Annotated in this window: 58 protein-coding genes and 1 riboswitch (1 of these 59 running past the window's edge); of the genes, 26 read left to right on the forward strand and 32 right to left on the reverse strand. The window is 60.5% G+C overall.

The genetic code is table 11. From position 1 onward, the window contains the following. Positions 1–235 precede the first annotated feature (235 nt). Positions 236–604 (forward strand): hypothetical protein, encoded by a 369-nt coding sequence (locus MRX98_RS00700; RefSeq protein ID WP_246902145.1) that lies wholly within the window; start codon positions 236–238, stop codon positions 602–604. Positions 605–640: 36 nt separating this feature from the next. Here the strand turns inward: MRX98_RS00700 and MRX98_RS00705 are convergent, their stop codons facing one another. After that, the gene (locus tag MRX98_RS00705; RefSeq protein ID WP_246902147.1) at positions 641–2167 is read right to left on the reverse strand and encodes a sigma 54-interacting transcriptional regulator; all 1527 of its coding nucleotides are present in this window, start codon (positions 2165–2167) and stop codon (positions 641–643) included. Between the two features lie 90 nt (positions 2168–2257). Between MRX98_RS00705 and MRX98_RS00710 the strand changes: the two genes are divergently transcribed. Continuing rightward, positions 2258–3568: a DNA polymerase IV gene (locus MRX98_RS00710; protein WP_246902149.1), complete on the forward strand. Its 1311-nt coding sequence runs from the start codon at positions 2258–2260 to the stop codon at positions 3566–3568. Here MRX98_RS00710 and MRX98_RS00715 read toward each other — a convergent pair. The 5 genes from MRX98_RS00715 to MRX98_RS00735 all read right to left on the reverse strand — a co-directional run bounded on the left by MRX98_RS00715 (position 3562) and on the right by MRX98_RS00735 (position 8348). Next, complete coding sequence (locus MRX98_RS00715; RefSeq protein WP_246902151.1) at positions 3562–3813, reverse strand: hypothetical protein; 252 nt, start codon at positions 3811–3813, stop codon at positions 3562–3564. The two genes, MRX98_RS00710 and MRX98_RS00715, sit on opposite strands and share 7 nt — an antisense overlap. 163 nt (positions 3814–3976) lie before the next feature. Then, positions 3977–5212 (reverse strand): GAF and HD-GYP domain-containing protein, encoded by a 1236-nt coding sequence (locus MRX98_RS00720; protein WP_246902153.1) that lies wholly within the window; start codon positions 5210–5212, stop codon positions 3977–3979. 243 nt (positions 5213–5455) lie between these two features. Beyond that, complete coding sequence (locus MRX98_RS00725) at positions 5456–7225, reverse strand: ATP-binding protein (protein WP_246902155.1); 1770 nt, start codon at positions 7223–7225, stop codon at positions 5456–5458. Further along, the gene (locus MRX98_RS00730; RefSeq protein WP_246902157.1) at positions 7222–7917 is read right to left on the reverse strand and encodes a response regulator transcription factor; all 696 of its coding nucleotides are present in this window, start codon (positions 7915–7917) and stop codon (positions 7222–7224) included. The genes MRX98_RS00725 and MRX98_RS00730 overlap by 4 nt, the downstream gene beginning before the upstream one ends. A 167-nt stretch (positions 7918–8084) precedes the next feature. Beyond that, positions 8085–8348 (reverse strand): hypothetical protein, encoded by a 264-nt coding sequence (locus MRX98_RS00735; RefSeq protein ID WP_246902158.1) that lies wholly within the window; start codon positions 8346–8348, stop codon positions 8085–8087. Between the two features lie 202 nt (positions 8349–8550). Here MRX98_RS00735 and MRX98_RS00740 point away from each other — a divergent pair, with 202 nt between their 5' ends. Further along, complete coding sequence (locus MRX98_RS00740; protein WP_246902160.1) at positions 8551–9120, forward strand: manganese efflux pump MntP; 570 nt, start codon at positions 8551–8553, stop codon at positions 9118–9120. A 116-nt stretch (positions 9121–9236) separates the two neighbouring features. On the opposite strand, the gene MRX98_RS00745 is transcribed toward MRX98_RS00740, so the two are convergent. After that, on the reverse strand, positions 9237–9680 hold the full coding sequence (locus tag MRX98_RS00745) for a PPC domain-containing DNA-binding protein (protein WP_246902162.1): 444 nt from the start codon (positions 9678–9680) through the stop codon (positions 9237–9239). Beyond that, the gene (locus MRX98_RS00750) at positions 9680–10396 is read right to left on the reverse strand and encodes a hypothetical protein (RefSeq protein WP_246902164.1); all 717 of its coding nucleotides are present in this window, start codon (positions 10394–10396) and stop codon (positions 9680–9682) included. Before MRX98_RS00750 ends, MRX98_RS00745 begins: the two co-directional genes overlap by 1 nt. 198 nt (positions 10397–10594) lie before the next feature. Between MRX98_RS00750 and MRX98_RS00755 the strand changes: the two genes are divergently transcribed. From MRX98_RS00755 to dsrP, 12 genes are all read left to right on the forward strand, one after another. Then, on the forward strand, positions 10595–11323 hold the full coding sequence (locus tag MRX98_RS00755) for a GntR family transcriptional regulator (protein ID WP_246902166.1): 729 nt from the start codon (positions 10595–10597) through the stop codon (positions 11321–11323). Then, positions 11316–12560, forward strand: a complete 1245-nt coding sequence (gene trpB / locus MRX98_RS00760) for a tryptophan synthase subunit beta (protein WP_246902168.1) — start codon at positions 11316–11318, stop codon at positions 12558–12560. The genes MRX98_RS00755 and trpB overlap by 8 nt, the downstream gene beginning before the upstream one ends. Beyond that, a complete protein-coding gene (gene trpA, locus MRX98_RS00765; protein WP_246902170.1) occupies positions 12553–13314 on the forward strand; it encodes a tryptophan synthase subunit alpha in 762 nt (253 codons plus the stop codon). Before trpB ends, trpA begins: the two co-directional genes overlap by 8 nt. Before the next feature lie 11 nt (positions 13315–13325). Then, positions 13326–14402 (forward strand): tRNA pseudouridine(13) synthase TruD, encoded by a 1077-nt coding sequence (gene truD / locus MRX98_RS00770; RefSeq protein WP_246902171.1) that lies wholly within the window; start codon positions 13326–13328, stop codon positions 14400–14402. Between the two features lie 198 nt (positions 14403–14600). Further along, a complete protein-coding gene (locus MRX98_RS00775; protein ID WP_246902173.1) occupies positions 14601–15767 on the forward strand; it encodes a metallophosphoesterase in 1167 nt (388 codons plus the stop codon). A gap of 146 nt (positions 15768–15913) precedes the next feature. Then, entirely contained in the window at positions 15914–16333 is a 420-nt protein-coding gene (locus MRX98_RS00780) for an iron-sulfur cluster assembly scaffold protein (protein WP_246902174.1), read from the forward strand. 194 nt (positions 16334–16527) lie between these two features. Further along, positions 16528–17040 carry an RsbRD N-terminal domain-containing protein gene (locus MRX98_RS00785; protein WP_246902176.1) on the forward strand — a complete coding sequence of 171 codons (513 nt, stop codon included), beginning with the start codon at positions 16528–16530 and terminating at the stop codon, positions 17038–17040. Between the two features lie 205 nt (positions 17041–17245). Then, complete coding sequence (gene dsrM, locus MRX98_RS00790; RefSeq protein ID WP_246902178.1) at positions 17246–18313, forward strand: sulfate reduction electron transfer complex DsrMKJOP subunit DsrM; 1068 nt, start codon at positions 17246–17248, stop codon at positions 18311–18313. A 6-nt stretch (positions 18314–18319) separates the two neighbouring features. Then, positions 18320–19951, forward strand: coding sequence for a sulfate reduction electron transfer complex DsrMKJOP subunit DsrK (dsrK, locus tag MRX98_RS00795; RefSeq protein ID WP_246902179.1), 1632 nt, complete (start codon positions 18320–18322; stop codon positions 19949–19951). Next, positions 19944–20345: a sulfate reduction electron transfer complex DsrMKJOP subunit DsrJ gene (dsrJ, locus tag MRX98_RS00800; protein WP_246902181.1), complete on the forward strand. Its 402-nt coding sequence runs from the start codon at positions 19944–19946 to the stop codon at positions 20343–20345. The genes dsrK and dsrJ overlap by 8 nt, the downstream gene beginning before the upstream one ends. Further along, positions 20345–21133 carry a sulfate reduction electron transfer complex DsrMKJOP subunit DsrO gene (dsrO, locus tag MRX98_RS00805; protein ID WP_246902183.1) on the forward strand — a complete coding sequence of 263 codons (789 nt, stop codon included), beginning with the start codon at positions 20345–20347 and terminating at the stop codon, positions 21131–21133. The genes dsrJ and dsrO overlap by 1 nt, the downstream gene beginning before the upstream one ends. Before the next feature lie 7 nt (positions 21134–21140). After that, positions 21141–22298 carry a sulfate reduction electron transfer complex DsrMKJOP subunit DsrP gene (dsrP, locus tag MRX98_RS00810; RefSeq protein WP_246902185.1) on the forward strand — a complete coding sequence of 386 codons (1158 nt, stop codon included), beginning with the start codon at positions 21141–21143 and terminating at the stop codon, positions 22296–22298. 138 nt (positions 22299–22436) lie between these two features. Here dsrP and MRX98_RS00815 read toward each other — a convergent pair whose 3' ends face one another. Further along, positions 22437–22886, reverse strand: a complete 450-nt coding sequence (locus tag MRX98_RS00815; protein WP_246902187.1) for an FKBP-type peptidyl-prolyl cis-trans isomerase — start codon at positions 22884–22886, stop codon at positions 22437–22439. A gap of 223 nt (positions 22887–23109) precedes the next feature. Here MRX98_RS00815 and MRX98_RS00820 point away from each other — a divergent pair, with 223 nt between their 5' ends. Further along, entirely contained in the window at positions 23110–23574 is a 465-nt protein-coding gene (locus MRX98_RS00820) for a hypothetical protein (protein ID WP_246902189.1), read from the forward strand. Here the strand turns inward: MRX98_RS00820 and MRX98_RS00825 are convergent. After that, positions 23549–24400, reverse strand: coding sequence for an NYN domain-containing protein (locus MRX98_RS00825; protein ID WP_246902191.1), 852 nt, complete (start codon positions 24398–24400; stop codon positions 23549–23551). The genes MRX98_RS00820 and MRX98_RS00825 overlap by 26 nt on opposite strands. Before the next feature lie 82 nt (positions 24401–24482). Beyond that, the gene (locus tag MRX98_RS00830) at positions 24483–24992 is read right to left on the reverse strand and encodes a peptidylprolyl isomerase (protein WP_246902193.1); all 510 of its coding nucleotides are present in this window, start codon (positions 24990–24992) and stop codon (positions 24483–24485) included. 233 nt (positions 24993–25225) lie between these two features. Here MRX98_RS00830 and MRX98_RS00835 point away from each other — a divergent pair, with 233 nt between their 5' ends. Then, a complete protein-coding gene (locus tag MRX98_RS00835; protein WP_246902195.1) occupies positions 25226–26065 on the forward strand; it encodes an amidohydrolase family protein in 840 nt (279 codons plus the stop codon). Here MRX98_RS00835 and rlmN read toward each other — a convergent pair. The 10 genes from rlmN to MRX98_RS00885 all read right to left on the reverse strand — a co-directional run bounded on the left by rlmN (position 26051) and on the right by MRX98_RS00885 (position 37001). Further along, positions 26051–27082: a dual-specificity RNA methyltransferase RlmN gene (rlmN, locus tag MRX98_RS00840; protein ID WP_246902197.1), complete on the reverse strand. Its 1032-nt coding sequence runs from the start codon at positions 27080–27082 to the stop codon at positions 26051–26053. The two genes, MRX98_RS00835 and rlmN, sit on opposite strands and share 15 nt — an antisense overlap. After that, positions 27079–27705 carry a methionine biosynthesis protein MetW gene (gene metW / locus MRX98_RS00845; protein WP_246902198.1) on the reverse strand — a complete coding sequence of 209 codons (627 nt, stop codon included), beginning with the start codon at positions 27703–27705 and terminating at the stop codon, positions 27079–27081. Before metW ends, rlmN begins: the two co-directional genes overlap by 4 nt. Then, entirely contained in the window at positions 27702–28829 is a 1128-nt protein-coding gene (metX, locus tag MRX98_RS00850; protein WP_246902200.1) for a homoserine O-acetyltransferase MetX, read from the reverse strand. The genes metW and metX overlap by 4 nt, the downstream gene beginning before the upstream one ends. A 1-nt stretch (position 28830) precedes the next feature. Next, the gene (locus tag MRX98_RS00855; protein ID WP_246902201.1) at positions 28831–30129 is read right to left on the reverse strand and encodes an O-acetylhomoserine aminocarboxypropyltransferase/cysteine synthase family protein; all 1299 of its coding nucleotides are present in this window, start codon (positions 30127–30129) and stop codon (positions 28831–28833) included. Positions 30130–30214: 85 nt separating this feature from the next. Beyond that, a riboswitch (SAM riboswitch) is annotated at positions 30215–30307 on the reverse strand. 91 nt (positions 30308–30398) lie between these two features. Continuing rightward, the gene (locus tag MRX98_RS00860; RefSeq protein WP_246902203.1) at positions 30399–31811 is read right to left on the reverse strand and encodes a cobyrinic acid a,c-diamide synthase CobB; all 1413 of its coding nucleotides are present in this window, start codon (positions 31809–31811) and stop codon (positions 30399–30401) included. 222 nt (positions 31812–32033) lie between these two features. After that, positions 32034–32273: a dissimilatory sulfite reductase D family protein gene (locus tag MRX98_RS00865; protein WP_246902204.1), complete on the reverse strand. Its 240-nt coding sequence runs from the start codon at positions 32271–32273 to the stop codon at positions 32034–32036. 107 nt (positions 32274–32380) lie between these two features. Next, a complete protein-coding gene (gene dsrB, locus MRX98_RS00870; RefSeq protein ID WP_246902205.1) occupies positions 32381–33526 on the reverse strand; it encodes a dissimilatory-type sulfite reductase subunit beta in 1146 nt (381 codons plus the stop codon). A gap of 12 nt (positions 33527–33538) precedes the next feature. Then, positions 33539–34855 (reverse strand): dissimilatory-type sulfite reductase subunit alpha, encoded by a 1317-nt coding sequence (gene dsrA, locus MRX98_RS00875; protein ID WP_246902206.1) that lies wholly within the window; start codon positions 34853–34855, stop codon positions 33539–33541. A gap of 293 nt (positions 34856–35148) precedes the next feature. Beyond that, entirely contained in the window at positions 35149–36372 is a 1224-nt protein-coding gene (locus MRX98_RS00880; RefSeq protein WP_246902207.1) for a hypothetical protein, read from the reverse strand. Positions 36373–36386: 14 nt separating this feature from the next. Next, positions 36387–37001, reverse strand: coding sequence for a tetratricopeptide repeat protein (locus MRX98_RS00885; RefSeq protein WP_246902208.1), 615 nt, complete (start codon positions 36999–37001; stop codon positions 36387–36389). Between the two features lie 164 nt (positions 37002–37165). Between MRX98_RS00885 and MRX98_RS00890 the strand changes: the two genes are divergently transcribed. After that, positions 37166–38206: a 4-hydroxy-tetrahydrodipicolinate synthase family protein gene (locus tag MRX98_RS00890; RefSeq protein ID WP_246902210.1), complete on the forward strand. Its 1041-nt coding sequence runs from the start codon at positions 37166–37168 to the stop codon at positions 38204–38206. 83 nt (positions 38207–38289) lie between these two features. On the opposite strand, the gene MRX98_RS00895 is transcribed toward MRX98_RS00890, so the two are convergent. The 6 genes from MRX98_RS00895 to MRX98_RS00920 form a co-directional block, all read right to left on the reverse strand. Then, complete coding sequence (locus tag MRX98_RS00895; RefSeq protein WP_246902212.1) at positions 38290–39105, reverse strand: YkgJ family cysteine cluster protein; 816 nt, start codon at positions 39103–39105, stop codon at positions 38290–38292. A gap of 12 nt (positions 39106–39117) precedes the next feature. Then, positions 39118–39405, reverse strand: coding sequence for a hypothetical protein (locus MRX98_RS00900; RefSeq protein WP_246902213.1), 288 nt, complete (start codon positions 39403–39405; stop codon positions 39118–39120). A gap of 107 nt (positions 39406–39512) precedes the next feature. After that, positions 39513–40079 carry a coiled-coil domain-containing protein gene (locus tag MRX98_RS00905; protein ID WP_246902215.1) on the reverse strand — a complete coding sequence of 189 codons (567 nt, stop codon included), beginning with the start codon at positions 40077–40079 and terminating at the stop codon, positions 39513–39515. Positions 40080–40141: 62 nt separating this feature from the next. After that, positions 40142–40609, reverse strand: coding sequence for a tetratricopeptide repeat protein (locus MRX98_RS00910; RefSeq protein ID WP_246902217.1), 468 nt, complete (start codon positions 40607–40609; stop codon positions 40142–40144). 292 nt (positions 40610–40901) lie between these two features. After that, positions 40902–41060: a hypothetical protein gene (locus MRX98_RS00915; RefSeq protein ID WP_246902219.1), complete on the reverse strand. Its 159-nt coding sequence runs from the start codon at positions 41058–41060 to the stop codon at positions 40902–40904. Positions 41061–41330: 270 nt separating this feature from the next. Then, positions 41331–41828 (reverse strand): tRNA (cytidine(34)-2'-O)-methyltransferase, encoded by a 498-nt coding sequence (locus MRX98_RS00920; RefSeq protein ID WP_246902221.1) that lies wholly within the window; start codon positions 41826–41828, stop codon positions 41331–41333. A gap of 198 nt (positions 41829–42026) precedes the next feature. On the opposite strand from MRX98_RS00920, the gene MRX98_RS00925 reads away from it, so the two are divergent. The 5 genes from MRX98_RS00925 (at position 42027) to MRX98_RS00945 (ending at position 47624) form a co-directional block, all read left to right on the forward strand. Further along, entirely contained in the window at positions 42027–42200 is a 174-nt protein-coding gene (locus tag MRX98_RS00925; RefSeq protein ID WP_246902222.1) for a hypothetical protein, read from the forward strand. Between the two features lie 278 nt (positions 42201–42478). After that, positions 42479–44296: a FapA family protein gene (locus MRX98_RS00930; RefSeq protein ID WP_246902223.1), complete on the forward strand. Its 1818-nt coding sequence runs from the start codon at positions 42479–42481 to the stop codon at positions 44294–44296. A 223-nt stretch (positions 44297–44519) separates the two neighbouring features. Then, positions 44520–46328 carry an acyl-CoA dehydrogenase gene (locus MRX98_RS00935; protein ID WP_246902224.1) on the forward strand — a complete coding sequence of 603 codons (1809 nt, stop codon included), beginning with the start codon at positions 44520–44522 and terminating at the stop codon, positions 46326–46328. Continuing rightward, entirely contained in the window at positions 46328–46774 is a 447-nt protein-coding gene (locus MRX98_RS00940; protein WP_246902225.1) for a PGPGW domain-containing protein, read from the forward strand. The genes MRX98_RS00935 and MRX98_RS00940 overlap by 1 nt, the downstream gene beginning before the upstream one ends. 169 nt (positions 46775–46943) lie before the next feature. Continuing rightward, positions 46944–47624 (forward strand): J domain-containing protein, encoded by a 681-nt coding sequence (locus MRX98_RS00945; RefSeq protein ID WP_246902226.1) that lies wholly within the window; start codon positions 46944–46946, stop codon positions 47622–47624. Between the two features lie 12 nt (positions 47625–47636). On the opposite strand, the gene MRX98_RS00950 is transcribed toward MRX98_RS00945, so the two are convergent. After that, complete coding sequence (locus MRX98_RS00950; RefSeq protein WP_246902228.1) at positions 47637–48467, reverse strand: ChaN family lipoprotein; 831 nt, start codon at positions 48465–48467, stop codon at positions 47637–47639. A 206-nt stretch (positions 48468–48673) separates the two neighbouring features. Between MRX98_RS00950 and MRX98_RS00955 the strand changes: the two genes are divergently transcribed. Beyond that, a complete protein-coding gene (locus MRX98_RS00955; RefSeq protein WP_246902230.1) occupies positions 48674–49111 on the forward strand; it encodes a YcgN family cysteine cluster protein in 438 nt (145 codons plus the stop codon). Positions 49112–49128: 17 nt separating this feature from the next. On the opposite strand, the gene MRX98_RS00960 is transcribed toward MRX98_RS00955, so the two are convergent. Next, positions 49129–51516 (reverse strand): protein kinase family protein, encoded by a 2388-nt coding sequence (locus MRX98_RS00960; protein WP_246902232.1) that lies wholly within the window; start codon positions 51514–51516, stop codon positions 49129–49131. Between the two features lie 76 nt (positions 51517–51592). On the opposite strand from MRX98_RS00960, the gene MRX98_RS00965 reads away from it, so the two are divergent. Further along, positions 51593–51808 carry a hypothetical protein gene (locus MRX98_RS00965; protein ID WP_246902233.1) on the forward strand — a complete coding sequence of 72 codons (216 nt, stop codon included), beginning with the start codon at positions 51593–51595 and terminating at the stop codon, positions 51806–51808. A 61-nt stretch (positions 51809–51869) separates the two neighbouring features. Next, complete coding sequence (gene clpB / locus MRX98_RS00970) at positions 51870–54461, forward strand: ATP-dependent chaperone ClpB (protein WP_246902235.1); 2592 nt, start codon at positions 51870–51872, stop codon at positions 54459–54461. A gap of 130 nt (positions 54462–54591) precedes the next feature. On the opposite strand, the gene MRX98_RS00975 is transcribed toward clpB, so the two are convergent. The 3 genes from MRX98_RS00975 to typA form a co-directional block, all read right to left on the reverse strand. Further along, a complete protein-coding gene (locus MRX98_RS00975; protein ID WP_246902237.1) occupies positions 54592–55548 on the reverse strand; it encodes an SDR family oxidoreductase in 957 nt (318 codons plus the stop codon). Positions 55549–55568: 20 nt separating this feature from the next. Further along, positions 55569–56426 carry a 3-hydroxyacyl-CoA dehydrogenase family protein gene (locus MRX98_RS00980; protein WP_246902238.1) on the reverse strand — a complete coding sequence of 286 codons (858 nt, stop codon included), beginning with the start codon at positions 56424–56426 and terminating at the stop codon, positions 55569–55571. Positions 56427–56669: 243 nt separating this feature from the next. Next, positions 56670–56886 carry the 3' end of a translational GTPase TypA gene (gene typA, locus MRX98_RS00985; protein ID WP_246902240.1) on the reverse strand. It continues 1616 nt past the right edge of the window, so only the last 217 of its 1833 coding nucleotides appear in the window; its start codon lies beyond the right edge, outside the window; its stop codon occupies positions 56670–56672.

The following is a 56886-nucleotide window of genomic DNA, read 5'->3' on the forward strand; positions in this document are numbered from 1 at the left end:
AAGCACTTGACGATCCGTTGCCCCCTGCAACGGTATCCAACAAACTATAATGATATCCTGCAGGTGTCAATGGGCGACACAAGCGATATGGACAGACCCGAATCGAAATCGCTATCGAAATCGGGATCGGAATCGGGATCGAATGCAAGGCAATTCGATCTTTGTTTGCAACCCAAGGACCCTTCGGGTATGAAAAGGGGTAACGATTGAAATGAAAGGGAGTCGGAATACGGCCATGAGCGACAATTCATTACCGCCGGACGGTTCGAACGAAGAGTGGGAAAACAGGGTGTTGTGCCCCGACGAGGCGTGCATCGGCGTCATCGGCCCCGATGGCCGCTGCAAGGAGTGCGGATTGGTGTACGAAGGCGAGTTGCCGACGCCGCGCAACGTTTCGGAAGAACCGCAAGATCCGGTACCGCCCGAAACAACGGCAGCGGACGAAACGCCGCGGACGGACCACGGCGCCGATGCGGTGGACGACGCGGATGACGATGAGAACGACGAGTGGCAACGGCGCACCTTGTGCAGCGACGAGAGCTGCATCGGCGTGATCGGATCGGACGGCCGTTGCAAGGAGTGCGGCAAACCCTACCGGCCCTGAACCGGCCGCCGGCAAGCGCCGCCACAGCGCAGGGCCTCAGCGGAACTGGCTGTAGTGAACGGCGTACCGCTTGGCCTTGTAGGCGAACTTGCGCACCGTCGTCTTGAGCACCTGGGCCGCGGCGCTCACATTGCCCCGGGTGTTTTTCAGGGCATCGATGATCATCTCCCGCTCCAAATTGGCCACCGCCTCCTCCAGGGACAGTTCCGGCAAGGTGCCCGATTCCTGGCCGGTCTGCAGGGTGGGCGGCAGGTGGTAACTATGGATCACACCGCCGTCGCAGAGCAGCACCGAGCGTTCGATGCAGTTTTCCAACTCCCGCACATTGCCCGGCCAATGGTAGTCCATCAGCATGTCGATGGCCGGGGTCGAAAATCGCTTGATGTGCTTGCCGTTCTCTTTGCTGTATTTTTCCAGGAAATAGTCGGACAGCAGCAGGATATCGGTTTTGCGCTCCCGCAGCGGGGGCATGTAAATGGGGAACACATTGAGGCGATAGTACAGGTCGCCCCGGAAAGTGCCGTCCTCGACGGCAATTTCCAGGTTCTTGTTGGTGGCGGCGATGATGCGCACGTCGACCTTTATGGTTTTCTGGCCGCCCACCCGCTCGAACTCCTTCTCTTGCAGCACCCGCAGCAGATTGGCCTGCACGTCCAACCCGATGGAACCGATCTCGTCCAAAAATATGGTGCCCTTGTGGGCCAACTCGAACTTGCCCAGCTTCTGTTTGATGGCGCCGGTGAAGGCCCCCTTTTCGTGGCCGAACAGCTCGCTTTCGATCAGATTGGCCGGAATGGCGGCGCAATTGACTTTGACAAAAGGTCCTTTGGCCCGGTGGCTGTTGTAGTGGACCGAATTGGCCACCAACTCCTTGCCGGTACCGCTCTCCCCCCGAATCAGCACCGTGGCGTTGCTTTTGCACACCTGGGAGATCATCTGGAACACTTCGCGCATCTTGTTGCTGTTGCCGACGATATTGGTAATGCGGTACTTGTTTTCCAATTCATCCCGTAAACGACGGTTTTCCGCCCGCAACTGCTCTTTTTCGCGCCGGATGGTTTCCAGGTTGATCACGTGCTGGGCGATCATGGTGGCCACCACCGCCATCAACTTCTGCCCATCTTTCAGCGAGTAGCTTTCATCGTGGGGGCGGTCCACGCTCAGAGCGCCGATTACATGATTGCCCTTCTTGATGGGCACGCAGATAAATGAGAGCTCTTCGAAATCCTTGCTTTTTTTGCGGGTGGCGGTACGATCCAGGAAAAGGGGTTCCTCGCTGATCTTGGGGATGGTCACCGCCTTGCCGGTTTCGATGACCCGGCCGGTGATCCCCTCGCCCAATTTGTACTTGACCCGTTCGATGGTGCTCAGGGAGATGTTGTGGGCCACCTCGATGCTGATTTCGCCGCTGAGCGGATCGAGGATGGAGACGGTGCCCCGCACCATGTTCATGGAGCTGGACAGGATATCCAGAACCTTATATAGGGAGTTTTTCAGTTCCAGGTGCTCGTTGAGGGCCTGGCTGATTTCGTACAACAGCGTGATCTCTTCAATGCGTTTCATGGGCTTGTCCGTTGTGTATGGTTATCCTGATTGGTCGCACGATGGACGAAATTGATTCGAATGAGTGCCAATATCACAATTTTGTAACCCATGGCAACCCCCACCCTCCTCCATGTGGACATGGACGCCTTCTTCGCTTCCGTAGAGCAATTGGACAACCCCGCTTTGCGCGGCCGATGCGTGGTGGTGGGGGGCACCCACCGGGGCGTGGTAGCGGCGGCCAGTTATGAAGCCCGCCGTTTCGGGATTCATTCGGCCATGCCCATCTTCCAGGCCAAACGCAAGTGCCCCCGGCTGGTAATTGTTTCCCCCCGGCGGGCACGCTATGCCCAACTGTCCCGTCGCATCATGGAGCTGTTGCGCACCTTCACACCCCTTGTGGAACCGGTCTCCATCGACGAAGCCTATCTGGACATCACCGGCTGTGGCCGCTTGCACGGGCCGGTCCTGGAAACGGCGCGGGCGATCAAAGCGCGCATCCGGGAAAGCACCGGATTGACCTGCTCAGTGGGGGCCGCCCCCAACAAGTTTTTGGCCAAGATCGCTTCGGAAATGGACAAGCCGGACGGACTCACCGTCATTGCACCCGAGCAGGTGCAGGACTTCATTCGTGACCTGCCCATCGAAAAGGTGCCGGGTGTGGGACAGCGGGCCAGGGAGCAGTTGGCCGCCCTGGGGGTGGAACGGCTGGGCCAGGTGGCCGGCCTGCCGGCTTCGCTGCTGGTTCGGCGGCTGGGGGTCTACGGCCACCGGCTGCTGGCATTGTCCCAAGGCCGGGATGAAACGCCGGTCAAAGCGGAAAGCGAGCCCAAATCGGTGAGCAGCGAAACCACCCTGGAACGCAACACGGCGGAACGTTCGGTGCTGGCCGCCCGGTTGCTGGCCCAAAGCGAGACGGTGGCAAGGCAACTCCGGCAACACCGTGTCGGCGCACGCACCATCACCCTCATCCTGAAAACCGGTGATTTCAAACGCCACTCGCGCAGTCGCACTTTGGACCGTGCGGTCCGCTCCTCCGAAGACATTTATCGAATCGCCGTTGCCCTGCTCGACGCTTTTGCATTGACACAGCCGGTGCGTTTGGTGGGCGTGGGCGCCGGCGGGCTGCAACCGGACAGCCTACCGGTGCAACAACCCCTGTTCGGCGAACCCGAGACCCCGACGCCCCGCCGATGGGAAGTTTTGGACCGCGCCATCGATGCCATATCGGCCAAATACGGTCGGCAAGCCGTCGGTCGGGGCACTTTGAATAGGTTGAAAGAAGGAAGTCAACGGGCGGCACAGCGGCAAGTAGAAAAACGTACGGAACGGTTCTCACCGACCGGGGACGCAGGGGGGCGCGCCGGCAACGCCGCAGGAAAGAAGGGCCGGACCGGCAGCGACACCGGCCCCGATCAATGAATCAGGTTGGCCCCTTTCTCCGTCAGCTTGAGCCGGGGGACGGTCCCTTTCATCTCATATTTGAGGAACCCTTTGGCGGCCAACTGTTTGATGGCTTTCTCAAAATCTTTTTTCTCATAACTGTTCAGAAAAGGCAGATACTCCTCGACCAACCAATTTTCCGGGATGATGTCATTTTCCTCACCTTCCATGGCCCGAAACTGATCCAATATATCTTTTTTGATGGCTTTGATATCTCTGCTCATTGCTCAACCTCTTCGATGACTTTCGAATAAAGTGAGTAAAGTTAACGCAGCTTGGCCGTTTTGCAAGCGGGGCGCTTCAACTATCTCGTGTACTGGCCGATCGGACGGGCGAAATGATTTGCATCTCCTTTCTTGCTCATGGTCGTTGCCACCCCCCATGGCCTCACACCTCATCGCTGTAGCGTCGGCGGATGGCTTGCAGGATAGGAAAACGGTTTAGAAAAATCGCCACCAGCTCAGGGTCGAACTGGCTGCCGGCGCCTTGTTCGATTTGGGCCAAAATCTTTTGCTCGTCCCACACCTCTTTATAAGTGCGTTTACTGCTCAGCGCATCGAATACGTCGGCCAGGGCGACGATGCGACCGAACAGGGGAATCTCCCGGCCCCGTTTGCCCCGGGGCCGGCCGTCGGGTCCTTCGAAGCCAGGCAGGGACCGGCCGGTGCGATAATCGACGTGTCCCGGATAACCGCTGCCGTCCCAACGTTCGTGGTGATTCAAGGCCACGATGCCGGCGGCCTCGTCGAAATCGGACTGTTGCTGCATGAACAACCGGGCACCGTGGAGGGTATGCTGCTTCATCATCTCATACTCGTCATCGCTGAGGCGGGCCGGCTTTTTCAGAATCAGATCGGAAGTGGCCACCTTGCCCACGTCATGCAACATGGCCGCCATGCGCAGCACGTCCCGGGACTTTTCGACCACCTGCTCCTCCACATGATGCTGCCGCGCCCACTGCTCGTAAATCTCCACGGCGTAGGCCGCCACCCGGTTGACGTGCAGACCGGTCTCTCCGGGATCGCGCATCTCCGCCATGCGAATCATGCGCAAAATCAGGGCACGGGTCATTTGCGCCCGTTCCAGAGCCACCGCGGCCACCGCCGCGAAGTGGTGCATGACGCGCTCGTCCGCTTCGGTGAAAGGCACTATGGCCCCGCTGTCGGAACGGGCATTGATGATCTGCAGAATACCGAGAAGGGAGCGGCCGCTGTTTTCCAGGGGCAGGGTCAGCACGGATCGTGTGGTGTAGCCCGTGGCCGCGTCGAATTGCCGGTCGAAATGGTAGGGCAGGGTGGGCGCAAGTCGATAGACATCCGCGATGTTCAAGGCACGCCCGGTGGCCGCTACATATCCGGCAATGCTTCGGGTGTCGATGGGGACCTTGAAGGTGGAATAGATCAGCTTCTCGCCGCGGGGCAGTTTTTGCGACAGGGTTTCGTTCTGGGTGTAGGCGAATCGCAGCCACTCGTTTTCGCGGATGTAGATGGAACCGGCATCGGCGTTGGCAAATTGCCGCGCCCGGGTCAGCACACGCTCCATGAGGATGTCCAGATCGCTGATCTGGCTCAACTCGATCCCCAACCGCGTGAGGCTATCCAATTTCTCCTGTTCGGTAAGCATGCCGCCGGACCGTTTCAGGGGATCTCCCCCGGAGATGTGTGATCGCGTCCGCATCCGCTCTGGCACGGGCAGCCCATTGAAAGTGGGCGTGGGCCGCCCGAACGCCATGACCGCATGCCGTCCTTTGCCGGTTTGCGCAGCTTGCCGGATGGTACCGAACACCTCCCGAAGTCCCCCGGGCGGGTTCGCGGTGTCCATCGAATCATTTTATATTGCGGGTTATATCAGACCGTTGTGATATGGTCAAGGATTTGGAAGGCGAATGGTGAAGATACTGCCCGCACCCTCCCGGCTCTCCACATCGACTTGGCCCCCGTGGGCCTGCACGATGTGTTTGACGATGGCCAGACCCAGTCCGGTCCCCCCCATTTGGCGGCTGCGGGCCTTGTCCACCCGGTAGAAGCGCTCGAACAGCCGCGGCAAATGGTGCCGCGGGATGCCGAGGCCCTGATCCTGGAAGCAAATACGCACCTGCTGCTCGGCCGGTGCCGCGGAGACCGTCACGACACTGTCGGCCGGGCTGTATTTGATGGCATTGTCGAGCAGATTGAACAGCGCCTGCTCCATCAGGGGGCGATCCACAAAGGCTTTCACCCCCTCCGGGCAATCCACCACCACGCGAATGGCCTTCTCCTCGGCCTGCCGGCGGCACAGGTCGATCACCGTTTCCAAAAGTTGCCGCACGGGTGCCGGCCGCAAGCGCTCCCCGTCCATCCGGCCGCCGCCCTCCAGGCAGGCCAACTGCATCAAATCGTCGATGATGGTCACCAGACGGCGTACATGTTTGAGGATGATCTCCAAAAAGCGCTGCGCCTCCCGGGGATCGTCCACCGCATCCTGGGCCAGGGTCTCGACGAAGCCCTGGATGGCGGTCAGGGGTGTTTTGATCTCGTGACTGACGTTGGCCGCAAAATCGCTGCGCATGGTTTCCAGGCGGCGCAATTGGGTCACGTCGTTGAGCACCAGCAAGGCGCCCATGCGCTGACCGGCAGCGTCCATCAAAGGGGTGCAGCGGGTCGCCAGGACCCGCTCGGAAGCTTGGTAAAGAACGATGTCCTGTACCGCACTTTCTTTGCCGTCCAGGGTCTCGCGCACCATCCGGTGCAGCTCCCGGTTGCGCACCACCTCCTGGATGCTGCGCCCCTGCAGGGCTTCGGCCGGTTCGTTGAGCAGCCGCACGGCCGCATCATTGAGGTGCAAAATAGCCTCCCTTTGATCCAGGGCCAGCACCCCTTCCATCATGCTGGCCAGCACCGCCTCGGTTTCATTGCGTTGGCGAATGACACTCTGAATGCGTTTTTCCAGCTCCGCGGCCATCTGGTTCATCGCCCGCGCCAAACTCGCCATTTCAACCGTGTCGGGAGGCACCAGACGATGGGACAGATCGCCGGCGGCAAATCGATCCGCGCCCCGGCGCATCTCCTCGATGGGGCGACTGATGCGTCGCGAAATCCAAAAACAGATCAGGGAAGCCAATGCGGCGATGGCCAGCCCCCCCTGGAAAAAACGTATTTGCAAGGCGCGCAACGATTCCTGGATCTCGGTCAGGGCCATGGCCACCCGGGCAACGCCGACCGGGGTGCCCGTTCCCACGGGCACCGCCAGGTACATCATGTGACGGTCAATGGTTTCGCTGAACCGCAGGTCCGTTCCCACCGCCCCGCCAAGGGCCTGGACGATTTCGGGACGGCGACCGTGATTCTCCATGGCGGCCGGATCGGCCTCGGAATCGGCCGCCACCTTGCCATCGGGCAACACCACCGTGATGCGGCTGGGCACGCTGCGACCGACCCACTTGCACAGGTCATCCAAAGCGGCTGCTTGCAACGGTGTGAGCAGGGGCTCGAGACGGGGGATGAGCAAGCGGGTTTGATGCAGCAACTCCTGCTGCACCCGATCCAGGTGGAAACGGTACATGACGCGGGAGGCATACCACCCCGTGGCCAGCAGCACCAAAAGAAGAAGAATTAAGTAGGCGGGGTAAATCTGCCAGACAAGGCGGCGGCGCATCATGGGCCCGACTCCTTGAAACGATAGCCCACCCCGCGCACCGTTTCGATCAAATGGCCTTCGGCGCCCAATTTTTTGCGCAGCCCCACGATTTGCACATCCACACTGCGGTCGGTGACGGGATAATCATCGCCGTGGACCGCATCCACGATCTGGGCACGGGTGAAAACCCATCCCGGCCGACCGGCCAGGAATGCCAGCACCTGGAATTCGGTGTAGGTCAAATCGATCGCTTTCCCATCGATGGTCAGCCGTCGACGGTCCACATCGATGATCATGGCGCCGATTTGGATCACCTCCCGGGCGGCGGGCGCCGGGCCGGTGTGGCGGCGGAAGACGGCACGCAAACGGGCCAACAGCACCCTGGGGCTGAACGGCTTGGTCACATAGTCGTCGGCGCCCAGTTCGAGTCCGGTGACCACATCCACCTCTTCACCCTTGGCGGTGAGCATGACCACCGGAATAAACGCCGTCTTCGGGTCGTTCTTCAAACGGCGGGTCAACGCCAACCCGTCAATGCCCGGCAGCATCAAGTCGACGATGGCCAGATCCACACGCTGTTCCCGCACGATCCGCCAGGCCTGCTCACCGGTGGCGGCACAGTGCACGACATAGCCTTCCCGAGCCAAGTGAAAGCGCACCAACTCCAGGATATCCTCTTCGTCGTCCACCACCAGAATCGATTTGTCAGCCATCCGCCGGCCCCTTAGGCACTTGTCTGAAAAGCGTCGGGGCCATACCCGCCGGGTGAGGCCGCCGCCGATCCTCCTTGCTTGATGGACACTGAAACCACACCCGGGTTAGCGCTGCGTTAGGGCACGGTTAGATTTGTGTGAGCAGGCCCGCCGCGCCGCCCGGGAGCCTATTTGCAGGCAAAGGGATAAAAATGGTGAAAACAGTAGCCCCCCGGATCGCCATACAACGTTTCGGTTTCGGCCATGCAGCTGCCGATCATCTGTCGCGAAACCGTTTCGTAGTCCGACCGCTGCTCTTCTTGTTTTTTACAGGCCAGACAGATGGGTTGATGGTCGTAGACGGACAGAATCCGCTTTTCGTAAACGCCCAAGGCGGCGTTGCAGCGATGACAGGCCGTTGCGCAGGACAGTTGCTCTTCCCATTTATCCATTGAATCCATCCTTTGATTTAGGGTATGGCACCCAAGGCATGCCGTTTTCGATGCCGCGCACGGTGCGACAGCGCCATCGGTCATGGTGTTCTCCGGATGCCCCCCGCCGTTGCAAGGTGATGGGTCTTAAGCGACCCGCAGTGGTCGCATTTTAATCCCTAACCGGAGATGTGGCAACAGACAGACGATCAGGAAACCGGTTTTGACACTGCTGAACATAGCAGCCCTTGCCGTGGCCTTGGCCATGGATGCGTTTGCCGTGGCCATCGCGGCGGGCATCAAACTGGGCAGGGTCAGTTTGCGCCAAACGTTTCGCCTGGCCTGGCATTTCGGGTTTTTCCAGGCCGCCATGCCCGTTGTCGGGTGGGTGGCGGGGCTGACCATCCGGGAATCCATCGCCCGCTACGATCACTGGGTGGCTTTTGGCCTCTTGCTTTTCGTGGCCCAGGGCATGCTGCGGGATGCCTTCCGTGGCGACAACGGCACCCCCTCCCGGGATCCCACCAAAGGTTGGACACTGGTCATGCTCTCCCTGGCCACCAGCCTGGACGCCCTGGCCGTGGGATTGAGCCTGTCACTGATCGAAGTGGACATCTGGGCGCCGGCACTGCTCATCGGCCTGGTGGCCGCGGCCTTCACCACCCTTGGACTGCACCTGGGCAAACGGCTGACCCGGGCGACCCTCGTGCGCCGCTACGCCGATGCCATCGGCGGTCTGGTGCTGTTGACCATCGGCCTGAACATTCTGCGCCAGCACGGGGTTTTCGGCTGATCAGCCAACGGCTGACGGCGAAGTTCAGAGGGCGCCGAGACCCGTTCGCGCGATCCGATCCGCTCCGCCGACCGGCCTACGGCCGTTTGGATCCCGATTGTCGGCACACGCCCCCATCAGGGCTCGAGAAACGGCCATCCCATGGGCGGCTGCGGTGTGCGGCGGGCGGTGGTATCAAGCAACTCGAACACGATCACCTCCATGATGTGCCACACCTTGACCCCCTGGCGGACGCATCCGGTCACACTTTTTCCCTGCCGTCCACATGCCATGTGCATGTGCAGCAGGGGTGCCCCTTGTGCATCGGGAAACAGGGTGCCGGTACCGGTCACCTCATGGGTGCCTTGCAACAGGTGCTCCATGGGTTCGATGGGCAGCGCGCGCCCCTCACGCGGTCCCACCACCAACCGGCTGCCGTCATCCGCGCCGCCGAGAATCAGCAACGCCGCGGCCTTGACCGCCTGTTCACGTGCGAACTGTTCGATCACCTCGTGAACGATCTCCCCATCCTCCAGACGCAAAACGAAAACACGCCCTTGGCGCGCTTGGGAAAACTTCATCACCCCTCCCCTTGCAAGGCGTCCGCCGACCGCAAGCCGTCATCGGATGCCACGACCTCCATGAAAAGACGAAACATCACGATGTTCACCAGAAGACCGACAAACGACCAGGCCGTGCTGACCAGTACGCGGAAAAAATCGTTGTTGGTCAGGCCTTGCAACAGCTGGTCGCTGCCGATACCCGCCAGCACGATGGGTACGTAGGTGGTGGCCAGCAAAGTCAGAATCAGGAAAAAGTGGGGCCGGGTGCGGATGAAACTGACGCGCATGGCATCGACGGGACGCTGGCCGAACAACACCAGGTAAAATTCGGCGAAGGCCAATCGCACCCCCAGCCAAATGCCGGGTATGATCAACAGACTGATCCCCAGGCCGATCAAGGCGACCAGCACGGTTTTCAACAAAAACAGGGGCGCCCACTGTTGCATCGCCGCGGCCAGCAGCGCCCCGTTGGTCGGCCGCTCCCCCTTGGCGCGCCGGGCCATCAGGTGAATCAAGGCGGCGGTGTAAACCGGGTAAATGAGCAGGTTCACCATCATCGGCGCGAAAAGGGCCATGGGGCTTTCCCGCAGACTGCGGGCCAGCACGAAATCGAACAGAGTGGTGGCGAACAAAAAGGGCAGGCACAAAGTGGCCAGCTGATAAAAATGGTCCCGAAAGAAGCGAAAGCCGTCGTTGATGATCTGCAAAGCTTTCACGGGTAGGTTGGATGACATAAATAGCTCTTCCTGCCGTTGAAATTGAAGCCGATAGGGTTACTGAAGGTCGCAAGATACCGCTTGCGGTCGGCCACTATCTATCATGAGCGCCACCCCCTGCCAACAGATAGGATTTTTGTATTGACAACTTTACAACTTTGAGCGAGAGTGCTGTTACCATGATGCAACCCTGAATGATCCCGCGAGGTGATCTCCATGCTCAACCCGAATGCGCCCCTTCCCTTATACCGCCAGTTGGCCGACCGGCTGACGACCCAGATCCGGGAGGGGGTTTATCCGGTGGGCGGCCGCATCCCTTCGGAGCCGCAATTGGCGGCCGATTACGGCATCGGGCGTCCGACCATCCGCCAAGCCTTGGATTTGCTGGTGCGCAAAGGGTTGCTCAAGCGAAAGCGCGGCTCCGGCACCTTTGTGTGCGCGCCGCGACGGGAAGTGGATCTTTTTTCCCTGGACGGCACCGCCGCCTCTTTTCGCAAGCAGGGACTGGCCGTACAGACCCTGATTCTGCAACCCATGGCGCTGCGCCCTGTGAAGGAGCGGCACAACCCCTTTGCCGGCGGCTCGGCCTACGCGTTTTCGCGGTTGACCCGCGTGGCCGATGCACCGGTATTGATTGAAACGCTCCACCTGCACGCCGACCTGTTCCCCGGCATCGACCGCATCGATATGCGAGACCGATCGCTATCGGCCATTGCCGAAGAACGATACTACCTGAAACCGTCCGGCGGCCGCCAGAGCTTCCACATCGGTTATGCGGAAGGCGAGACGGCCAAACAACTGGAAACGACGCCCGACACCCCGGTGCTGGTGGTGCACCGGGAACTGGCCTTTGCCCGTGTCGCCTGCGGGGTGTTTTCCGAGATGTGGTGCCGGACGGATCGCTTTGTCTTTTCCCAACTCATTGGAGAGGTTTCCCATGCATGAGAGAGGTTACTATGACCGCTTCGGCGGCGCCTTCGTCCCCGAAATATTGGCCGCCACCTTCGACGAACTGGTGGCCGCCTTTGCCGCAGCCAAGGCCGACCCCCTGTTCCGGCCGCATTACGAAGCGGTGTTGGCGGAGTATGCCGGCCGACCGACACCCCTGACCTTTGCCGCCAACCTGACCCGCCACTTCGGCGGCGCCCGCATCTACATCAAGCGGGAGGACCTGAACCACACCGGCGCCCACAAGGCCAACAACGTGATGGGCCAGGGTTTGCTGGTGCAGCGCATGGGCAAAAGCCGGGTGATCGCCGAAACCGGCGCCGGGCAGCACGGCGTGGCCACCGCCACCATGGCGGCCCGTTTCGGCTTGGCCTGTACCATCTATATGGGGGAAGTGGACGTCGAGCGCCAGCGGCCCAATGTGTTCTGGATGGAACGGCTGGGCGCCGAGGTGGTGCCGGTGCGCAACGGCACCCGCATCCTCAAGGATGCCATCAACGAGGCATTCCGCGATTGGGTGGGCAACATGGACACCACGCACTATGTGCTGGGCACCGCCTGCGGCCCCCACCCGTATCCGGAGATGGTGACCTACTTTCAATCGATCATCGGCCATGAAGCCCGCCGTCAGATCCTCGCAATCGAAGGACGTCTGCCGCAAAGGGTATATGCCTGCGTGGGCGGCGGCTCCAATGCACTGGGGTTGTTTTCCGGTTTCTTGGAAGATCCGGTGGAACTGGTGGGGGTGGAAGCCGGCGGTGAGGGACTGGACAGCGGTCGCCACGCCTCGCGCCTGCGTTCGGCGGATGCCAGTGTGGGGGTGGCCCAGGGGTACAGGACCTTTTTCCTGCAAAACGGGGACGGCCAGATGCGGGAAACCCACAGCATCGCCGCCGGCCTCGACTACGTGGGGGTTTCGCCCATCCTGGCCCATTTCAAAGAGAGCGGCCGCGCCCGTTTCGAAGCGGTCACCGACGATGAGGTGGTGGCCGCCATGGCCTTGACCATGCGCCAGGAAGGATTGATTCCGGCCCTGGAATCGGCCCACGCTTTCGCCCGGGCCTTCGCGGAGGCCCCCCGGATGAAGCCCGACGAGATCATCATCATCAATCAGTCGGGACGGGGCGACAAGGATATTTTCACCGTGGCCGACGCCTTCGACGATCCCCAGTGGCAGGCGTTCATCCGGGCCAAGGCCGCCGTTTACACCGCAAAGGAGGGCAGCCATGCTTGAAGCCTATATCCGCGAACAACGGAAAAACAAAAAGATCCTGCTGATGACCCACATTGTGATCGGCTACCCTTCCCTGGAAACCTCCTTCGAAATGGTCAAGGCCATGGTGGCGGCGGGCGTGGAGCTGATGGAGCTGCAGATCCCCTTTTCCGAACCCATCGCCGACGGCCCGGTAATCCTGAAGGCGAACCAGGAAGCGCTGGCGCGGGGGGTGACGGTGCAGGCCTGCCTCGATCTTGCCGAGGAAGCGGCCCGCACCTTCGACATCCCCTTTCTACTGATGACCTACTACAACATCTTGTTCAAATACGGGGTGGAAAGATTCGTCCAAACCATGGCCCAGCGCCAACTGCGCGGCGCCATCGTGCCCGATCTGCCACACGAAGAGGGACAGGACTATTTGCAGGCCATGAACGCCCACGCCTTGGACCCCATCTTCATTTACGCCCCGACCACCGACGCGGCGCGCATGGCGCAGATCAATGCCCATGCCCGGGGTTTTGTCTACTGCGTGGCACGCAAGGGGGTTACCGGCCAACAGACCGACTTTACCGCGACGCTGGAGGACTATCTGGCCCGCTGCCGCCGCGCCACACAGCTTCCGCTGGCCCTGGGCTTCGGGGTGAAAGACAAGGCCGATATTGATTTTCTGACCGGCAAGGTGGATATTGCGGTGATCGGCACCCAGACCCTGCGGATCGTTGAAACCCAAGGACCGTCCGCCGTCCAATCGTTCATCGCGCAGTTGCGCTGAAGGGCAATTCGATGACGCCTCCGGCGGATACGCCATCCATCGCGGAACGCTTCCGGCAGTGCATGACCCGGCTGCCTTACGCCACCGCCGGGCTCCCCGGCGTAGGGGGCGCCATCAAAGCGATCCCTGAGCACTTTGAAGTGGCAGAGCTGCTGCCATACGCCGCCTGCGGCGAAGGCGAACACCTGTTCGTCACCCTGCGGCGCAAAGGCTGGAACACAACCGACGTGGCGGCGACCCTGGCCGAACCGTTCGGCCTGCGGCCCGGGGAGGTCGGCTGGGGCGGCCGCAAGGACAAGCAGGCCGTCACCACCCAAACCTTCTCCATCCCCCTGCCCCTGCGTACCGACCTGGCGACGGCCGAGGCCCGACTGGCCGCCCTGCCTTTCGAGATGCTGAGCATTGCAAGGCATCGCAACAAAATCAAAACCGGCCATGTGGCCGCCAACCGTTTTCGCATCGTCCTGTCCGGGGTCACGACCGATCACGCCCTGGCGCCGGCCCTGGCCATTGCCGACCGGCTGCGCCGGGACGGGCTGCCCAACTTCTATGGCGAACAGCGCTTCGGCATTGACATGGGCAATCTGGAACGGGCCATGGCCTTGGTGCAGCGGCAACGGCCGGCCAGGGGCAAACAGAACGCCTTTCAAGTATCTGTCCTGCAAAGCGCTTTGTTCAACGTCTGGCTTGCCGAACGCATCCGGCGTGGAGACGGCGCCGCCATCCTGCAGGGCGATGTGGCCCAAAAGTGCGACACCGGCGGCCTGTTCGTGGTGGACGACGCCGCCGAGGCCTCCGAGCGCTTCGCCGGTCGGGCCATCGTCTACACCGGTCCCATCTACGGGCACAAAATGATGCCCGCCGCCGCGTCCGCGGCCCTGTATGAACAGCAAGTGCTGGCGGATTACGATCTGGCGGATCACGAGTTGTTCAAAAAGTTGCGTGCCCCCGGTTCCCGCCGGCGTGCCCTGCTCTACCTGGACGATCTTTTGATTGAACCCCATCCGGAAGGATTGTGTTTGCGCTTCACCTTGCCGACGGGCGCTTATGCCACAACGGTGCTGCGGGAGTTCACGCGAACGCCTTAGGGGTGGGGCATGCATCGCCGCGCCCTGTCACGGCGGCAACCATCTTTGGATGCTCACAATTCCTTGAAATCGGACAACCGCTGCCTTGTACATTGAACAACCGCCGACGCCCTCTTTCATTTAAACCCGGTTTCGGTTAAATAGCGTTGGTCAAAGAGTCCTGCGCCACCATCGGGGATCGCGTCGGAGGGGTTTTGCATGGGTGATTTGAGCCGCTGGGCGGTGTTGATAGCAGTATTTCTCTGCATCTACGGAGCGCTGCATCTGTATCTGCTGATCAAGCTGCGCCGCTCTTTCTATGTGGAGGGTTGGAGCTACATCCTGCTTCTGCTGGTCCTGCTCTTTCTCATGTCGGCCCCGGTGCAAGCCCGTCTGATGCATCACCAGGGATATGAACTATCGGCGCTGCTGATGTACTGGATCGGGTTTCTTTGGATGGGAAACCTGCTGCTGTTCACCTGCATCTCGATCCCCATCGACCTCTATCACCTGACCATGGCGACCCTGCAACAGTTGCTCAACGCCGACTGGACCCACCTGATGCTGGCCCGCCGGCAAAATGTTTTTCTGACGGCCATGTTGGCCGGCGCTTTGATGATTTACGGCGCCGTGGCCGCTTACCGGGTACCCCTCCATCACTTCACCCTGACCACGGCCAAATTGCCCCATGGCATGGAGCGCTTGCGCATCGTTCATCTCGCCGATTTGCACTTGGGACCGATGACCTACCCCGGCCGACTGGGACCGGTTCTGACCGCCGTACGCACCGCCCAACCGGACCTCCTGGTATCCACCGGCGACCTGGTGGACGGCCCACTGTGGAATGCCCACGCCTTGGCCGGCCAGCTCAAAGCACTGCCGACCCCCATGGGCAAATTCGCCGTGACGGGCAACTTTGAATTTCACAATGACATTGAAGGCGCCCTGCAATTCACCCAATCGGCCGGCTTCGTGGCGCTGCGCGGCACGGCCGTTGCCCTGAACGACACCCTGGTGGTGGCAGGGGTCGACGATCCGGCCGGCAACAGCGGCCATGGCCAGATGGCGGAAGCCCGCCTGCTCAGTGAGTTGCGGGACAACCAATTCGCCATCCTGCTCAAGCATCGCCCCGCTCTCGGCTCATCCGAAGGCCGGCGCTTCGATCTACAACTTTCGGGGCACACCCATGCCGGGCAGATCTTCCCATTCACACTGTTGGCCCGATGGTTCTCCGCCCACCCCGCCGGGGTGCACCGGATCGGACCGCAACACCATCTGCACGTCAGTCGGGGCACAGGCACCTGGGGCCCGCCCATCCGTATCGGGGCGGCTCCCGAAATCACCATCATCGACCTGACTGCAACCACCACGGAAACCGTACCATGAATGCAAAGGTGACGTCGGTTCATACGGGCATTAGGAACCACCGGACCGATCGGGGTTGTCTTTGCCACCCCAAATCAAATCGGCAGAATACCTCAACTTAAAACTTGAAACTTTTATATCAGTTCAATATTTTAAAGGACACCAACATGGCAGCACCCCCCGAAAACATCTGGCAATCCCACTCCCTCAAGTTCCTCGAAATGGCCTTCCGCACCGACCGCCAGGAACGCCTGCGCCGGCCGGACGGCTTCGGCGAAAAGACAGGTGATTGCAAGGACACCGTCGCGTTTTACCTACTCCTCGACGGTGACCGGATCAGCAATGTGGCTTACATGCTGGACGGCTGCATTCACACCAATGCCTGCGCCAACACCATCGCCACCCTGGCCGAAGGCAAAACCCTGGAACAAGCCTGGGAAATCAAGCCGGAGGATGTGGCCACCTACCTGGAAACCCTGCCGGATGACCATTTCCACTGCGCCGAACTGGCCGTGGGGGCCTTCTACCTCGCCCTGGCCGATGCCCGCCGCACCCGGCAAGCACCCTGGAAAAAGGTGTATCGGTAAGGCCGTGGCCACCGCCAAAGCCCTACACATTTCAGCCGTTTGTCCTTGACACGAAAACCCATCTTGACTATAGGACCATCTTTGATGCGTGGGGGACAAGCTTTTGCCGCCGATGGGCGCTGCAAAGGCTTTCGGCATGCCGCCGCGGCGGCACACGCGGACACTCACTTGCCTGCATTCTGGAAGCATATCTTATGGGTTTGATGGCACAATTGGCGTTGCGCAAAGACGTTGTCGTCGATAAATGGTTCGCACGGGTGGTCGACACCTATCCCGCCGAAACGGCACGCTTTCTGCGCAGCCAGAAAGATCCTTTCGCCAACCCTGTGGGTCGCACCACCCACCAACAGCTCGGCACACTGGTCGCACTGCTGGATGCCGACTGGAATCCCGATACCGCGCGCTCGGCCCTCGACCCCATCATGCGCATCCGCGCCGTTCAGGACTTTTCAGCCGCTCGCGCCACCGGTTTCGTCTTCGACCTGAAACAGGTGATCCGCGGCTTGATGAAGTCCCCCGACGACGCCCGCTGGATCGGCGACCTGAAACAGCTCGACCGGCTCATCGACGAAATGGCCCTGATCTCCTTCGATCTGTTCATGGGCTGCCGCGAAAAAGTGTATGAGCTGAAAGCCAACGAAATGAAGGACCGCACATATAAGGCGTTTGCCAAAGCAGGTTTGATAAAGGAGGTTGACGATGAGTAGGGCCGATGCCCGATGGCGGTTGCACACCCCCTCGTGCTTGGCGACAACCGTCGACGGGGCATACCGGGGCCGCCACGAACCCGGTGAAGCCACCCTCGCCGCTATCGCCCGCCCCACTCCTTGCCGGCCACCGGATCGACATTCAACCCTTTTTTATGGACCGGCCCTTGCCGCCGCGCCGGGGTCCGGAGTGAGGTGTGGCTAGATGAATCAATTTTATTTGTCGTCACTGCTGGCAGTATTCGTGCTGGCCCTGATCGCGTGGCTGGGCGCTTTGGGATTGCCCTGGCTGTTCGGGATCGTGTTGCCGTATCTGGCCGTCCTGATCTTCATCGTGGGCGTGGTTCGGCGCATCGTGGGGTGGTCCCGGTCACCCGTTCCCTTTGCCATTCCCACCACCGCGGGCCAACAAAAAACGATGCCTTGGATCCAACAGGCCAAAATCGACAACCCCTCCACCACCATCGGTGTCGTGGCCCGCATGGCGCTGGAAATTCTCACCTTCCGCTCGCTGTTCCGCAATACGCGCATGAAGATGAACGGTGAGGAAGGGCGCATCAGCTACCACCTGGAGGTGTTTTTGTGGCTGTTCGCCCTGGCGTTTCACTACGCTTTCCTCACCACCCTGGTGCGCCACCTGCGCTTCTTCCTGGAGCCGGTGCCCTGGTGCATCCAGATGCTGGGAACCCTCGACGGGTTCATGAAGATCGAAATCCTGTACAACCCCATCCAGGTCGGCCTGCCCGGCGTCTATCTTTCCGGCATCGTGCTGTTGGCCGCCGTGATATTCCTTTTCCTGCGGCGGCTGTTCGTGGCCAACGTACGCTACATCTCCCTGGCCTCCGACTATTTTCCGCTTTTCTTGATCATGGGCATCGCCTTCACCGGCATCCTGATGCGCTACTTCATCAAAGCCGACGTGGCCGCCATCAAGGAGCTGACCATGGGGCTGGTCACCTTTTCGCCCTCGGTACCGGCCGGCATCAGCCCTTTGTTCTACATCCACCTGTTCTTTGTCTGTGTGCTGCTGGCCTACTTCCCGTACAGCAAGCTGATGCACATGGGCGGCATCTTTTTGAGCCCGACGCGGAACATGCGGACCAACACCCGCGAGGCGCGCCACGTCAATCCTTGGAACTATCCGGTCAAGGTGCACACCTACGAGGCTTACGAAGACGAATTCCGCGAAAAGATGGTCGAAGCCGGATTGCCCGTGGAAAAAATGCCGGCGCCTGCCGAAGCAGCCGCGACCGAGGAAGAGGAAAAGGAGTAAACGACAATGGCCGATGAAACACCCAAGCCCCAAGAGCTTCTGGATCGAATCGCGTATCAGCCGCCTGCCAAGCATTGGATGGACGTACCGGTCAACATCCGCAAGGGGATGTACTGTTACGCCTCCAACCCCAAGAGCGTCGAATATTTGAGCATGCCCAATGCCCGGCCCTGGAATCCGTTGGAGGACGACTGGCAGTTGCCTGAAAACTGGCAGCAGATTCTGCACGAAGGGTTCAAGGAGCGGCTGGAAAAGTTCCGCTCCATCAAAGTCTTCATGGACATCTGCGTGCGCTGCGGCGCCTGCGCCGACAAGTGCCACTTTTTCATCGGCACCGGTGATCCCAAGAACATGCCGGTGCTGCGGGCCGAATTGTTGCGCTCGGTCTACCGCAACGATTTCACGGCTTTGGGCAAGGTCCTGGGCCGCCTCAACGGCGCCCGCCCCATGACCCTCGATGTGCTCAAGGAGTGGTGGTACTATCTGTTTCAGTGCACCGAGTGTCGCCGCTGCTCCCTCTTTTGTCCCTACGGCATCGACACCGCCGAGATCACCATCTTCGGTCGCGAACTGCTCAACCTGCTGGGCCTGAACATCGACTGGGTGGCCACGCCGGTGGCCAACTGCTACCGCACCGGCAACCACTTGGGAATTCAACCCCATGCCTTCAAGGACATGCTGGACTTCTTCGTGGACGACATCGAAGAGATCACCGGCCTGCGCTGCGAGCAGACCTTCAACGAGAAAGGCGCCGACATCCTGTTCATCACGCCCTCGGGCGACGTCTTCGCAGACCCCGGCACGTACACCTGCATGGGCTACATGATGCTGTTTCACTACCTCAAGGAGAAATACGGCCTGAAGGTCACCTGGAGCACCTACGCTTCGGAAGGCGGCAACTTCGGCTTTTTCACCTCCCACGAGACCATGAAGCGGCTCAATGCCAAGATGTACCTGGAAGCGCGGCGGCTGGGGGTCAAATGGATCCTGGGCGGCGAGTGCGGCCACATGTGGCGCGTAATCAACCAGTACATGGACACCATGAACGGCCCGGCCGACTTTCTGGAAACCCCGGTCAACCCGATCACAGGCACGGTGTACCAGAACGCCGCTTCCACCAAGATGGTGCACATTTCCGAATTCACCGCCGACTTGATCCGCCACGGCAAACTGGAGCTGGATCCGAGTCGTAACGACAATAAAATCATTACCTTCCACGATTCCTGCAACCCCGCCCGCGGCATGGGCATGTTTGAGGAGCCACGCTATGTGATCAAGTCCGTGGCCAACCATTTTTACGAAATGCCGGCCAACACCATCCGTGAGCAGACCTTCTGCTGCGGCAGCGGCGCCGGCCTCAACGCCGGCGAAAACATGGAGTTGCGCATGGCCGGCGGGTTGCCGCGCGCCAACGCCGTCAAGTACGTGCACGAAACGTTCGGTGTCAACATGCTGGCCTGTGTCTGCGCCATCGACCGGGCTGCCTTGCCCGCCTCCATGGAGTACTGGGTGCCGGAAGTGGATGTGACCGGCGTCACCGAATTGGTGGCCAACGCCTTGATCCTGCCGGGAGAACAAGAACGCACCATGGACCTGCGCAGCGAACCGCTGCCGGGAATGGAGGAAGCCGATGAATGATAAAAAATGGATCGTATTGGGCCTGGTGATTTTCCTGGGTCTATTCACCTTCCCTCTCTGGTACAATCTGCTGGTCCGACCGGGAACGGCGGCGCCGGCGCCGGAAGTGGTCCTGACGGACAAGGCCAAGGCGGCCCGACAGTGTGTCATGCCCACCGAATTCATGAAGACCGACCACATGCAGCTGCTCGACGAATGGCGGCTCAAGATGGTGCGCGAAGGCACCGGAACGTTCGTCAACCCCGAAGGGAAAATGTTCGCGGCCAGCCTGTCCAACACCTGCCTGGACTGCCACTCCAACAAGGCGGAGTTTTGCGACCGCTGTCATGACTACGTTTCCGTGGCCCCCTACTGCTGGGATTGCCACCTCGATAACCCCAAAGGAGAACGATAATGGAAAGCAGCCGCAGACGCTTTATGAAAATGGCGGGGATCGCCGCGGTGGGCCTCAGCGCCCAACCGGTGATCAAGGCTGTGGCCGCCGCCCCTACCAATGGAACGCATTCATTGCAGAAAGGCCCCAAGGCATTGATCGGCAGCCAGTGGGCCATGGTGATCGACACCCGCCGATTCAAGACGGAGCGGGACGTGGCGCCCCTGATCGAGGCGTGTCACAAGACCCACAACGTGCCCCATTTCAGCGACCGGCGCCATGAAATCAAATGGCTCTGGGAAACCCATTTTCACAACGCCTTTCCGGACATCGTCAACCCGCACATGAGCGAAGAGGCCGAACACCGCCCCTACCTGGTGCTTTGCAACCACTGCGAAAACCCGCCCTGCGTGCGGGCCTGCCCCACCAAGGCCACCTTCAAGCGCCAAAGCGACGGCATCGTGGTCATGGACATGCACCGCTGCATCGGCTGCCGCTTCTGCATGGCGGCCTGCCCCTACGGCGCCCGCAGCTTCAATTTCCGCGACCCGCGCCAGGGGCTGGTGGAAAAAGAGATGAACCCGCAATACCCCACCCGCATGAAAGGGGTGGTGGAAAAGTGCAATTTCTGCTCGGAGCGACTGTCCGAAGGGTTGATGCCGGCCTGCGTGGAAGCCTCCAAGGGCGCCATTGTCTTTGGCGATTTGCGCGATCCGAACTCCGAGGTGCGGCGGGTGCTGCGCGAGAATTTCACCATTCGACGCAAATCGGGTCTGGGTACCGAACCGTGCGTCTACTACATCGTGTGAGGTGGGTATGCTTGAAATAGCCTTGAAAGGAAGCAAAACGTATTACGCATGGATCCTGGCCCTGCTGGCCATCATCGGCATGGGATTCCTGCTTTACATGTGGCAGTTGCAATACGGCTTGGGTATCACCGGCCTGAGCCGCGATGTCTCCTGGGGTTTTTACATCGCCAACTTCACCTACCTGGTCGGCGTGGCCGCCGGCGGCGTGATGGTGGTGTTGCCCTATTACCTGCACGACTACAAAGCCTACGGACGCATCACCGTTCTCGGTGAATTTCTGGCCATCGCCGCCCTTGTGGTCTGCCTGCTGCTCATTTTCGTCGATCTCGGGCAGCCCATGCGCGGGCTCAACGTGATGCTCTATCCGACGCCCAACAGCGTGCTGTTCTGGGATGCGATGGTGCTCAACGGCTACCTGCTGCTGAACCTGATCGTCGGCTGGAATGTGATGGAAGCGGAACGCAACGGCATTCACTATCAGAAGTGGCTCAAGCCGCTGATATACCTTTCAATCCCCTTTGCCGTCAGCATCCACACCGTCACCGCCTTTTTGTACTCGGGCCTGCCCGGCCGGGGCTTCTGGCTGACGGCCATCCTGGCGCCGCGTTTTCTCAGCTCGGCCTTCGCCGCCGGTCCCGCTCTTTTGATCCTGCTGTGCCTGTTCATCCGCAACACCACCAAGTTCGATCCGGGCAAAAAACAGATCCAGACCCTGGGCATCACCGTAGCCTATGCCATCTGCATCAACGTGTTCTTTTTCCTGTGCGAAATTTTCGTGGTTTTCTACAGCCAAATGCCGGAACACATGGATCACTTCATCTATCTGTTCTTCGGCCTGAAGGGCTATAATTCCATGGTGCCCTGGATGTGGTCCTCCATGGCGTTGATGGTCATCGGCATCATCCTGACCGTCAACCCCGCCACCCGCAAAAACGAGGTGACCCTGGCCGTGGCCTGTGTGGTGATTATTTTCGGCACCTGGATCGACAAGGCCCTGGGCATGATCGCCGGCGGTTTTGTACCCAACCCGCTGCACGAAGTGCATGAATACGTGCCCACCCTGCCGGAAATCGGGATCACCATCGGTGTGTATGCCATCGGTGCGCTGGTGCTCACCGTGCTCTATAAGATGGCCGTGGGTGTCAAAGAGGAAGTTCGGGCCTGATCGGCCGCCCGTTCCGCTTCCTTCCCGATTCAACTCGAAAAAAAAGGGGCGTACCGCAAGGTACGCCCCTTTTTTTCGTTCGCTCCGCCATGGGCGGCGGGTGAAAGCATCTTGAAGGGGCTAATAAGGCCCCTGAACTCAGCTTTGCTCCGCCGGTGCGTCGCCGATGCGCACCACCCGGAGGTCGAATTGCAACTGCTTGCCGGCCAGCGGGTGGTTCAGATCCAGAACGATGCCCTGTTCGTCGGCATCCGTCACACGGGCGGGAATCTGGTTGCCCTGCTGGGTGGTCAAGGCCACCATGTCGCCCACCTGGGGATTCATTTCAGGAGGAATCTGGCTGCGCTCGAATCGGCGCAACAATGACTCGTCACGCTCGCCATAGGCCTCTTCCGGTGCCAGGGAAACCGTTTTGGTTTCATTTTCGGCCATGCCCATCAGCGCCTGCTCGAACCCCGGAATCACCTGGCCGGCACCCATCTGAATCTCCAGGGGCGTGCGCCCTTCACTGGAATCGAACACCTCCCCGTCCGACAAGGTGCCGGTGTAGTCCACCTGTACATAGTGTCCATCTTCGATTTTCTGCATGCTTGCTCCTAACGTTGAATTAAAAACGAGCTGAAAAGTTAAGACCTTATCGGCAGGTGTCAACCTTGGATGCCTTGTTTGCGCTTGGATGTTGGTCGCGCGAGCTAAAGATCCGCGCCAATGAACCGATATAACCCTGCAGAGGCCGATTCCAACCGGTACGCGACGGGTGTTGGCCACCCTTCGCCGTGCGGCGATCCAATGCAGTCATCAGAGGCAATACATGCGCATCAAACTCAGCGAACTGGAACCCTTTCGGGAAATATGCCGCAAAATCTGTCTCAATATTCCGCCCACCTGTCGCTGGCAATGGGACGCCAAGCGCAACATGGCCGTCATGGTTCTGGAGGGAGAGGATGCGGAGCTGGTCTTTTTCCCATTATTCAAAGAGTTCCGTCACCATTGGAACTTCACCTCGCCGCCGCCGGAGAACGAATCGGTCTGTAAATGGGTCAACGGTCAATTCGGGTTAATGCCCGGACAGGTGTTGTTCACCTCTTATCCCCTGTGCAACCTCGTGCTCTGTGTGGCCTGGTGGCCATGGGGCGAGGATCAGAAGGTTTCCATGCGGGTGGGATTGATTCCGTCCTACCGCGCCAAGCTGCGCGAAGGTGTCGCTTTTCAATGTCTTTCCAGGTGGCTGCCCATCACGCCGATTGCACCTAATCGTCCTGATGAAACCGCTTGATGATGTAGCCTCCCGATTTCTCGTCCGGTTCCAGTTCCATCAGGTCCCTTGCGGCCGCCTCTTCCAGTAACCGATTGAATGACCGAAACCCGTAGTAGGATTCGTTGAAGCCCGGCCGCCGCCGTTTGAGGGTCTGCTTGACCATGGACCCCCAGATCTTCTCCTCGGAACCGCGCTCTTCAGCCAGAGCCTCCAAAGTGCCCATGATCAAATCCAGCGCCTCCTGAGTCCTTTCTTCGGCCTCCTTCTCGGACAAGGCGCAACCACTGCTCGCGGTGGTGGTGGTGGCGGCTTTTCCGCCTTGGCGAGCGGCGGAGGCCTTGCGCGGCGCTTTTTTGCGCGGCTTCTTTTTGCGCACCAGATCGTCGTAATAGATGAATTCGTCGCAATTGGCGATCAACAGGTCGGAGCTGGAATTTTTCACCCCCACGCCGATGACGATCTTGTTGTTCTCGCGCAGCTTGCTGACCAGCGGGGAGAAGTCGGAATCACCACTGACAATCACGAAGGTGTCCACATGGGACTTGGTATAGCAAAGGTCGAGGGCATCGACCACCATGCGAATATCTGCGGAGTTCTTGCCCGATTGGCGCACATGGGGAATCTCGATCAACTCGAAGGCCGCCTCGTGCATAGCGGCTTTGAACTCTTTGTAACGCTCCCAGTCGCAGTAGGCCTTTTTGACCACGATGCTCCCCTTGAGCAGCAACCGTTCCAACACCTTGTCGATGTCGAACTGATCATAGCGGGCGTCACGCACACCCAGGGCGATGTTTTCAAAATCGCAGAATACGGCCAGGTTTTCAATTTCGGTATTCTTGTTCATGCACACCCCCCTGCCGCAACTGGACTTGAAGCGCACTTTTCAATCAAAAACAAACCTCCATGGATATTATCTGTCCTTCGCACTATTGCTCCGGAACCTCTTCCACCACCTGGGCCTTGAGGATCACCACCGCCTCCTTGGGCACATCATCATGCATGCCCTGGCGCCCGGTAGGCACTCCCTTGATCTTATTGACCACACCATGGCCCTTGACCACTTTCCCGAAGACGGTATATCCCCAGCCACGCTCGTTTTTGGCGCTGTGGTTCAAAAAATCGTTCTTCTTGACATTGATGAAAAACTGGGCGGTGGCACTGTGAGGATCCATGGTCCGCGCCATGGCAACGGTGTAAGGGTCGTTGGTCAGGCCGTTGTCGGCCTCGTTCTCGATGGGTGATCCCGTGGCCTTCTCTTGCATGTCGGCGGTCATGCCGCCACCCTGAATCATGAAGCCGTCGATCACACGATGAAAAATGGTGCCGTCATAATGACCGCTGGTGACGTAGTTGAGAAAGTTGGCAACGGTTTTGGGGGCCTTCTCTTCATTCAGGGCCAGAAAAATATCACCCATGTCGGTTTCCAGTTTGACCACGTTGAAGCTCCTTTGCGACGCAGGCATGATCCTGCGCTGGTATGTATTGATTATAAATGGTTCGTTGCAGCGCGGGAACCAACGCCCGGCACCTGTTCAACGTGTTCGAATATACACCAAATGAGCGGCGATGACCATACCGTTGCCGATTTGTCATTTGACATCGGCCCCTTGAAATTGCATTTTGTTTTCCTCACAGGTGCCAAACTTAATTGGATAACGGAGCGAGCCCCATGATCATCGATTTTCATACCCATATTTTTCCGCCCGATGTGCGGCAACACCGCGAACGCTATCTGGACAACGAACCGGCCTTCGAATTGCTGTATGCCTCCCCCAAATCCAAAATGGTGGGCGCCAATCAACTTGTGGCGGCCATGGACGCCCACGGCGTGGACAAGTCGGTGACCTTCGGTTTTCCGTGGTCCACTATGGAAACCGCCCGTCGCCACAACGACTACATCATCGAAGCGGTGGCCCGCCATCCCGACCGACTGATCGGCTTTGCCTGCATGGATGCCGCCCATCCCCGCGCGGCGGAAGAAGCGGACCGCTGCCTGGCGGTCGGTCTTAGCGGCGTCGGCGAGCTGGCCTTCTATTGTTCCGACATGGATCGGCAATGTTTGGGCGACCTGGACGGCATCATGGCCGTGGCCCGCCAATACGGCCGCCCCGTGATGATCCATACCAACGAGCCCATCGGTCACCGCTATGCGGGCAAAACCGACAACACCCTGGCCCAGATTTACGCAATGATCCGACAGTACCCGGACAATGATTTGGTGTTGGCCCACTGGGGCGGCGGCATCTTCTGGTACAACCTGCTCAAGAAAGAGGTTACCGGTGCCCTGCAACGGGTCTGGTTCGATACGGCCGCCTCCCCCTATCTCTATCGCCACGACATCTACCCCATGGCCATGGCACTGGCCGGAGCGGACAAAATCCTGTTCGGCACGGACTATCCTTTGCTGCCGCCACGCCGTTATCTGGAAGAGATGGCGGCGGCAGGGCTCGATGAGGATCAGATGGCGGCCATTTGCTACGGCAATGCCGCCAAGCTATTGGGTTTGTAAGGCCGATCCCAGCTGACCGCATGCCGCCTGGATGTCGCACCCTTTGGAACGGCGCAGCCGCACGAACAGGCGCCGATCGATGAGGTATTGTCGGAAACGGGCCACATCCGCCGCGGAGGGTGCGTCATAGGATGAATGGGGCCCCGGGTTGCAGGGAATCAGGTTGAGCCGCACGGGCAACCCCTCAATAAATGCGGCAATGCGGTCCGCATGGGCCTCTTGATCGTTGACACCCCGTATCAGCACATACTCCACCAACAACACATTGCCCCGTGCCAGGGGGTATGTCGTCAGCGCCTCACGCAAAGCGGCCAGTCCGTAGCGCCGGTTGATGGGCATCAGGGTGCTGCGCAAATCATCGTCGGCGGCGTTGAGGCTGACCGCTAGTTTCAATTGGGGCCATCCCAAAGCGGCCAGGCGTGCGATGCCCGGCACAATGCCCACGGTGGAAACGGTGATGCGCCGCAGGGCGATATTCAATCCCCGCTGGTCGGAAAGCACCCGGATGGCCTGGATCACGTTGTCGAAGTTGTCCAGCGGTTCTCCCATTCCCATGAAGACCACATTGCGCACCGTCGGCCCCGGCGCCGTCCGGACGGCGTGCACCTGGGCCACGATTTCCGCCGGCGTCAGGTTCCGCCGGAATCCCATCCGGCCGGTCTCGCAAAATCGGCATCCCATGCGGCAGCCCACCTGGCAGGAAACGCACACCGTGGTGTGGCGCGCCATGGGGATCACCACCGTTTCCACCGGCAAACCATCCGGCAAGGCGAAAACCTTCTTGGCCACCCCATCGCGCACCTCTTGGCCGACAGGCACCAGCGGACGCGGCGCCAGGTCGTCGGCCACCGCTTGCGCCAGGCGCGATGCGGCAAGAAAAGGGGGCAAGTCCCGCCATTGATTGTCGGCCAGCCTGTGAAAGCCGCGGTAGAAGGCCGCGGCATGGTGATCGCCCCGGCCGTACCGTAAACGGAACAGGGCGACGGTCTCGGCATATGTGAGGGCCAGAGGGTTCACGATGCGCGGGTGATCACAAAGAGCCCGATGTGGGCCAGCAGATTGGTCAATACCATGCCCGGGAACCGCTGCACCCAGCGACCGGCCATCAGGTAACGCGCCTGGACCACGTCGATGCGCTGTTGACGGCAGTAGTCAAAGAAATCGCGGATCGAAAGCACCCGGATGTTGGGCGTGTCGTACCACTCAAAAGGCAAAGAGGGCGATTTGGGCGCCCGGCCGCCGAAAAACAAGCCGCGACGCAGTTGCCATTGAGCGAAGTTGGGAAACCCCACGATACCGTAGCGCCCGATGCGCAACATCTCATTGAGCACCAGCAGCGGGTTTTTCACCACCTGCAAGGTCTGGTTCAATATGACGTAGTCGTAGGACTGGTCGGGAAAATCCACCAGGCCCTCGTCCAAATCCCCCTGGTATACATTGATGCCGTGCACCAAACCGTTGACCAGCTGTTCGCCGTTGATATCCACGCCGGTGCCCCGCACCTGGCGCTTGGCCACCAACTCACCCAGCAGACTGCAGTCACCGCAGCCCAGGTCCAGCACCCGGACTGCCTCGGGCACCAAGGTCAAGATCATGTCGCGATCGGTTCGGCTGAGCCGATCCACATATTGGGTATTCATCGGGCCACCCCCTCGAGGAACCCGGAGACGATGCGGGTCAACTTCTCTTCCTCCACCAGAAAGGCGTCGTGGCCATAGGGAGAGTCGACCTCGATGAAAGAAACCGGCTTGCTGTTGCAAAGCATGGCCCGCACCATCTCCTTGGTCTGGCTGGTTGGAAAGAGCCAATCACTGCTGTAGGAGACGAACAGGCAGCGGGCCGCCACGCGGGCGAAGGCCTGCTTCAGGGGACCGTAACTGCGGCTGATGTCGAAGTAGTCCATGGCCTTGGTGATGTAGAGGTAGCTGTTGGCGTCGAACCGCTCGGTAAAGGCGCTGCCCTTGTAGTTGAGGTAGCTTTCGATGGCGAATTCGTTGGTGAAGTTGTAACAAAAACGATCGGCGGACTGCAACCGCCGGCCGAACTTGGCATCCAGCAGAATCTCCGACAGGTAGGTGATGTGGCCCACCATACGGGCCGTGGCCAACCCCTGTTCGGGCCCCCTGCCTTCGTAGCCGCCCGCATGCCACTCCGGATCGCGGGTGATGGCGCTGCGCCCGACCGTGTTGAAAGCGATGGCCTGGGCCGACAGGCGGGCGGCCGAGGCAATGCAGATGGCCGAACGGACCCTTTCCGGATAGCGCAGGGCCCACTCCAAAACCTGGAAGCCGCCCATGGAGCCCCCTGCCATGCTGTACAAGCGGCGCACCTGCAGGTGATCCAGCAGCCGTTTTTGGGCCTCCACCATGTCACCGATGGTCACCACCGGAAAAGCGAGCCGATAAGGCTCGCCGGTGGCCGGGTGAATGCTCACCGGACCGGTGGAGCCTTTGCAACCACCGATGATGTTGGAACAGATGACCCAATAGCGATTGGTGTCGAACCCTTTGCCCGGCCCGATCATATTGTCCCACCAGCCGGACCGGCGATCATGGGGATCGTGATGGCCGGCGGCGTGGTGATCACCCGAAAGGGCGTGGCAAATCAAAATGGCATTGGAGCGATCGGCATTGGGTTCGCCATAGGTTTCGTAGACGATATCGACCGGCCCCAAGGTGCGGCCCGATTCCAGCACCATGGGTTCTTCGACGCTGCCGAAGGTGAATGTTCGGGGCGTTACCAGCCCGACGGAATTTGATTCCATTTTATAATTTACACCCCACTCCCTGCTGCAGCGCCTGATCCAGGTCGGCAAGAATATCGTCGATATCCTCGATACCGACACTCAGGCGGATGAAGTCGGGGGTGACCCCGGCCGCCTGCTGCTCGGCCGCGGTCAACTGCTCGTGGGTGGTGGAAGCCGGGTGAATCACCAGGCTCTTGGCATCGCCGATGTTGGCCAAGTGACTGAACAAGCGACAGCTTTCAATGAACTTGACCGCCGCATCCCGGCCGCCCTTGATGCCGAATCCCACCAGAGCCCCCTGGCCCTTGGGCAGGTAGCGCGCGAGCAAATCATAGGTGGGCGATTCCGGCAGGCCGGGGTAGCGCACCCATTCTACGCACGGATGCTGTTGCAGCCATCGGGCAACGGCCAAGCCGTTTGCACTGTGACGTTCCATGCGCAAGGCCAGGGTCTCCAGCCCCTGCAACAACAACCAGGCATTGAAAGGACTGATGGCCGCGCCCATGTCCCGCAGCCCCAGCACCCGGGCGCGCAGGATAAAGGCCAACTCCCCGAAGCTTTCCACGAATTTGAGGCCGTGGTAGGCGGGATCGGGCGCCAGGAAAGACGCGAAACGGCCGGATCCGGCCCAATCGAATTTGCCGCTGTCGACGATGATACCGCCGATGGAGGTCCCGTGGCCGCCGATGAATTTGGTGGCCGAATGGACCACAACGGCGGCGCCATGTTCGAAGGGACGCAACAGATAGGGGCTGGTGACTGTGTTGTCCACCACCAGGGGCACCCCGTGGGCCTTGCCGATGTCGGCAAGCCGTCCGATGTCCACGATATCCAGTTTGGGGTTGCCGATGGACTCCACGAAAAAGGCTTTGGTTTTGCCGTTGACCGCCTTTTCCCAGGCATCGAAATCATTGGGCGGCACGAAACGCACCGTGATGCCCAACTTGGGCAAGGTGTGGGCGAAGAGGCTGACGGTGCCGCCGTAAAGATCGGTGGACGCCACGATCTCGTCGCCGGCGGCGGCCAAGGTCAATATGGTCAAGGTTTCGGCCGCCTGGCCGGAGGCCGTCGCCAGCGCGCCAACGCCCCCTTCCAATGCCGCCACCCGCTGTTCCAGCACGTCGGTGGTGGGATTCATGATGCGGGTGTAGATGTTGCCGAACTTGCGCAGACCGAAAAGGTCGGCGGCATGGGTGGTGTCTTCGAAAGTGTAGGAGGTGGTCTGATACAGGGGCACGGCCCGGGAGCGGGTGTCGCTGTCCGGTGTATGCCCGCCGTGAATGGCTGTCGTGGAAAATCCCTTGTATGTATCGGTCATAGGTCACTCTCCTCTTCTGGTTGCGGGCCACAAAAAAACCTCTCACAATGGAGAGGTCGTCGGACACCAGGTTGTCTTTAAAGACCTCATGTGTTCCCTTGCGGGCTGGAATTGGCACCTTGTCGGTCAGGTTGCCGGGCGGTCATCAGGCCAGTTCCCTCGCGCCGCTCCACATGATTATGTAGTGCCTGAATGGATAAGACAATCGGCACCGATTGTCAACTGTGCCCGAATAAGGCGTCATGGTTCCGCCCGCCACAGCCTATTCTTCAGGTATTTTCGGCGCGGCCTTCGGCGAACGCCCGGGCTCGGGCCACCAGGGCCGGCGCCCATTGGGGGGTGCCCAGCGCGTGGATGTGGCTGTAGGTGGCCAGGACATTGCCTTGGCACAGCCCGTCGCGGCCTTCCACCAACCCGCTGCCGCGGGTCATGTCAAAGGCCATCCGATCCGGATCGGCCGCGCAGGACTGAACGGTGGAGTAGTGAAACTCGTGCCCTTTGAGGGTGTCCCCCACGGCGAAAAAAGGGTTGGGGCGCGCCACCCGCAGCATGGTGTAACCATGTCCCTGGGGTCGCCTGGAAAAACCGAAGGAGACCGGCAGCACACCGGCCATGGGAAAAGTGCCGTCGTCCAGAATCAGCTCCCGCCCCAGATACATCAAGCCGCCGCACTCGGCATAGACGGGCAGGCCTTGCTCTGCCAACCGCTTGATTTGATCCCGATAGGTCACATTGCGGGACAGTCGCGCGGCATGGGTTTCGGGAAACCCACCGCCGATGTAAAGACCGTCCACCGGTGGCAAATTGTCTTCGAACAGCGGACTTGTCACCACCAGTTCGGCACCGGCCTCCACCAATGCTTCCAGATTTTCCGGATAGTAAAATTGAAAGGCTGAATCCCGGACGATACCGATGCGCGGTCGCCGACCGGCGCTGTGTTCCGTGCCCGATGCCGAAACACCCGATGCGCTGGACGCATCACAAGGCCCTGACGGCCGATCGGCCGACGCAACGTTCGAGCGGCAAAGCTTGGCGATGGCCGTCAGGTCCACATACTTCTCGGCCAACTCACCCATGGCACCGACGGCCTCCTGGGCCCATTGGTGCTCGTAGGTGGGTACCAGCCCCATGTGGCGTTCGGGAAAGATCTGTTTGCGCAACTTGGGCACCGCCCCCAGTACGGGGATGCCGGCATGCTGCTCGATGCTGTCGCGCAATATCTTTTCGTGGCGGGCACCGGCCACATGATTGAGCAGCACCCCGGCGATTTTCAGTGCCGGATCGAATGCCGCGCAGCCGGCCACCACCGCCGCCATGGTGCGGGTGGTTTTGGTGGCGTCAAGGCACAGCAGCACCGGCAATTCGAGCAGCTTGGCCAGCTCTGCCGTGGAGGTCAACCCCTGGGTGTTGATGCAATCGTACAATCCGCGATTGCCTTCGATAACCGCCATCTGCACATCACGGGTGTGTCGTTGATAGGAGTTGCAAATGATCGGTGTGTCGATCAGGAAGGAGTCCAGGTTGTAGCAAGGGCGACCGGCGGCCATGGCCAGCCATCCGGCGTCGATGTAATCGGGCCCCTTCTTGAACGGCGCAACCGTAACCCCCCGGTTGCGCAAGGCACCGATGAGACCGACGGAAAAGATGGTTTTGCCCGACCCGCCGCGCAGGGCGGCGATCACCACTCCTGGGCAGCGGGGGGGCATCAGCTGTGATGGAAACGGATTCAAAAATCTAAGCAGTCAACAACCGGGCAATTGAATGGGTGGATCGATTCTCATGGGAGATGGCGGTCAAGACGGCATTTCCCATGAAGACATTGCACTTCATGGGCTGCCCTGCGGAATGCTTGCGGGCCCCGAGGGCCCCGCCAGGGAATTTGTCCTCTTGATCACACTACGGAATCAATCTTCGCCTTCGGAATGCGCTTGTTTACCGGTCCCCGGAAGGCCGTACATCGAGGTGCTGCCGCTGGACCAATACTCCAGGACCCGCTCCTCCACCAGCTTGTTGACGATCTTCTTGGCGTCGCGCGGTTTGGCTTCCAGAATCTTTGCCAGATCGTTGAAATAAAATTTTGATTTTGTCTTGCCCTTCTTGGTCAACTCGTCGACGATCTTCTGTTTTGCCTCTTCGTATTCCATGACCGTAATCCCCTTTCCTCCGATGCGGTTCCAAGGGTCGCAGGGGGCGTAACGTGCGCCCCCTGCGCAGCGCGAGTCGCTGTTGTGACCACAAGAACCCTTTTGAATTAGAACTTGAACTGGGTGGTCTGGCGCCAGGTGTAGTACGCCGGATCACGGAAATCATCGATCAGGTGATGCGAGAAATCCAGCTTGCACTTGTCGAAGAAGCGCTCCCAACCGATCCGCTCGGCCCACTCGCCGAAGCGCTCGTACTTACGGGCGTCCGCGGCGTACACCTCGATCATGTTCTTGATGGTCTTGGCCGTGGTCGGCCACCGGGGCGCCTCGTTGGGGATAAAGGCCACCACGACCTTGGAGAACTTGGGAGCGGTGATGCGGTTGGACACCTTGCCGCCGGCCATGATGACGATGCCGTCACCTTCGGTGTCGGCCAAGGGCATGGAGGGACACATGGTGTAGCAGTTGCCGCAGTACATGCAGCGGTCGTTGTTCACTGCCACGGAGTTGAGTTTCTGACCGCCGATCTCCACCTTGGCCGGCTTGATGGCGGCGGTGGGGCAGGAGGCGATGGCCAGGGGAATCTCACACATCTTGTCCAGGTACTCGTGATCCAGCATGGGCGGTTTGCGATGGTAGCCCAGGATGGCGATGTCCGAGCAGTGCACGGCGCCGCACATGTTGAGGCAGCAGGCCAGGGAGACGCGCACGTGGGCCGGCATGCGATGGTTCTGAAAATCGGCGAACACTTCGTCCATGACCGCCTTGACCGGGCCGGAGGCGTCGGTGGCGGGCGTGTGGCAGTGAATCCAGCCCTGGGTGTGCACGATGTTGGAGACGCCGGCGCCGGTGCCGCCGACGGGGAACTTGAAGGAGCCGCCGGCGAACTTGCGGCCAGCCAGGTCGTCCAGCAGGGGCTGCACCTTGGACTTGTCGTCCACCATGAATTCCACGTTGTTACGGGTGGTCCAGCGCACGTGGCCGCCGCAGTGTTTGTCGGCGATTTCGCAGATCTCGCGGATCAGGCCGGTGCTCATCAGGCGGGCGCCGCCGCAGCGCACGGTGTACACTTCGTCGCCGGATTCGGCCACATGGACCAGCACGCCCGGTTGCAGATATTCATGATAGAGCCACTTGCCCTTGTTCTTGGCGATGACGGGCGGATAAAATTCGTCGTATTTGCGCGGACCGATATCGGTGATCCGGTTCTCCATCGGTTTTTCCGGATTGTATCCTGAAGAAACAAATGCCATGGTGTCCCCCTCCTATCTCTGATGGTATTTTCTGAACTCGTTGATGTCGCGATCAAAACCGCCCTCGACCTCTTCTTCTTTCCAGAAGATGTAGGGGTTGTGACGCGGCTCTTGCACCATGCGCGGATCAGGATCGACGCCCAGCACTTCGATGACCCTCTGCAGGCCCTGGCGTTTCATCAGCTCGCCCAAGCGCTCACGGTTCTTGCCCTCTTCCATCCACCAATCCCAGATGGGCTCGATGACCTCTTCCTTGATCTTGGTGTAGGGGGCTTCGGCTTCGATGAAGGGGACGATCAGGGTGCCCATCTGGGCGCCGTCGAGGATCGGGGCCTTGGCGCCGGCGAGAATGGACAGACCACGCTCGTCACCGATGCGCAGGGCGCGCGGCATGACGTTGATGCAGTGCATGCAACGGGTGCACTCGCGATTGTCGATCTTCAGGGTCTTGCCGTCCATCCACATACACTCGGTGGGGCAGCGGTCGATGACCTCTTTTTGAATGTCGAACTTGCCCCAGTCACGACCCGAGTGGGCGCCGGCGTTGGGCGGCAGCTCGCCGCCGATGTAAGCCTGTACCGCTTCCTGGTCGATCTTGATGTCGTCTTTCCAGGTGCCGATGAAGGAGAGGTCGGAGCGCGCGATAGAGGCCACGCAGCAGTTGGGGCAGCCGTCGAACTTGAACTTGAACTTGTAGGGAAAGGCCGGACGGTGCAGCTCGTCCTGGTACTCCTGGGTAAGGTCGTAACACAGGTCCTGGGTGTCGTAGCAGGCGTATTCACAGCGCGCCTGGCCGATACAGTCGGCCGGGGTGCGCAGGTTGGAGCCGGAGCCGCCCAGATCCTGATTCATGTTGTGGGTCAGCTCGAAGAAGACCTCTTCCAGCTGCGGCGTGGTGGTGCCCAGGAAGATGATGTCCCCGGTGGAGCCGTGCATGTTGGTGATGCCGCTGCCGCGCATGTCCCAGATGTCGCAGATCTGGCGCAGATAGTCGGTGGTGTAGAACTTGCCGCCCGGTTGGGCGACGCGCATGGTGTGGAAATGGGCCACGCCCGGGAACTGCTGGGGCTGGTCGCAGTAGCGACCGATGACGCCGCCGCCGTAACCGAAGACGCCCACGATGCCGCCGTGCTTCCAGTGGGTCCGGCCATGTTTGTAGGAGAGCTCGAGCACCCCCAGCAGATCGTCGACCACATCCACGGGAATCTGAAAATTGATACCCTCTTCGTTTTTGGCCCTCTTCTCGGCCTGCGCCTTCAAGTCGGACACAAAGCTTGGCCACGGTCCGGATTCAAGCTGGTCCAACATCGGGGTTTCATGTTTTGCCATCTTTTTACCTCCATTGGGTTATTGAAACAGGTATGGGAACTCATCCACGCTAAAGGCTAAACAGGGAAAGTCACCTCCTCTCGATCCGTTTATTTATGAAACTGGTTCCTTTTCCGTATATCGATGTCCACGTTTGGGTGTCGGCAATCCTGACCGCAGCATTCTATCAAAGGATGGACTTATAGAAAGATTCGCTTGGTTTGTCAATAAAAAAGCCCTGCCGCCGCGGGACAATGAAGGCTGTTCAGGCGGCAAAGCGGGCGCTTCCGGCCGACGGCGCGGAAGGTAAGGCATCACTCGACACGGTCGGTCACCGGCCGCTGTTGCGACAGCGCACCAAAAGCGGACGCGGACCGAACCGCCGCCGCCAGGCAGGCGATGTGATCGACAAGGTGGTGTTTGATGATCAGCGCCTCCGGCAGCGCGGCCGGATAACTGTCCAGGATTTGATACCCGATCCGCTCCCAATCGTGGGGTTCGTGGGCGGCCAGATAGCGCAATGTGCCCTCCTCGAACACCCCCGGCAGGCGATGCACTTGCGCCATGGCCGCAATGCCCTGCACGAACCCTTCCCACATGGGCGCCACCCACCGATCCTCTGCCCATACCAGTTCTCCCACGCCTTCCAGACGGTCGATGCGCATCCAAAGGGTGGTGCGCAATAGAAAAAGGGCCAGGGCATCCAGGATGGTTTGCACCGAGGGCGAAGCGTCCGCGGGTAGCTGCAGCATCGGGGCGTAGCGGCGGACGGTGATCAGTCGGACATCAATGGCGCCATCGGGATCGGCCTTGACGATGAAATCGCCGGCGGCATGGTGCCACTCCATGATGGCCGCCAGGGTGCGGGGGTCAAAGTAGTAGGTCAGGATAAAAACCATGCGGCGGAACAAGTCCGTTGTTTGGCGGTCCGAAAGGCACCAAGGGCCGCGCTCCGCGTCCCAAACCAGCCGGCGTTCCGCTTCACTGCCGTCGCGGGCGGTGCGGTGGTACTCATGGTAATCGTCGAGCCATTGGACGGCGAACATGGGCAACGACGGCAATCGCCGGGTCGCCCCCTCGCCGGCGCCGAAAACGCACGGCACATAGCGCTCGGGAAAGGCGCTGCACAGATGCGTCAGGTGACGCACCTCGTCGGACAATCGCTCCCGGCCGGCATTGCCGACGGCCACATTGACCGCCAAAGGCAAAGGCGGACCGCCGGTTATGGCCAGGGTGACCCTGGACGGATGGTAGAGCGCGCCGTGCTTGACCAGATGGATATCGATGGATTGCGGCTGCCGGCAAGCAGCGCCTGCACGGCACCGGCCGATGGCGTATTTGGGCAAAGCCAGATCATCGGCCGCCAGAAAGGCCTGCACGGCGGTGAAATAGTGACCATAGGTGACGCAGGTGTCATCTTTGTCAATCCCACCGGGTGTCGCCGCCCGGTGGTAAGGAATGGGCGTATCCCATTGGGTGTCCCCCGGGCGGAGCGGGACCGGTGGATGCCCCACGAAATAGTGGAAGGTCTCGGGCATGACCGCCTACCGGATCACAGATCCAGCTCCTTCAAAATTTCGGGCGCCACCTCGTAACCCAACTCCCGGGCTTTACGAATGTGCTCGCGGGCCTTTTCGCGTTCGCCCTTTTCAAGGTAGGCGATGCCCAGATTGTTGTGCGCCACGGGAAAATCGGGAACCGCTTCGATGGCCTTCAAACAGGCCTCGATGGCATCGTCCACCTGGCCCTTGAGCATGTAGGCGGTGGCCAGGGTGGTGTATCCCTGGACGAAACGGAAGTTGAACGCCGTTGCCCGTTTCAAGGCCTTGATGGCCAGGTCCAGCTCCCCTTTCTGCATGTGCACGAAGCCGATATTGCCGTAACCTTCCGAAAAACCGGGGCGCGCCTTGACCGCCCGCTGGTTCCAATCCAGGCAACCGTCCAGATCACCGCGCTTCAAGCACAAACCGCCCAGTTGGACATAGGCTTCGGCCAAGCTGGGGCTGCAATCGATGGCCTGCAAGAAAGCATGCTCCGCTTCGGCGTCCTGCTGCTTGCCCAGTAAGGCGACCCCCAGGTTGTAATGGGTGGTGCCGCATTCGGGGTTGCTTGCCAGCGCCTGGCGCTGTCGGGCGATGTATTCTTCGATGTTGCGAGCTTTGGTCATGATCGCTATTGCGCTCCCTCTACCTGATATTTAAAAATGGATATGGTTATGCGCCGGACTCTCACTTGTCAAGCCAATTCAATAAGCGCTTGACACAAATCGGCGGCTTCTCTACTTATGGGACCTGAATCTCGTTCACACAACCATCAAACAAGGGGGGCACAATGAAACCCGGATGTTATACCGCACTGGCGACACCCTTCACACCGGACGGTCTGCGCATCGACCAGAAGGGCCTTGAACAGTTGATCGATTTTCAAATCGCCAACGGCATCACCGGCATCCTGGCCGTGGGCACCACCGGCGAGAGCCCGACCCTGGGCTGGAGCGAGCACAACGCGGTGGTGGACACGGTGGCCCGCCTCTGCCGGGACCACTGCCTGTCCATTGCAGGTGCCGGCAGCAACAATACCCAGGAGGCCCTCAATGCCACCGCGCATGCGGTCAAACGCCAAGTGGATGCGGTGCTGCTGGTGGACCCCTATTACAATGGCCCGAGTTCCCTTGAGATCCGACGGGAATACGTGGCGCCCATAGCGGCCCGCTTCCCCGGCATGGAAATCATCCCCTACGTCATTCCCGGCCGCACCGGCGCCCAACTGCTGCCCGAAGACCTGGCCCTGCTGAATCAGGCCCATCCCAATGTCAGCGGCGTCAAGGAGGCCACTGCCGACCCGAATAACATGCGCCGCACCCGAGCCTGCTGCGGTCCCGATTTTTTGATCCTCTCGGGCGACGATGCCATGACCTTCGAGATGATGACCGATCCGGCCATCGCCGGCGGCGGTGTGATATCGGTGCTCAGTAACATCGCCCCCGCGGCGGTCACGCAACTGGTGCAAAAGCTCGCGGCCGGAGATCGCGAAAGCGCTTCGACCCTGCTCGAGGCGTTGACGCCGTTGTTCGGCTTGGTGACGGTCAAAACCACCGAAACCACGCCCCACGGCGATGTGGTGTGTCGGGCGCGCAACCCGCTGGCCCTGAAGACCCTGATGCGCCTTCTGGGGATGCCCGCCGGACCCTGCCGGCCCCCGTTGGGCAAAATGACCCGCAAGGGTCTGGATGTGGTCCTGGCGGCCGCCCGTCAAGTGTGGACGGAAAATCCGGACATTCTCAAACCCATCGAGCGCTTCTTCGGCGTTCGGATTGAGGAACGGCTGGATGATCCCCGGTACCGGGAAGAGCTGTTCTACAGCGATTACTAAACGATCGAACACCATATAATAAGGCCGATGGCGCAACTACTGCCGCCATCGGCCGGACGCCTTCCTTTCAGGCGGTTTTCAGCTTACTGCACGTTGTCGCCCCCCGCGGCGGCGGCTTGGGCGTGGGGATCGCGCTGTTTGTACAACACGTCCTTGAACCAGCGCAAACCGAACTGCAGCAGCGCCACATCGTCCGATGCCAACTGTTGCCGCACATCTTCCGCAACCGGCATGCGCTGCAAAAAACTGCTCTCGAAAACAAAGCGGCGCAGCTTGTCGACATCGTAGCTGACCATGAAAAACATCTGCTTGGCCTTTTCGGTCAGCTTGATGCTGGACGGAAAGGAGCGTTTGCGTACCAGCAGATCGGTCCACTCCGCGTTTACGGCGTCCCGCACATCCACCCCCTGATCCGTACGCCACTCGGCCACGGTCCAATCGCAAGCTTCCTCGAAGCCCTTGCAATGCGGCTCGTTGACGAAAAAGAAAAACCCTTGGTCATCGGCGCCCTCCTGATGCTGCAACGAAGCGACCCCCAGGGGGTAATAGCGGCAGGCCGTGGGGCGATCTTCATAGACCAGGCATCCGGTATCGCGGACAAAGGGGCACGATGCCTGCTCATCGTCCATCTTCTTGAGGGTGACCATGGGCAGGTCGGTCTTCTCCAGCAGATGGGGCTCGGTGTAAATGGCCAAAAATTCGGCCGAAGACAACTCCAGGCGGGTTTTGAGCCGAATGATGTCATAGGGGGTCAAAAGAATATCGATCCCCCGGCAGCAAAGGGTGAAACACGATACGCCGGGGTGGCATTTGAATTGAAAGCGGCTGTCGTACCCTAAACGGACCGGGTTGATACGGGCCATCGCCGGGCTGTTGTTGTCGGTATTTTGATTTTCCATCACTTGTATTCCTTATTTGATCGAAGGGCGCCGTTGCGACACCGCGGCGTGCACCCGATCCAGTTCGGGAAGGGTGAGTCCGTCAATGGACGCCGGTGGACGCAAAAAATCGGACGGCAACATGAATTTCATCATCATGGCGGTGAATTGCTCGATATCGCTGAACGCGCCCTTGGGGTAACTTTTCAATCGTCTGAGTCGTCCTTTGCGCGTCAATTGAAAGAACAGGTAGGCCCCTTCATCCACCAGGCAGCCACGATAACCACCGGCATAGGCCCGCAACGCAATCAGTTCCATCATCCACCCATACCCGAACCGGCCGCCTTGGCCGCCGGGATCCGCCATCCTTAAAAAGGGGGAAGCTTATGCGCAATACGGGGGTTGGGTCAAGGGTAAAAGCGGACGGCTTATCGCGTATAGCGCCCCGGCACGGCGTGGTCGCCTTCCTTGAAATCGAAGTCGACCGCGCGGATGTCGACCAGGGAGCAGAGCGTGTAGGTGACCGACTGAATGAAACCGGTCGCCCCGGCACTACCCATGGACTGGGTCAACTGGGTTTCGTTGTCGATGCGCACACGAGCGACACCGTTTTCGACGCCCACCAGGATCACCTTGGGCAACCCCTCCGCCGCGAAACGCGCGTTGAGCAGGGCCACCAATTTTGTGGGGGTGGCCTTGGCCACAGAGTGCAACGGCAACGGTTTGTCATCCGGCCCCACATACCAGAGGCTGGGTCCGAAGCGGTCCGCCAGCCGGCGCGCCCAATGATTCAGTCGCTCCTCCTGCAGTCGGAGTTGTTCATAGGCGATTTTGAGTTCCTCGACCCGATCGGCCAATTGATCGCACTGCGTCCTCAAGCGGGCGTTCTCCTCCGCCAAGGCGCCCAGTTCCATCCGGGCTTCCGCCAGTTCGGACCGCAAGCGTTCGTCTTCGCCTTTACCGCATCCCAAAGGCAACACGAGCAATGCGGTCAAGACGACGGCATACCGGAGGGGCAATCTCCATCCAGCCAACACTGCCGCGTACCTCCCCTCACCTATTTGCTTTCCAGGTACTGCAAAAACATGCGGGCATCCAGACTGCCCATTTCGCCGGCCTTGCGGAGCACCGTAAGCGCCTCGTCGCTGCGCCCGGCCAGGGTGAGGACCCACCCGCGGCCGTAGTGGTAACGATCATTGTCCGCATCCATGGCAATGGCCTGATCGATGCGGGCCAGCGCATCGTTGAAATCCCCCATGGACCCCAAAGCCACACCGATACCGAAATGGGCTTCGCTCAGGCCGGGCTCGCGATCCAACGCTTTTTGATAGGCGCGCAATGCCGCCGGATAGTTGCCGTAGGCGGACAATAGACCGCCCTGATCCAGCCAGTAGGCCGCCGAATCGTCGTTCGGAATGCTGGGGTTTACATACCTGGTCTGTTCCGCCAGGGCTTGCGTGGCGAAGACCAGTAACAAGGCCAGGATGACCATCGCGAGGGTTTTTCGTGGGGTTGCATTTGGCATGGCGTGCTCCTTTCCCCTGCCGAGGGGAATGTGTGCAAGTATAGGGTGGCCGGTCGACGAGCAGGCCGGTGTGTTTCCCAACCGAATGCCGGCCTGATATCCGCTGGTTGGTCATCGGTCACACCGAATCCTGCTTCGGATTTCACCGCACGTATTTCATCATAATACCAGATGGTTTGACAACCCCTTTTTCCACTCGAAGGCAAGATACCCAATAAAAAAGGGGTGCACAAAGTGCACCCCCGCTCAAGCAGGACCCGCGCGCTCGGGTCGGCGGCCGCTGACGGCGGATCTATTTCAATACCAGATCCGGCGACCGAAACCAGCCCATGCAGCGTCGGACACAAAGGGCGAAAGAATAGACGATCCCGATGGTGACAAAGGATATGCAAAAGAAGAGAACGAACATCAGCACAATGTAGAGCGCTCCGGCGACAATGAAATCGAACATGACAATCCCCTCCCTCAAGTTCAGATCTAACGGATGATAAAGCAATATGCCTGCCAGACCGTTGAGATTGGGATCAAACAACTCACAACCCACTGTAGCCAAAGCATTTTTAAGCCACCTGCCGAATAGGCGGCGATCCAACGGAATGGTGCCTGCACGCCTCAAATTGAGAGTTCCAGGCAACAAAGATCAGGAAATCAATTTCATAATGAGAGGTCGGCGCCGGCATCGAGAGCATGACATCCCACGCACGGCACCCGCAAGATCCGTTCAATGCCCGTTGCCGGGCCGCAGACTCTCGTAAAGCGCAATGCCCACGGCCGTGGAAAGGTTCAAGCTGCGAATCCGGGATGTGATGGGAATGTAATAGGTTTGAGCGGCGAAGGTGGACAGAAGGTCCGGGGGCAGCCCCCTGGTCTCGGATCCGAATATCAGAAACAAACGGATCGGGGTCGGTATCCGCCAATGGGGACGCCGGCCCGCCTTGCTGAACAGCGCCAACTCGCCCGCCTGCGGCTGCAAGGCGTCCATCCACTCTTGAAAATCGTCCCAAACAGACAGGGGCACGCGAGGCCAGTAATCGAGGCCGGCACGTTTAACCTGGCGACTGTCCAGGGAAAAACCCAGCGGCCGGATCAAATGAAGCCGTGCGCCGGCGCCCAGGCAGGTGCGCCCGATGTTGCCGGTGTTCCAGTGCACCTCGGGCGCCACCAGCACCACGTGGCGTTCCACACCATCGTCGGGGCTCCAATGTGGCAACTGATCCATAGTTACGCGCTCCCTGGTTCTGCTATTGACGACGGCCGCAAAAAGGGCAATATGAAGCAATCCGGGCTTGCCGTCAATGCGCCATGCTTTCGGGGGCACAGGCGAATGCGGTAAAAATCGGCGGCGAAACCTCAAGTTTTCACCACGACAGCCGATAGGCTTATCTGACTGTACAAGAATTAGCCAAAGGAGTTACCCATGGAAATCGCCCCCATCGCCACCGACGCCGCCATGCTGTCCATCGTGCGCCAGATGGAAACCGCCACCGCACTGCAGACCGAGGTAATGAAGACCATGGCCGAAGGCCAGCAAGAGATGGCCGACATGCTGTATACTTTAGGGGTGGGTGAAAACGTGGACGTCCGCGCCTGACGGCCCGGTCGGCGTTTCCTGCCGTCGGCCTTCATCCATGCTTCCCTGCATCTGCAACCCTGCAGGTGCGCTTGCCCCCTGCCGTTTCTTCACCCCCCTAATGGTCGGCGCCTCAATATCAGCCCGTCAATCGACCGTATTGCGTCCGGCTTGTGTATTCGTTCCGCACAAGGCGCACCTCCCGACGATCTGCAGGACAACTCAATCGCCGGTAACCCTAAAGTTTCCGGCCCACCCGTCGATAGCATCCATAGGATATTGTACACGAGGTTGTATCGATGACGGAAACCATGGACCAAGATCGCCTCTTCGGCGACAAAGCAATCGAAAACGGACTCATCAGTGAGGCGAAGTTCCAACGCGCACTGGTGCTCCAGCGGGTTATCGCCAAGCGCAGCAAGGTGCAGATGCCCATCGGCGCGGTATTGGTCAAGATGGATTTGCTCAGCCAGGAACAGGTCGACGCCATCAACGGCACCGCAACGGAGAATGTCACGGCCGAGACAGACACCTCCCCCAGCGTGGACGACCTGTTGTGCCCCTTGACGCTCACCGTCGCTCCCGACAAGCTCAGTGCGACCCTCGAACCTTTCGAAGAGCATCAGCCCCCCCCCGGCCTGGCATCCGTCCAGCTGCTGCTACAGGAAAAAGGCATCGTCCATGGCGTTATCGAACAGCCGCTGATGGAGGCCTACCTTGGCCAAAACCCGTTGCCCATGGCTCCTTTCGTCGTCGCCGAGGGCACCCCTTGTGAGCCGGGACACCCGCCCGACATTCAATACCATTTCGACACCGACCCCATGCGCATCGGCACCTTATTGGCCGATGGCACCATGGACTGGAAAAATCGAGGCGATATTCCCCAGGTGGTGGCCGGCGACCTGTTGGCTGAAAAGGTCGGCGGTGCGCCGGGCAACCCCGGCACCAATGTGTACGGACAGACGGTGCCCCCGCCACGGGTCAAGGATCCGCCGCTAAAAGCGACCAAAGGGGCCGAACGGTCCGAAGACGGTCGCCGGATCCTGGCCAAGATCAACGGCACGCCCAAACTCGGTTTGGATGGGCGCATCGGTGTCTTCGCAATCCTGCCCATCGACACCGATATCGGCATCGAAACCGGCCACGTCGATTTCGACGGCCACATCGATGTCAACGGCGGCGTGGAGAGCGGCTACCAGGTCAAAGGCCGCAGCCTGAGCACCCGCGAAATCCAGAGCGCGCAGATCGACATCGAGGAGAACCTGTTCAGCCAGGGCGGTATCTACAACAGCACCGTCCAGGTGGGCGGCAACCTCAAGGCCAGCCACATTCACAACAGCACCGTGGAGGTGGCCGGCGACCTGGTGGTGGAGCGGGAATTGTTCGGCTGCACCATCGAGGTCAACGGCCGCTGCCTGATCGACAGCGGCAAGATCATCGCGTCCCGGATCTCCGCCAAAAAGGGCATCCAGGTCAAGGATGTGGGCACCATAGCCGCCCGGCCCAGCGAATTGACCGTGGGGGTCGATTTCAAATTCGCCAAGGACATGCAAGCCCTCAAGACGTCCCTGACCGAACTGGAGACCCGCAAAGCGGAAGCCGAAACGACCATTGCGCAGCTCGGCGAACGGGTGGATGCGCTGGCGTCGGAACTGGGCCAAGTGGCGCAGGAGCAGGATGGGTGCATGGTCCAAAAGCGGCAACTGGAGGCGAAACGGCAACAGCCGGCCATTGCCGCCAACCCTGAAAAGAGCGGTTTGCTGACGGAGTTGATCGATGATCTGGGCGTCAAGTACGAGGCAATGGACGCACAGGTGCACAGCATCATGGAGCTGGACGACCAGCTGCGCGCGCAGATCGACCAGGCCCGGCAAGCTGTGTTGACGGCAGAAAAACAGATGCAGGAGATCCAGCAGGAGATGGAAGATTTGCGGGAAGCCGCCGAAGTGGACAGCGGCATCCCCGTGGTGAAAGTCAGCGGCACGATTTTCGCCAAAACCCGCATCGCCGGCCCGCACCGCAGTATCGTGATCGAGCAGGACATGCAACGGGTGCGCATCGCCGAATCCCAAGAGGACGCCAAAGAGTTCGCCATGAAGGTCTCCAGCCTGCGATAACCCCCGCCCCGCGTGAAAGAGCGCTTTACAATCCGCTCGCCTTTTTGGTAGCATTGCCCTTTCATCCAAGTTTCCACCGGGTTGACCACAGCACCACCAATTTGCAGCACCCAAAAACAGGCAACACCATCCGCCACGATTTTCCCGGCGAAACCGTGACGGCCGGACCGAATTCGGGCCTGCTGCAGATCTGCGGCCATGCAAACCATGGGAGGAAAGACAGATGGCACAAATCATCGCGGACCGGCGGGATATCGATTTCGTCCTTTTCGAACAACTGGACACCGAAGCGCTGACCAAAGAAGAGAAGTACAAAGGCTTCAACCGCAAAACCTTCGACCTGATCATCAACGAAGCCCGCGCTTTCGCCCTCAAGGAACTGCTGCCGATCAACGCCGAGGGCGATCGTGAGGGGGTGACGCTGGAAGACGGGGTGGTCAAGGTGCCCGCCTGCTACCACCGGGCCCACAAGCTCTACCTGGAAGGCGAATGGACCTCGCTGGAAGAACCGGAAGCGCTGGGCGGTCAGGGACTGCCGCCCAATGTGGCCCGCGCGGCCCAGGAGTACATGATCGGCGGCAACTACACCTGCGTCAACTACGCCAATTTCGGCCACGGCACGGGAAAAATGATCCATCTTTTCGGCACCGAAGAACAAAAACAGCTCTTCGTCAAAAAACTCTACACCGCTCAGTGGGCCGGCGGCATGCTGTTGACCGAGCCCGAGGCCGGATCGGATGTGGGCGCCCTGACCACCGAGGCGATTCCCAACGAAGACGGCACCTATTCGCTGACCGGCACCAAGATCTTCATCACCAACGGCGATCACGACTTGTCCGAAAACATCATCTCGCCCGTGCTGGCCCGCATCAAGGGCGCCCCGGCCGGCACCAAGGGCATCTCCATTTTCATCGTGCCCAAATTCTGGGTCAACCCGGACGGCTCTCTGGGCGACCGCAATGACATTGTTTGCACCGGCATCGAAGAGAAGATGGGCATCCACGGCAGCGCCTGCTGCACCATGACCCTGGGCGGCAAGGGGCAGTGCCGCGGCCTGCTGTTGGGCCAGGAGAACCAGGGTATGAAAATCATGTTCCACATGATGAACGAAGCACGCCTGGGGGTCGGTTTCCAGGCCTTCATGCACGCCTCGGTGTCCTATCTGTACGCCCTCAACTACGCCCGCGAGCGGGTGCAGGGCAAGGAGATCGGCGGCGCCAAGGATGCGCCCCCGGTGCCCATCATCCGCCACCCCGACGTGCGCCGCATGCTCACCTGGATGAAAGCCCACGTGGACGGGCTGCGCAGCTTCATCTACTACACCCAGACCCTCATCGCCAAAGTCGGCCTGGCCTGCAGCGACGAGGAGTGCCGATACCATCAGGGCCTGCTCGATCTGTTCACCCCGTTGGTCAAAGCCTACTGCGCCCAACGCGGTTTCGACGTCACCGTCCAGGCCATGCAGGTGTACGGCGGCTATGGTTACATCAAGGAGTATCCGGTGGAGCAGCAGTTGCGGGATTGCAAGATCGCCTCCATCTACGAAGGCACCGACGGCATCCAATCCATGGACTTGTTGGCCCGCAAAATCGTCATGGACGGCGGCAAGGCCTTCGGCAACTTCATCGCCAAGGTGCAGGAAACCATCGTTGCGGCCAAGGGCAGCGAAGCCATTGCCCCCATGGCCGCATCCCTGGAAGAGGCCGCCGGCCGATTGGCCGAAACCGCCGCGGTGCTGGGCAAAGCCGTGGTGTCCCCCAATGTCAAAGCCGCCTTTGCCCACAGCTTTCCCTTCCTGGAAGTCATGGGCGATGTGATCATGGGCTGGATGCTGTTGTGGCGGGCCAAGGTGGCCAGCGACAAGCTTGCTGCCGGCGCCAAGGGCAAAGATGCACCGTTCTACCAGGGCCAACTCCAGACGGCCGAATTCTTCATCCAGACCGTGTTGCCCTGTACCCTGGGCAAGATGGCTTCCATCGCCCGGATGAACGATGCCGCCGTCCGGATGCCTGAGGAGGGCTTCAGTTCCTGATGTCCTCACCGCCAATGTTTACAGAAGGCAACACCGCTGCGGTGATTGACTTTCTGCAAGGCATCGGATTGGGCGGAGGGGTTGTTGTTGTCCTGGCTGTACTTTTCTGGATCGGCACCCTATTCGCCCTTCCCATCATCATCATTGCATTGCCCCCCGGTTATCTGACCCGGGACGAAAAACCGGGGGCGGATCGGCCCGGCTATACCTTTTGGCACTTTCCCTACCTTATTTTCAAGAACCTCATGGGCGCCATTTTCGTTCTGGCCGGCATTGCCATGCTGGTCCTGCCCGGCCAGGGACTGTTGACCCTCGCCCTGGGCATGGCCCTGCTCAATTTCCCCGGCAAACGGCGGCTCATCCGCCGCATTCTCACCCAAAAACACATTTTCAAGTCCATCAATCGATTGCGCGTCAAGGCGGGCAAGCGCCCATTGGAAATGTAGCCGACTTGACAATTTCACTGCAAATTGAAATTTTGGTGTTCATTGCGTCTTTTGCAGAGGAACACACGAAATGACAATGGCCGGCTTATCAAGCAATGACAAACGAACAACAACCACTAACCTTGCCCTCATGTGCCAGAAGGCCAAGGCGGGTCGCTCGCGAACTTGTATGGCCTGCGGCAGCGCTTTACCGCCCCGCCGGCGGCGCTATTGCGACAACAATTGCCGGTTGCAACTGCTGCGCTCCCTCAATCGACGCACCGGCCTGTTGCGCGCGCTGAACACCCGCTACGCCACCTTCTACTTCACCGACCGAATGGTCATCATGGACTTGCTGCCCTACGACATGGAGCAGATCTACAGCTACATGCTGCCCCGAAGCGCCAACCGCAAGCCGGTGGACGATTTCTGCCACCTTTCCAACTCGTTGGGGTCACAATGGTGGCGCGAGCGCGAGCGTACCAAGAAACGTTACCTGGCCTCCCGCCATGTTTTGGCCCAGGCCGTGCGAGGCAATCGGCCCAAGGAGGCGGTGATACCCGTCTCTTTCGCCGTGCCCTCGGTGCGCATGAGCAGCCTGGTCACCTTGGCGCTGCGCGCCGACGACCTCACACCGGAAAACATCCACAGCCGCATCAAACAGGCCTACCGTTGCCAGGTGAAACAACACCACCCCGACTTGGGCGGAACGGCCCGGGCCTTTGTCAAGATACAGGAAGCTTATGAGGCGCTGATCCGCTGGGCCGATCACCCGACCTACGTGTTCCGTGGCGGATTCACCGACAAATGGCTTTATGAAGGCGCCAACAACCGCTGGATTCAGCCGGCGACCCGTTCCCACACCCCTTGAAATCCCGCCGACTCAAGGCACCCGCAGCAAGTAGTCCGCATCGGCGGACGTCACCGTGTCCGTCTCGAACACCCCCGGCGTCTCCGGCAGGATGACCGCCATGGACCAGGGGCCGTGGTGCGCCACCCGGGCGGGAATGCCCATTTTGCGGGCGTGGGCGCTGCCTGTGAGAATCACCAAAGTGCGATCCGGATGTGCGGCGAGATAGCGGATCGCATGCTTGGCCATGGCTTCATCCCAGAGCAACTGGGCCTGACAGAAGTGTTCGAAATCCATATGACCGTGTGCATGGGCTTCGTAGGCCCTGCGAATGAACACCCGGTAAGCGGGTGCCACATCGCAAACGATGTCATCCAATTCGCCCCGCTGGGCGGGCGTCAGGGACGCGAACCCGTGGCGCGCCACCTGGCGGGAGATCTCCCTGGCGACATTCAACCCGACCATGGGCAGGGCGTGATCCCGTGCATAATGAAAAATGGGCGCGTACAACGCCCAATCGTAGTTCCAATGCGCCAGGTAAATGTCCTGAAAATCCGCTGCATCCACTTTCCCCGCCACCCAGCGCTCCAGATCGGCCTGCCCGTCGTGACGAAACATCTCCAGGCCGATGGCCACCCGTGTGCCGGATTGGTGCAACGCTCGAATCACCGCCAACTGGGCCTGGTGATGCCATGGATTGGTGTGCTGCTCGCCCACCAACACGATACGCGCCTGCTGCAGCGCCGCCACCGCCTCCGGCCCGACCAGGGTGCGGCCCCGATCCAGGTCCAGCATCTGCAACGGTGCTTGGGTGGGCATGGAACTACACGCGCCGAGGCCCAGCAGCAAGATTGCCGCCATCATCCATTTACACACCGCAACCCCCTCGAATTGCCGTCTCCTTGGCATTTTCGTGCATCTCTAACGCCGGTACAGGTGGGTAATGATTGTTGTTGACCGTTCCGTTGATCGGAAAGATGATTTGCCTGCAACTTAACACTTAAAACCGGGTTTCATCTCTGTTAAATAGTGGCCATTGTGCAGCAGATATCAAGACGGAGCCCGTGAACGTGATCCCTTTCTGGCAAGACACCCCCCTGGCAGCGCTTAGCACCGAGCAGTGGGAAGCGTTGTGCGACGGCTGCGGCCGCTGCTGTTTGCAGAAGCTGCGCAACCCCACCACAGGCAAGGTGCAATACACCAGCGTGGCCTGCATGCTGTTGGATATCGACACCTGCCGCTGCACCGACTACGCCATGCGTCACATTCGGGTGCCCGAATGCCTCGAACTCTCCGCCACCACCATACCCGCCTTGCGTTGGTTGCCCCGCACTTGCGCCTACCGCCTGGTGGCCGAGAAAAAACCGCTGCCCCCTTGGCATCCGCTGGTCAGCGGCGACCCCCAATCGGTGCATGAGGCGGGCATATCGGTCCGCCGGCGCGCCATCCCGGAACAGTGCGTCCATCCGGACGATCTTGTCAACTTCATCATAAAGGACAGATTCTAAGTGGTCGTGGGATGCGCTTACATCGTCGCCTGATAGGTGGTGATTTCCGGATCGAGCAACACGCGGCGGCCATAAGGAGTTGGTGCCAGGGCCGGCCAGTGGGATGGATACAAAGTGGCGAATACCCGCTGAAACATCGCCTCCAGTAGTTGATCCGCCTGCATGGTGGCGCGGGGGGCGCTGAGAGCCGCCAAAGTCAGCGCCTTCTCTTCCTGGCGGGTTTTGAGCTTTTCGAACAGTTCGAAAAAGAGCAGGATCGGGTCCCGAGCGAGCTGCGCATCCCGGAGCAAACGGTTTTTCATCTGGCCGATTTTCTCCGCGGAAGCCTCCTTGAGGAAACGGCGCTTGTCACCGCTGTTGAAAAAAGACTGTTCACCGACCGCACGCACAACGGCCTTGTCGATCTCGGCCATGTCGGCCCGCAGGCCGGTGGTCATCTCGGCCACGAAATTGTCCGGCACGGCGATGGACAATCGGGCGAAGGCCTGGCCGTGACGCGCCATACCCTCCTGGAATTCGGCCACGGCGCTGTTCCAAAACAGCCGCTGAATCCGCATCACCTCGTCGACCAGATCGGGCCCGCCGGGATCCAACACCTTCAAACGGTCGATCATTTCGGGGAAAACGTGGGCGGTGGCGGAAAACAGGTGCTCACCGGTCATCAGTTTGTACAAGAGGGCGATGGTGGCATGCCAATCCTGAAGGTGCAGCACCAGCGCCAGATCATCGTACACCTCCAGCAAGATCGCATTGGACATCAGATGGGCCGGGGTGGCATACAGCGGCGTGCCGGCCAATTGGGGCTGCGCGATCCGCACGGGGTCCGCCGCATCGATGGCAACGGCGGTCTCCACATCGATCAGGCCGATGGAAAATTTGTCCGGGTTGTTGAGAAAGCCGGGATAGTCATCGGGGTTGCCCGCCACGAACAGGTTCTCCGGCTTCAGATCGCGCATGGCCAACCCCTTTTGGCCGATCCAGGCCAGCAAGTCGAGCAGATTGGCGGCGAGGGCTTCCACGGGGCGCCGGTAGCGGGAAAACCGTGTTTCGCGGATGTAGCTGCGCAAATGGCTGCGGTAACGCTCCACCAGCCGTCGGTTCTCTTGCACCACCGTCTCCAACAACTGATTGACCTGCTCCATAGCCGGCCGGGGCAAGCTCTGCTCCTCGACCGCAGGCGGATCACCCACCAAGTGCCCCAAGAACCACTGCTTGAGGTGGTATGACGGCACCTCCCCGTGACCCGGTTGGGACGCCAGCCGACGCAACCGCCCCTCGCACCGGTAGTACACCTCCTGCAGGGCAAGGCATTCCGGCGCCGCCGACTCCCCGTAACGGCAGACAAAGCCGTGCTGATCCCACAACAATTCGGGATGCTGGCGCGCTTCTTCGTTCAAACGGCCGTAGCCGCCATGGATCTCCTCCAAAACGGTGCTGAGAAAGTAGTGCTTGGCCAGATCCATGAAAAAAGCAAAAGAGTCCCCCAATTGCAGGTGGGCCTGCAGTTCCGGCTGTTCCTCCAGCATCCGCATGTAGCGGGTTTCCAGCACCTCGGCCGGCAACCGGTCGCTGTCCGCGATGACGTGCACCGCCTCCAGAATCACCGACACCCGGGGCACGATGCACTCACGGGGGGCCAACCGCGCCAGGATCCGACCTTCGGCGGCGATTTGACGTCTGTAGTCGCTGAAGCGCACCACCGGCTGCGCGGGAATCTTGATCACCATGTGGGTGTCGTAGATCACATAGAAACACTGGCTGCGGCTACCGCCGCCCTGGCCCAACAGGCCGATGGACATCCGCCGCGTTTCCCACTCCTGCCCATGGAAAATACGCATCTCATAGATCTCGTCCGGACAGACGGATCGGGTTTCCACCAGATAGATCTGGGCCAAGGCATCCGCGGCGGCACCCAACTGGTGACGGAACAGCTCAAGAAAAAACGCCAGAATCAGCTGCCCCCCCGGCAAAGGGACCGGCGGTTGCGACGTCGACGGCACCTTTCGGGATCGGGGCGGCCGGACAACGGGCGCAAGCGGCATCTCCGCCTGCGATGGCGGGGGGGCGGTGGCATCGCCGGGACGCCCAAACGGCCGCAAGGCAACCATCTTGCGCCGCGGGCGCAGCAGGAGCACCAGCACAATCAACACCACCAGGGTCGGTGCACCCACCACCCATTTGGCATAAAGGAGGACGGCCTCGCCATCGAGCCCCACCCGTGCCGCCAAGGTGTCCAGCAAAGAAGAGCGCGGCCGCTGGGTCCCGTCCGCTGAACGGGTCATTGCATCCCCGTCCGCCGGCCGCCGGTCCGGCGGCAGGACCCAATCTTGGGCGTCGGGCGCCGTCGCGGGCGCGGCAGCGGCCACCGGCCAAGCCACGGCCAACCCCAGGACCAAGACCGCCATCCACAATCCTGTCGTTCCGATCATTCGCAAATTGCCGGCAACCCCCTTAGGATCGCCGGTCCCGCTGAACTTCGGCATGACCACCTTTACACCGGACGGGGGCGCGGCGCCCCACGATCAGTTCGCAACCCAAGAGAAAATAGACCACCGGCCGGATGTCGATGCGGCATTGGCAACGCGCGGCGGCAGTGACGAAAATTGTTTGGCCGCTACCGATCCGATGGTTCGGGGATATCCCGCAAAGCTTTGTTATTCCGGCTATACCACACTTTTTTGCCGGAAATGGATTTGACAACGAATGGGCCATGGTTAAATTTCATGCAAAAATCAGACCATTGAAACCAGGAGGCGTCATGCGTTTCGACAAGTTTACCATCAAATCCCAAGAGTTGATCCAAAATGCCCAGGCCCTTGCCGGTCGCCTGCACAACCAGCAGATCGAACCGGAGCACGCGCTGGCCGCCATGCTGGCGGAGAAGGAAGGGGTCGCCCGTTCCATTCTGCGCAAGCTGGGGGTATCCCCCGACGCCATCGCCCAGGAAACGGCGGTGGCCCTGGATCGGCTGCCCAAGGTGACCGGCGGCACCGATGTCTATCTCTCCCCCCGGACCCGCACCCTGCTGGAGAAGGCCTTTGCTGAAGCCGACAAGATGAAGGACGAGTATGTGAGCATCGAGCACATCCTGCTGGCGGTGGTGGATGAAAAGGGCGGCGCGGCCCAAAAGCTGCTCGAACGCAACGGCGTAACGCGGGATGTGCTGCTCAAGGTGCTGATGGAGATCCGGGGGCATCAGCGCATCACGGACCCCAACCCCGAGGAGAAGTACCAGGCCCTGGAAAAGTTCAGCCGCGACCTGACCGAGCTGGCGCGCCTGGGCAAGCTGGACCCGGTAATCGGTAGGGATGAGGAAATCCGGCGCATCGTGCAGGTCCTTTCCCGGCGCACCAAGAACAATCCGGTGCTCATCGGCGAACCGGGCGTGGGCAAAACCGCCATCGTCGAGGGGCTGGCCCAGCGCATCGTGGCCGGCGACGTGTCCGAAACCCTTAAAAACCGTCGGCTGGTGGCCCTGGACATGGGCGCCCTGATCGCCGGCGCCAAGTACCGCGGCGAGTTCGAGGATCGGCTCAAGGCGGTGCTTAAAGAGGTGGAAAAGGCCGAGGGCGAAATCATTCTCTTCATCGACGAGCTGCACACCCTGGTGGGTGCCGGCGCCGCCGAAGGGGCCATGGACGCCTCCAACATGCTCAAGCCGGCCCTGGCCCGGGGCACCCTGCGCTGTGTGGGGGCCACCACCATCAACGAATACCGCAAGCACATCGAAAAGGACGCCGCCCTGGAACGCCGCTTCCAGCCGGTGCTGGTCAGCGAACCCACGGTGGAAGACACCATCTCCATCCTGCGCGGACTCAAGGAGAAATATGAGGTGCACCACGGGGTGCGCATCAAGGATTCGGCCATCGTGGCCGCCGCCACCCTCTCGGACCGCTATATCGCCGACCGCTTCCTGCCGGACAAAGCCATCGACCTGGTCGACGAGTGCGCCTCCAAGCTGCGCATCGAGATCGACTCCATGCCCGTGGAAATCGACGAGGTGCAGCGCAAGATCACCCAGGCGGAGATCGAACGCCAGGCGCTGAAAAAGGAGACCGACGACGCCTCCCGCGAACGCCTGGCAAAACTGGAAAACGACCTGGAGCTGCTGCGGGCCGACCTGACCCGCATGAAGGCCCACTGGGACCAGGAAAAAGAGCTGATTCAGAAGATCCGCAAGATCAAAGAGGACCAGGAACAGGTCAACATCGAGCAGCAGAAGGCCGAGCGGGAGGGCGACCTGGCCCGCGTGGCCGAACTGCGGTACGGCCGGGCCATCGAACTGAACCGAGCCCTCGAACAGGCGCGCAACGACCTTACGGATCTGCAGACCGAGCGCAAGATGCTCAAAGAGGAGGTGGACGACGAGGACATCGCCGAGGTGGTCTCCCGCTGGACCGGTATTCCGGTCAGCCGGATGATGGAGAGCGAGCGGGACAAGCTGGTGCACATGGAGGAGCGGCTGGGTCGCCGCGTCATCGGGCAGCAAAAAGCCATCGAGGCCGTGTCCAACGCCGTGCGCCGCGCCCGCTCGGGCTTGCAGGACCCCAACCGGCCCATCGGCTCCTTCATTTTCATGGGCCCCACCGGCGTGGGCAAGACGGAGCTGGCCAAGGCCCTGGCCCAATTCATCTTCGATGACGAGCAGGCCATGGTGCGGGTGGACATGTCCGAATACATGGAAAAGCACGCCGTGGCCCGCTTGATCGGCGCACCGCCGGGCTATGTGGGCTACGAAGAGGGCGGCTACCTGACGGAAGCGGTCCGCCGGAGGCCTTATTCGGTGATCCTGTTCGATGAAATCGAAAAGGCCCACCCCGAGGTGTTCAACGTCCTGCTGCAAATCCTGGACGACGGCCGCATGACCGACGGCCACGGGCGCACGGTGGACTTCAAGAACACCATCGTGATCATGACCTCCAACGTGGGCAGCCAATGGATCCAGGAGCTGGGCAACGAACAGCGCAGCGAAATGGAACGCCGGGTCACCGACGCCCTGCGGGCGCAGTTCAAGCCGGAGTTTCTCAACCGCATCGACGAAATCATCATCTTTTTGAACCTCACCGCCGACCAGATCGGTGCCATCGTGGAGATCCAACTGCAGCACCTGTTACGGCGGTTGGCGGACCGTAAAATCACCCTGACACTGACGCCGGCGGCGCGGCAAGTGCTGATCGACCGCGGCTACGATCCGGTTTACGGTGCCCGCCCCCTTAAACGGGCGATTCAGCAGTTGATCGAAAACCCCCTCTCCATGGAGATGCTCAAAGGCAACGTGCGGGAAGGGGCCAACCTGCAAGTGGATGCCCAAGGCGACGCCGTGGTGTTCGTGGAGGTGGAGGCGTCCTGAGCGGCCCATGCAGCGGCTGCCGATTCGTGAAAACGGTCACGGTCGCAGCAACGTCGAAAGTGAGCGGACGAACAGCGCCGAGGGATAGGCGAACAGCGACCGGATCGGACCCCAAAAACCGCAACGGCAATTATGGCGCCGCCGGCTTCAAGGAAGACGTCCGGCGCCAGTCGTCCGCCATTCGATCCACGGCCGCCGGCAACGGCAAGGGATCGTAGCCCAGCGCGTAAGCGCGGCGGCTGTCCAGGGAGCAGTCGGGGGCGCGTTGATAGGGCAGCGGAATCTCATCAATGGTCACCGAGCGGATGGCGCCGGCCGGCAGCGCCATCCGCTCGGCCACCATCAGGCCCAGTTCGTAACGGGAGATGCGGCTGCGGCCGCCCAGGTGCAACAACCCCCGTGCTCGGCCCGTCAGCGCCAGCAGCCCCCGGGCCGCACTGTGGATGTCCACCGGCGTGCGAAACTCGTCCACGAACAGATGGAGGGGCCGGCCTTGAACGATGGCCGACACCATCTGCCGAGTGAAATGGTCTTGGCCGTGGGGCGGCGGGGCCAAGCCGACCAGCAACGGCAAGCGGCACACCAGGGCTTGGCGGCAGCGCGTGCGCACCGCATCCTCGGCCCGGGCCTTCTGCGCGCCATACACACAGACCGGATCCGGCGCCGCGGTTTCATCATAGGGTGCCTGCCGACCGCCGAAAACCAGATCGGTGGAAGTGAAGGTCAGTGCGATCCCGTAGTGCTCGCACAACTCGGCCAGCCGGGCCGGCACCTGCACATTGATCACCTCGGCCGCCGCCGGCCCTTTTTGGCAAACCCCCACACGGGCCTCCGCGGCGGCATGGACCACCGCATGGGGCGCCAGGCGGCGCATCAGGCCTTCCAAACCGCTCAGATCGGTCAGGTCGGCCTGAATGCAGCACACCCCCGCCACCGCAGGCTTTGGCTTTCTGTACAAGGCGGTCACCGACCACTGCCGCCGGGCGGACCGACACAGGGCATATCCCAAATACCCGCCGGCGCCGGTGATCAGCAGACGCGGTTTCGCCCCCGGATCAGCCCTATCGTTGCGGCAGGCGGTTTCCATGGACGCACTCATCCCGAGTGCTATTTGCTGTCGTAAGTGTAAACACCCTTGCCGGTTTTCCGGCCGAACCGCTTCGCCCGCACCAATTTCTTGAGCAGAGGGGCCGGGCGGTATTTGTCCCCCAGCTCCGCATGCAGGTTTTCGATGACGTGCAAGAGGGTTTCCAGCCCGATCAGGTCCGCCAGGGCCAGGGGGCCGATGGGATGGTTGCATCCCAGCACCATGCCCTTGTCGATGTCCTCGGGGGTGGCGATGCCTTCGCCCAGGGCGTAGAACGCCTCATTCAACATGGAACACAGCAGCCGGTTCACCGCAAAGGCCGGCGCCTCTTCCACCACGATGATCTCCTTGCCGATGGAAGCACCCCAGGTTTTGGCCGCCTGCAAGGTCTCTTCGGACGTCTCCTGGCCCTTGATAATCTCCAGCAGCCGCATCACCGGCACGGGGTTGAAGAAGTGGGTGCCGATGAATTTATCGGGCCTCTTGGTGGCCGCGGCGATTTCAGTGATGCTCAGGCCCGATGTGTTGGTGAAAAAGAGACAATCATCGGAGACGATCCGCTCCAGCTCGCTGAACAGTTCCTTCTTGGGCGTCAACACCTCGATGATCACCTCCACCACGAAGTCCGCATCCCGCGCGGCAGCCTCCAGATCCACCAAGGGCGTGACGCGCCGCAACACCGCGTCCATCTCCTCCTGACTGCTCTTTCCCTTCTCCACCGCCCGCGCCAGGTTTTTGCGGATGATCCCCATGCCGTTGTCGACGAACCGCTGCTCGATGTCCCGCAACGTGACGTTGTACCCCGCCTGGGCGCACACCTGGGCAATACCGCTGCCCATCAACCCGGCCCCCACCACACATACGTTCTTCTTCTCCATCGCTACCCGATCCTTTCCTGTTGTTGAAACAATTGCCATGATGGCGCGCAAACCATCGCAGTCAGAAACTGAACCCGATTAATCGACGGCAAGATGCCCATAAACAACCGGGGAAGTCAATGGGAGCAGGCGTATCGGGTTTGTTGGATATGTTGGATTGATCGCGCATTTGTTGGGTTGGAAGGGGTTGGGAGAAAATAGTTTTAAGTTTCAAGTTTAAACTATCCTTTTAATAACAAAAATTTACACGCCATTGCCTCTACTTCTATGCCGTTGTCCGGCCGACAGGATGGTTTTGCGCAGGCGGATCGATTTGGGAGTCACTTCAACCATTTCGTCCTCGCGGATGAAATGGATGGCCCACTCCAGGGTCATGGGCTTGACCGGCGCGAGAATCACGTTCTCGTCATGGCCGGAAGCCCGCATGTTGGTGAGCTTTTTCTCCTTGCAGGGGTTGGCG

It is taken from the genome of Desulfatitalea alkaliphila (genome assembly GCF_022968795.1).
In the GTDB taxonomy this organism is placed as follows: Bacteria; Desulfobacterota; Desulfobacteria; order Desulfobacterales; family Desulfosarcinaceae; genus Desulfatitalea; species Desulfatitalea alkaliphila.

Coding starts and splice junctions, on each gene's coding strand:
- MRX98_RS00700 (WP_246902145.1), top strand. CDS start 236: ATGAGCGACAATTCATTACCGCCGGACGGTTCGAACGAAGAGTGGGAA.
- MRX98_RS00705 (WP_246902147.1), bottom strand. CDS start 2,167: ATGAAACGCATTGAAGAGATCACGCTGTTGTACGAAATCAGCCAGGCC.
- MRX98_RS00710 (WP_246902149.1), top strand. CDS start 2,258: ATGGCAACCCCCACCCTCCTCCATGTGGACATGGACGCCTTCTTCGCT.
- MRX98_RS00715 (WP_246902151.1), bottom strand. CDS start 3,813: ATGAGCAGAGATATCAAAGCCATCAAAAAAGATATATTGGATCAGTTT.
- MRX98_RS00720 (WP_246902153.1), bottom strand. CDS start 5,212: ATGCTTACCGAACAGGAGAAATTGGATAGCCTCACGCGGTTGGGGATC.
- MRX98_RS00725 (WP_246902155.1), bottom strand. CDS start 7,225: ATGATGCGCCGCCGCCTTGTCTGGCAGATTTACCCCGCCTACTTAATT.
- MRX98_RS00730 (WP_246902157.1), bottom strand. CDS start 7,917: ATGGCTGACAAATCGATTCTGGTGGTGGACGACGAAGAGGATATCCTG.
- MRX98_RS00735 (WP_246902158.1), bottom strand. CDS start 8,348: ATGGATAAATGGGAAGAGCAACTGTCCTGCGCAACGGCCTGTCATCGC.
- MRX98_RS00745 (WP_246902162.1), bottom strand. CDS start 9,680: ATGAAGTTTTCCCAAGCGCGCCAAGGGCGTGTTTTCGTTTTGCGTCTG.
- MRX98_RS00750 (WP_246902164.1), bottom strand. CDS start 10,396: ATGTCATCCAACCTACCCGTGAAAGCTTTGCAGATCATCAACGACGGC.
- MRX98_RS00755 (WP_246902166.1), top strand. CDS start 10,595: ATGCTCAACCCGAATGCGCCCCTTCCCTTATACCGCCAGTTGGCCGAC.
- trpB (WP_246902168.1), top strand. CDS start 11,316: ATGCATGAGAGAGGTTACTATGACCGCTTCGGCGGCGCCTTCGTCCCC.
- trpA (WP_246902170.1), top strand. CDS start 12,553: ATGCTTGAAGCCTATATCCGCGAACAACGGAAAAACAAAAAGATCCTG.
- truD (WP_246902171.1), top strand. CDS start 13,326: ATGACGCCTCCGGCGGATACGCCATCCATCGCGGAACGCTTCCGGCAG.
- MRX98_RS00775 (WP_246902173.1), top strand. CDS start 14,601: ATGGGTGATTTGAGCCGCTGGGCGGTGTTGATAGCAGTATTTCTCTGC.
- MRX98_RS00780 (WP_246902174.1), top strand. CDS start 15,914: ATGGCAGCACCCCCCGAAAACATCTGGCAATCCCACTCCCTCAAGTTC.
- MRX98_RS00785 (WP_246902176.1), top strand. CDS start 16,528: ATGGGTTTGATGGCACAATTGGCGTTGCGCAAAGACGTTGTCGTCGAT.
- dsrM (WP_246902178.1), top strand. CDS start 17,246: ATGAATCAATTTTATTTGTCGTCACTGCTGGCAGTATTCGTGCTGGCC.
- dsrK (WP_246902179.1), top strand. CDS start 18,320: ATGGCCGATGAAACACCCAAGCCCCAAGAGCTTCTGGATCGAATCGCG.
- dsrJ (WP_246902181.1), top strand. CDS start 19,944: ATGAATGATAAAAAATGGATCGTATTGGGCCTGGTGATTTTCCTGGGT.
- dsrO (WP_246902183.1), top strand. CDS start 20,345: ATGGAAAGCAGCCGCAGACGCTTTATGAAAATGGCGGGGATCGCCGCG.
- dsrP (WP_246902185.1), top strand. CDS start 21,141: ATGCTTGAAATAGCCTTGAAAGGAAGCAAAACGTATTACGCATGGATC.
- MRX98_RS00815 (WP_246902187.1), bottom strand. CDS start 22,886: ATGCAGAAAATCGAAGATGGACACTATGTACAGGTGGACTACACCGGC.
- MRX98_RS00820 (WP_246902189.1), top strand. CDS start 23,110: ATGCGCATCAAACTCAGCGAACTGGAACCCTTTCGGGAAATATGCCGC.
- MRX98_RS00825 (WP_246902191.1), bottom strand. CDS start 24,400: ATGAACAAGAATACCGAAATTGAAAACCTGGCCGTATTCTGCGATTTT.
- MRX98_RS00835 (WP_246902195.1), top strand. CDS start 25,226: ATGATCATCGATTTTCATACCCATATTTTTCCGCCCGATGTGCGGCAA.
- metW (WP_246902198.1), bottom strand. CDS start 27,705: ATGAATACCCAATATGTGGATCGGCTCAGCCGAACCGATCGCGACATG.
- metX (WP_246902200.1), bottom strand. CDS start 28,829: ATGGAATCAAATTCCGTCGGGCTGGTAACGCCCCGAACATTCACCTTC.
- MRX98_RS00855 (WP_246902201.1), bottom strand. CDS start 30,129: ATGACCGATACATACAAGGGATTTTCCACGACAGCCATTCACGGCGGG.
- MRX98_RS00865 (WP_246902204.1), bottom strand. CDS start 32,273: ATGGAATACGAAGAGGCAAAACAGAAGATCGTCGACGAGTTGACCAAG.
- dsrB (WP_246902205.1), bottom strand. CDS start 33,526: ATGGCATTTGTTTCTTCAGGATACAATCCGGAAAAACCGATGGAGAAC.
- dsrA (WP_246902206.1), bottom strand. CDS start 34,855: ATGGCAAAACATGAAACCCCGATGTTGGACCAGCTTGAATCCGGACCG.
- MRX98_RS00880 (WP_246902207.1), bottom strand. CDS start 36,372: ATGCCCGAGACCTTCCACTATTTCGTGGGGCATCCACCGGTCCCGCTC.
- MRX98_RS00885 (WP_246902208.1), bottom strand. CDS start 37,001: ATGACCAAAGCTCGCAACATCGAAGAATACATCGCCCGACAGCGCCAG.
- MRX98_RS00890 (WP_246902210.1), top strand. CDS start 37,166: ATGAAACCCGGATGTTATACCGCACTGGCGACACCCTTCACACCGGAC.
- MRX98_RS00895 (WP_246902212.1), bottom strand. CDS start 39,105: ATGGAAAATCAAAATACCGACAACAACAGCCCGGCGATGGCCCGTATC.
- MRX98_RS00900 (WP_246902213.1), bottom strand. CDS start 39,405: ATGATGGAACTGATTGCGTTGCGGGCCTATGCCGGTGGTTATCGTGGC.
- MRX98_RS00910 (WP_246902217.1), bottom strand. CDS start 40,609: ATGCCAAATGCAACCCCACGAAAAACCCTCGCGATGGTCATCCTGGCC.
- MRX98_RS00915 (WP_246902219.1), bottom strand. CDS start 41,060: ATGTTCGATTTCATTGTCGCCGGAGCGCTCTACATTGTGCTGATGTTC.
- MRX98_RS00920 (WP_246902221.1), bottom strand. CDS start 41,828: ATGGATCAGTTGCCACATTGGAGCCCCGACGATGGTGTGGAACGCCAC.
- MRX98_RS00925 (WP_246902222.1), top strand. CDS start 42,027: ATGGAAATCGCCCCCATCGCCACCGACGCCGCCATGCTGTCCATCGTG.
- MRX98_RS00930 (WP_246902223.1), top strand. CDS start 42,479: ATGACGGAAACCATGGACCAAGATCGCCTCTTCGGCGACAAAGCAATC.
- MRX98_RS00935 (WP_246902224.1), top strand. CDS start 44,520: ATGGCACAAATCATCGCGGACCGGCGGGATATCGATTTCGTCCTTTTC.
- MRX98_RS00940 (WP_246902225.1), top strand. CDS start 46,328: ATGTCCTCACCGCCAATGTTTACAGAAGGCAACACCGCTGCGGTGATT.
- MRX98_RS00945 (WP_246902226.1), top strand. CDS start 46,944: ATGGCCTGCGGCAGCGCTTTACCGCCCCGCCGGCGGCGCTATTGCGAC.
- MRX98_RS00950 (WP_246902228.1), bottom strand. CDS start 48,467: ATGATGGCGGCAATCTTGCTGCTGGGCCTCGGCGCGTGTAGTTCCATG.
- MRX98_RS00960 (WP_246902232.1), bottom strand. CDS start 51,516: ATGGCGGTCTTGGTCCTGGGGTTGGCCGTGGCTTGGCCGGTGGCCGCT.
- MRX98_RS00965 (WP_246902233.1), top strand. CDS start 51,593: ATGACCACCTTTACACCGGACGGGGGCGCGGCGCCCCACGATCAGTTC.
- clpB (WP_246902235.1), top strand. CDS start 51,870: ATGCGTTTCGACAAGTTTACCATCAAATCCCAAGAGTTGATCCAAAAT.
- MRX98_RS00975 (WP_246902237.1), bottom strand. CDS start 55,548: ATGGAAACCGCCTGCCGCAACGATAGGGCTGATCCGGGGGCGAAACCG.
- MRX98_RS00980 (WP_246902238.1), bottom strand. CDS start 56,426: ATGGAGAAGAAGAACGTATGTGTGGTGGGGGCCGGGTTGATGGGCAGC.